The following is a 57,671-nucleotide window of genomic DNA, read 5'->3' as shown; positions in this document are numbered from 1 at the left end:
ACCCCAATCACCTTTAAACTCTTTACGGGCATATGCCGTCATACTATGAATCATGTTAAATCCGTTAATTAAAATAAATTAAGCTAATTATACCTTCAGGTTATTACAACTTGCTATAGCGATAGTTTAGCTTAGCTCATATAATATTGGGCAATCATCATTGAAGAGTTAAAATAATGCGTCCAAGTCAAAGAACATTAGGTCAAGTTCGACCTGTAACAATTACCCGTAACTTCACCGCTCATGCAGAAGGGTCTGTATTAGTTGAATTCGGAGGTACGAAAGTATTGTGTACTGCGACTGTTGAAAACAATGTGCCACGTTTCTTAAAGGGTAAAGGCCAAGGTTGGGTTACGGCTGAATACGGCATGCTACCGCGCTCTACGCACAAACGTATGAATCGTGAAGCGGCGCGTGGTGGGCAAACTGGACGCACGATGGAAATTCAGCGTCTGATCGCGCGTTCACTACGTGCTTGTATCGACCTTGGATCATTAGGTGAACACACGATTGTAATCGATTGTGATGTTATTCAAGCTGATGGCGGCACTCGTACAGCCGCTATTACTGGTGCTTGTGTGGCATTGGCTGATGCGGTTGAATTTTTGATCCGCAAAGGTAAGTTAAAGATTAGTCCAATCAAATTCATGATTGCAGCAGTGTCGGTGGGTATCTATAAAGGCGAGGCCGTGTGTGATTTAGATTACCCAGAAGATTCAGATGCTGAAACAGACATGAATGTGGTGATGACTGAAACCGGTAAGTTTATTGAGATCCAAGGAACTGCTGAAGGCGAACCGTTTAGCCACGAAGAAATGCTAAGCATGCTCGCGTTAGCGAAAGATGGTATCGAGCAAATTATTGTAGAACAAAAGAAAGCACTCGGTGATAGCTTGATTAAAGCGTAAAGCTTGTTAAAATAGCGGCGCTTATCGTTAGTCGCCGAGCGCTAACAATATTAATTGCCTAATAATATACCCCATATTATTAGGCTTTTTAGGTGAAGTGGCTTTTAGCTAACAACATTTAATTAATCATAATAGGGGAAAACGATGAAAGATTACCAACGCGAATTTATTGAGTTTGCTTTAGAAAAAGAAGTACTTAAGTTTGGTGAGTTCACTCTAAAGTCTGGTCGTACTAGCCCTTATTTCTTCAATGCCGGTTTGTTTAACACGGGCCGTGATTTATCACGTATCGGTCGTTTCTATGCCGCTGCTTTAGTTGATTCTGGTATTGAATACGATGTAGTATTTGGTCCTGCCTACAAAGGTATTCCAATTGCGACAACAACGGTTGTTGCACTGAATGATCATCATGATATTGATGCACCTTACTGCTTTAACCGCAAAGAGAAAAAAGACCACGGTGAAGGTGGTTCATTAGTAGGCGCTGCGCTTGAAGGTCGTATTATGTTAGTTGATGACGTGATCACTGCGGGTACTGCAATCCGTGAGTCAATGGATATCATCCAAGCAAATAACGCTGAACTATCGGGTGTGTTAATTGCGCTAGACCGCCAAGAAAAAGGCAAAGGCGAATTATCTGCAATTCAAGAAATCGAACGTGATTATGCGTGTAAAGTATTATCAATCGTGACGTTAGGTGATCTTGTTTCTTTCTTAGCAGATAAGCCAGAAATGCAAGAGCACCTTGAAAACGTAAAAACATACCGTGAAAACTACGGTATCTAATTAGCAGTGCTAGATATACCGCTGTTATAAAAAATAAAAAGGCTACCTCGGTAGCCTTTTTTGTTTTTACACTTTGAGTAATTAAACAATTAACCTAGTAACGATTAACTCTGTAATAGCTGCTTGTGTAAGAAGTTCCACTGTTGATCAAAATCAGTCGTTGGTTTTAATGCAAAGCGGGTGCGAACGTATTGATTAATTCGCCCTTCTGCGTACGCCAGTAATAAGTTGGCCAACGTACCTTCGTCTAAACTAAAACCTGTGGCTTCGCGCATTTTCTTTTCACGTAGTACTTGTTTAAAGTGTGTTTCAATTTTGGCATATAAGGCGCTGATCTGCTCACCGAGACGTTCGTGCTCACCTTGTAGTGCATCGCCAGTCATAATGCGGGTGATGCCAGGGTTCCGCTCGGTAAAGACCAACAGTAGATGCAGGATGTGATGACAACGAGTAATGGTATCTTTTTCTTCATTTAAGATTTGATTAATACCCGCTAATATTGAATCTTCGATAAAGGTAATTAAACCTTCAAACATACGCGCTTTACTTGGGAAGTGACGATAGAGAGCTGCCTCTGAAACGCCGACTTCTTTAGCGAGTTTTGCGGTCGTGATACGCTGACCTGGATGGGTCTCCAGCATATGCGCTAACGCTTGTAAAATTTGTTCTCGACGATTTTTTTTAGTGCTTGTTGACATCTTTTTCATCCTAGAATGGTGTTAACCGTTATTGCTTACCCGAATGGCCAAAGCCACCTTCGCCACGTTCACTGCTATCAAACTCTTCAACGATGGTTAATTGTGCTTGTATTACTGGCACTATCATCATTTGAGCGATACGATCGCCCGGTTGAATACTGAAGCTGTCTTGACCTCGATTCCAACATGAGATCATTAACTCACCTTGATAATCAGAGTCGATTAAACCCACTAAGTTACCCAATACGATACCGTGTTTATGGCCTAAGCCTGAACGTGGTAAAATGGTTGCTGCCATCGTTGGGTCTGCAATATGAATGGCAATACCCGTTGGGATCAAATGCGTTTCACCTGGATTAACCGTGAGTGGTTGTTCAAGGCAAGCGCGTAGGTCCAAACCTGCTGAACCCGGCGTTGCATAACTTGGTAATGGGAATTCTTTACCCACGCGTGGATTTAATATTTTTACTTCTATTTGCTTCATTATTTGTTTCACTGAATATATCAATTGATAGATCTACAATGCTTTGCGTTAGCGCAAGACAAGGTAGAATGTTGAATGTAATTTTAGTTATCGTTATGTATTGGCATTGAACTGGGTTGCAATTAACAGCAGTAATTGTGCTGCCACATCTTGCTTGTTCGCTAATGCTATTTGCGCAGTGCCTTGTGGCCAAAATACGGTCAATGCATTGTCTTCGGCATTGAAGCCTTGGCCGGATTGTGACACGTCATTTGCAGCGATCATAGCAAGATTTTTACGTTGCATTTTGTCGCGTGCATAATGTTCAACATCTTGTGTTTCTGCAGCAAAACCGACAGTAAAAGGAGAATTTTTGAGCGCTGCGACACTGGCTACGATATCGGGATTCTTGACCATTCGAACAATCATTTCGTCGCTATTGGTCTTTTTGATTTTTTGTTCAGCAATGGTTTCAGGGCGATAATCAGCAACGGCTGCACAGGCAATAAAAATATCTTGTTGGTTGATATCAGACATAACGGCATCGTGCATATCAAGTGCGCTGGTGACGTTGATCATACGACACTCTGCGGGTGCTGCTAGTGCAACGGGGCCGCTAACGATGGTGACATTTGCGCCGAGTGAAAGAGCTGCTTGGGCAAGGGCATAGCCCATTTTACCAGAACTGTGATTACTGATGTAGCGTACTGGATCAATCGCCTCGCGAGTTGGTCCTGCTGTGATCATGATATTTTTACCCGCGAGCACTTGTGGTTGTGCCGCAGCGGTAAAGAAATCGACAACGGCGGTGACGAGTTCATCGGGATTAACCATTCGACCTAGGCCCACGTCTCCACAAGCTTGGGCGCCTGAAGCGGGTCCCCATAGTGGAACTGCGCGCTGTTTAAGTGTTGCTAAATTAGCCTGCGTTGCGGGCGCTTGGTACATGACTTGATTCATCGCTGGCGCAACGGCAATCGGTGCGGGTGTGGCTAAACACAATGTCGAGAGTAAATCATCGGCAATACCGGCTGTGAACTTGGCAATGAAATTAGCGGTTGCTGGGGCGATTAACACTAAATCTGCCCACTTCGCTAATTCAATGTGACCCATGCCTGCTTCGGCAGCAGGGTCTAATAAGCTATGGGAAACGGGGAATCCAGAGACTGCTTGCATGGTGAGCGGGGTAATGAATTCTTGTGCTGATTGGGTCATCACGACGCGTACTTCTGCGCCTTGTTCCGTTAAGCGACGCGTTAATTCTGCACATTTGTAAGCAGCGATGCCGCCCGTAATACCGAGCAAAATGCGTTTATTGGCAATTACAGTCATTGTGTATTCCACGTTAAAATCTGAAAGGTTATTCTAATAACGTAATAACAATACCATAATTAAATTATCAGATGCTAAGGTTTGTTATTAATTTTATACGCGTCATTATCAAATTCATAAATTTGAACTATTTCACTGTTTTATCATTATCTAGCTCTTTTATTCATCGAATTACTAAGCTAACAGGATGTTATGTTAAATGGGAATTCAGATGAAATTAAAAGCATTACCCAGAGATGAGATGCCCCGAGAGAAGCTGGTTAAGTTTGGCCCACAATCACTATCCGATGCCGAGTTATTGGCTATTTTTCTACGTACTGGTATTAAAGGGACGAATGTGGTGATGTTGGCTCGGCATATTTTAGCTGAATTTGGCACGTTAAGATCCTTGTTTGCTGCGAGTGAACATGAATTCTGTCAAACGAAGGGATTAGGCGTGGCAAAATATGTACAATTACAAGCCACTGTTGAGATGTCTCGGCGCTTTTTGGCCGAAAAGTTAGAGCGCGGTGATGTGTTAGCTAACCCCCAAGAAAGTCGAGATTACATACGCGCAAAATTACGCGATCAGCCTAATGAAGTCTTTGCGGTATTATTTTTAGACAATAAGCACCGAGTTATTCGCTTTGAAGAGTTGTTTTATGGCACAATAGACAGTGCTAGTGTTTATCCGAGAGTTGTGGTTAAAAAAGCGTTAGAAAGAAATGCTGCGGCAGTAATATTTGCCCATAATCATCCTTCTGGCATTGCTGAACCCAGCCGTGCAGATCGTATGATCACAGATAAACTTATTTCAGCCTTACAATTAATTGATGTTAAAGTCCTCGATCATTTTGTTATAGGTGACAGTGACATAGCGAGCTTTGCAGAGCGAGGGTGGGTATAAATTTTATATTTATGACTACCTGAGAAATATAAAAAGCTTGCTCTATGTTTTAATTTGCTGTATAAAATGCCGCCTTTAGCACGCGTCTTGGGCGACGGCCAACAAGACGCTGTATATTTGCTCGAGCAAGAAAATATTTGGAGAAGACGACATGTCTAAAGTATGCCAAGTCACTGGTAAAAAACCAGCTGTTGGTAATAACGTTTCTCACGCAAAAAACCGCACTCGTCGCCGTTTTTTGCCAAACCTACATACACACCGTTTTTGGGTTGAGAGCGAAAACCGCTTTGTAAAGTTACGCCTTACTTGTAAAGGTATGCGTATTATTGATAAAAAGGGTATCGATTCAGTTCTTGCTGAAATGCGTGCCCGTGGTGAGAAGGTTTAAGGAACTCTATTATGCGCGATAAAATTCGTCTGAATTCATCTGCTGGTACAGGTCACTTCTATACCACTGATAAAAACAAAAAAAACATGCCTGAAAAAATGGAAATCAAAAAATTTGATCCAGTTATTCGTAAGCACGTTATGTACAAAGAAGGTAAAATCAAGTAATCCTTGGTTTTATGTTCAAATATTGAAAACTCAGCTTTTGCTGGGTTTTTTTTTGCCTAAAATTCCTTGTTTCTACCTTGCCCAATCCGACATTTTCACGTAATTTGCATATACTTATTGATGTATATACCCAAACTACTTCAAGATGCGATATCAGAGATTAGAAGGATTTAATGTGCAGTTATCACGACGAGGTTGGAATAACGTATTGATATTTGCGGTACTGGCGATGATGCTGGTATTTCAATATTCAGGAAAAAAAATAGAAGGTGATGAGTCTGCTGGTCAATACCAAACGGCGTTACCTGCTCATGCTGTTGTATTGTCGATGCAGTTTGATAATATCCAGATCCAGCGTGTGGGTAGCCAACTTGCTACGTTACCGGAGTTAGGACTTTCACAACCGCAACTTAAACAAATTATTAAAGCGTGGGAAACGGCCACATTTAAGCCTGTGGTTAACGATATTGTGATTGCTAATTTGGCCTACGGTATTAATATATCTTTCGAACTGGCCAATTTATCTGAACCTGTTACGCTGATTTTATACCAAATTGATAGCGGTTACTTGCTACAAAATTGGCAGGGCCAGTTATTGAAAATTGATGAATCTGAGTTACAAGTTTTATTACCTCGCTAGTTATTTTATTTATTTCTTTTTATCATCATCAACAGATTAAGTTCTTACCTACTGGATTACACATGCCTGAATTACCGGAAGTTGAAGTAAGCCGTCAAGGCATTGCCCCTTATCTCGAAAATGCACAGATTACTAAGATAGTTGTGCGTAATGCACAGTTACGTTGGCCTGTGCCAATTGCGCTACAGGATGCGGTGGGCTGTACAGTGATAAGCGTACGTCGCCGAGCTAAATATTTATTACTCGAGACTGAAAAAGGCACAATCATCATTCACTTGGGGATGTCTGGTAGTCTAAGAGTGCTTGATTCGATCACAGCAGTCGAAAAGCATGATCATGTAGACATAGTGTTGAATTCAGGTAAATGTCTTCGTCTGAACGATCCTAGGCGTTTTGGATCGGTATTGTGGCAAGAGGGTGATGTGCTTGAGCATAAATTATTAGCCAGCTTAGGACCTGAACCGCTGACCTGTGAGTTTACCGCACAACGTTTATTTGAGCGCTCGCGAGCACGGAAAGTGCCGGTTAAGTCATTTCTAATGGATAACCATGTCGTGGTTGGGGTCGGTAATATTTATGCCAACGAAGCCTTGTTCTCTGCTGGTATCAGTCCAAAACGAGCCGCGGGCAAGGTGTCTTTACAGCGTTATAAAGTACTCGTGGAAGAAGTGAAACAAGTATTAGCGAAAGCCATTGAGCAAGGCGGTACGACACTGAAAGATTTTACTCAGACGGATGGTAAACCAGGTTATTTTGTGCAGGAACTGCAAGTATATGGTAAGGGTGGGAAGCCGTGCCCGAAATGTGGTGAAGTATTACAAGCGATGAAGATCGGCCAGCGCAACACGATTTATTGTAATCAATGCCAACGCTAACCTAAGTTTTACTTAACGGGCTATTTTTCTGCAATTTTGTCTAAAATAGCCTGACAAACAATTGGTGCGACAAACTGTGCGACATCACCGTTGTGAATAGCGACTTCTTTCACTAGTGTTGAAGAGATAAATGAGTTCTCTTCAGACGGTGTTAGGAATACGCTTTCTAAATCAGGACTTAAGCGACGATTCATATTCGCAAGTTGGAACTCATACTCAAAGTCAGATACCGCTCGTAACCCTCGAATTAATACAGATGCATTATATTCCTTAGAAAAATCAACTAATAACCCGCTAAATCCTACCACGTCCACATTATCTAAATGTGCTGTTACGGTTTTTGCTAATTGCACGCGTTCATCAAGATTAAAGAACGGCTTTTTGGTTGGGTTAAAGGCCACGCCAACAATGACGTGGTCAAACAATTTTGCTGCGCGTTCGATTAAATCAGTATGACCATTAGTGATGGGATCAAATGTACCTGGGTAAATTACTTTTACTGTCATGATAATTTCTTACTCTACTCAGTGTTAGTTCAAGGTATATGTAATTATTATTGTATAAAACGTGCTAATTTCTTTTTAACGGTTGTGATGCTTATGTTATTCATTAAGTCTGGTCCTTTCGCTCGTTGTCCCCATTCACTGTTTGGTAAATGTTGATGGTAAACTTCAGCGACATCGCTAAGGTTATTATAAGGCCCTGTACGTCCCGGATTACTGTGCGCGTATAAGCCTACAACGGGAGTTCCTACAGTGGTGCTCATATGCGCAGGACCGGTATCGGGTGCTAACACAAGATCAGCATGTTTTAAAATAGCGAGCAATTGCTTCAAGGATGTTTCACCAACAAGATTATTAATTGGTGCCGTGGTTAGCTGCATTATATCTTTAGCGAGTTGCTTTTCGCTTTCTGTTGGGCCTCCGCATATTGATACTTGATAGTCTTGCTCATGCATATAATTGGCTATTTCGGCATAACCTTCTGTTGACCAATTACGTTCTGCTTTACTTGCTGATGGGCAAATAATAAAATTTTTCTTTTCGTGGCTTAATTGTGAATGCGCCCATAAGTTATCTTGGGTTGAAAGTGGGATATCCCATTGCGGAGGTGTAACGGGGACGCCAATCGCTTCGGCAAATGCCATAAAACCATCGAGTACATGAGGTTGTGATTGCGGCTTAATTTTATGATTAGTGAACAACCACTGGCCTTCTTTGGCTCTTGTTTTATCAAATCCCCAGCGCTGCTTGGCTTTAATACATAAACTCGCGATGCTGGCTCGGAGTGCAACTTGCATATGCAGTAATACATCAAACTGACGGTTATTTAATTTTTTTCGTAGGTCTGAATAGCCTTTTAATCCAGCTTTTTTATCAAAAATAATAAATTCAACATTGTTGATGTCCCCAACTAACATGGCTTCTATTTTTCCGATCACCCAAGTGATCTTTGCATTGGGGTATTGTCGCTGAATTGCTTGTACAACAGAAACAGCATGGCAAACATCACCAATTGCGGAAAAACGTAATATACAGATACTCTGTGGAGGGGTCATATTCATCATTTCTAGTTGTTGAATGTAAAAGGCTATTATGCAAATCGTTTGAGGTAATGTAAAATTTATCGACGAAGTTTTTTTGGAGAACACATGTTAATAGAGACACAAGGCGCTAGAGTCTTATTTTTTCAGGACGAATTAAAAGGCGAGATCACCCCTGAATATTTTAATGGGGCATATTGGCAACGTAATAATGCGATTATTGGTTCAGCGTTTGGTCGCGGTATTACCTGGTTCTTTAAAATAAACGATGATGAATTTGTGTTACGTCATTATCATCGAGGTGGTTTGATTGCGAAGTTAATTAAAGATGCCTATTTTTATACTGGGTTAAAGAATACTCGTGCTTACCAAGAGTTTGTGGTGACTCAGCAACTTGTGGATAAAAACTTACCAGCACCAAAACCGATTGCTGGACAGATTATTAAACAAGGATTGTTTTATCATGCTGATTTGATTACCGAGAAGATTGCGGGTGCCAACGATTTAGTTGCGGTATTAAAAGATCGTGCGTTAAAGTCTGATGATTATAGACAAATTGGCGCAATGATAAGACGTTTCCATGATGTTGATTTATGGCATGCGGATTTAAATACCCATAATATTATTCTCGATGGGGAGGGTAAGTGGTGGTTGATCGATTTTGATCGCTGCAAATTTAAACCTACTGCTGATGCGTGGAAAAAAGATAACTTAGCACGGTTAAAGCGCTCTTTTTTGAAAGAACAAAGGAAAGATACGGCGTTCAAATGGCAAGAGACTGATTGGGACTTATTATACGCGGGTTATCATAATTGAGCGAACATTCTAATAATGAGATATTACACTGTGTCATTTAGCTGTAAATGTGCGAGTATTGAGTATTCAATTATAAATCAAAGCGGTCATTTTCATGAAAACCAGAGATAAGATCATTTATACTGCACTTGAGCTGTTTAATGAATGTGGTGAGCGTAACGTGACCACCAATCATATTGCCGCACATTTAGGTATTAGTCCTGGCAATCTTTATTATCATTTTCGTAATAAAGAAGACATTATTGACTCTATTTTTGATCAATATGTGAATTATTTAGCGGAACATTTCCAACCTCACCGTGAAGGTGATGTGACATTAGAAGTGATGATGAGTTATTTAGATTCGATGTTTGAAACGATGTGGCGTTTTCGATTTTTGTATTACAGTTTACCGAGTCTGTTATCTCGAGATCCAAACTTACATAAAAAATATTTAAAATTCCAAGAAGTGTCAGCACAGCGTGAAGTTGATTTATTATTCTCTTTACAGAAAAATAAAGTGGTCAATATTCCGATGGAAGATCTGGATGAATTAGCCAACTCTATTAAGGTTGTGCTTGTGTCTTGGGTAAGCTATCGCACCACAATCAGTAAAGATGCAAAAGTATATAAGACGGATATTTATCGTGGAATTCTGAAATCTATCTTCATGATGAAGCCTTATTTCACTGAAAGAGCCCTTGTCGATTATCAGCATATGCGTGAATATTACTTACGTTTAGCGACGGCTGAAACGGTTATTCCGGAGATAAATGGTTAGTTTTATTGACAGTGTAAGTATGCAATATGGTTTTTCTTTATCGCTGATTATTTCGTGAAAAGATAAACCATATTGACGATATTCACTATTTTGTATTAGCTTGGTTGAGCGCTTGGTCGATGTAAAAGGTGAGTTTTTGCATTATTTTGGTTAATGCGCCTTTGTTCTTTTCCACGACACTTTTTGCTTGTTGACCCATAGTTACAGCAATCTCAGGCTGTGATATCAATTCATTTATCTTATTAGCTAATTCAAGCTCATTATTGACGACAGCAACCCCATCACATGCAAGTAATTGGGCTGTTACATCCGCAAAATTATAATAACTTGGACCTGTGATACACGCTTTTGATAATGCGGCTGGTTCTAATAAATTATGCCCACCGACTTTATCTCCAACTAAACTTCCGCCCATAAAGCAAATATCACTGGCAGCAAGTAGCAGTGGCATCTCTCCCATACTATCTCCTAAATAAACATCAATGTTACTTAGGTTCTCTGTCGCTTGAGTTTGGCTGCGTCGTTGTGTGTGAGGAAATTTATCTAAGCAGCGTGTAGCAACATCATCGAAGCGTTCTGGATGGCGTGGTACCAATATTAATAACGCATCATTATGTTGTTGTTTTACTTTTTCAAATGCGGCAAGCACGATTTCATCTTCACCTTTATGTGTACTTGAGGCGATGACGACAGGACGTTGTTTGCCAAACTGTTCGCGCAGTGATAAACCATGATTGATGATGGTATCTGAGAATTGAATATCAAATTTCACTGTACCTGTGACAGAAAGTTGCGTTTGGATTAACCCTAACGTTTTAAAGCGACGTAGATCATTTTCATCCTGACATAAGATATGAGTCAATTTCTGTAATGGTGCTGAAAATAATGATTGAAATCGTTGGTACTTTTGTTGCGACTTCTCAGACAGTCGAGCATTAACTACTATCGTGGGAATATTTTCATCGTTACAAATAGTTAGCATATTAGGCCATAACTCGGTTTCCATGATTAAACAGAGTGCTGGCTTCATACGGCTAATAAACTGTTTTACCGCACAAGGGTAATCTGCAGGAAAGTACCTGTGTTCAATGTTACCAGTTAAAGCCTCTACACGTTCTGCACCAGTACTTGTTGTTGTCGTAATGAGTAGTGGTTGCTCAGGGTAGTGTTGTTGTAATGCTTTGATAATTGGTGTTGCAGCAATCACTTCCCCCACTGAAACTGCATGGATCCAGATCGGTTGCTGTGATAGCGTTAATTCAGGGGTTATGCCTACAAACTCTTTCCAACGGTCACCAATAGGAGGCTTTCCTTTTTTTTTCTTTAACAATAGAGAAAATATCAACGGTGAAGTTGCATAAAGTAACGTGGTATAGAGCGTTCGGCTGAGCATCTGGCATTCCCTTCTGTATCAATATTAACAATGTGATAGTATCATAAGCATTGTTAATAATTGAATTCGGAATGGAAAGGTACTATATGAAAATTTTGGTTGTAGGCGATTATGCTAAGATTACAAATGTTAGTAGACCTGAAGTCATGATTACGATCGGCTTTGCAAAAAAAGGTCATGATGTTACTGTTTTTACTCGACCTAATTCTGAATATACCCCTATGTTTGAAGAGCTTGGTATTAAAGTTATTGAACAATATCCGACTAAAAAAGTGTGCTTGAAAACCATTAAAGCGATTCGTGAAGAATTAAGCTGTGCACATTATGATATTGTTTACGCTTTAAATTCTAGAACGATTCCGAGTGCTGCTTTTGCTTGTATTGGTTTTCCTGCGAAAATGATTAACTATCGAGGAACCACTGGTGGATTATATCGTCATGATCCCAGTGCTTATTTAACTCATTTACATCCAAGGGTTGATGGCATTATTTGCGTATCTGATGCTGTAACTGAGGATGTCCGTTCTAAGGTATGGAAAAATAAAGATAAGGTCGTCACTATTTATAAAGGGCATGATTTATCTTGGTATCAATCAGTGCCGGGTAACTTATCTGAATTTGGTATTCCTGAAGATGCTTTTGTTGCAATCGCAGTTGCAACAATTCGACCAAGCAAAGGGTTATCAATCCTTATCGAAGCTGTAAGTAAAGTGGCTCATTTAGATAATTTCCATTTGTTACTTGTTGGTTCAGGCATGGATAAAGACCCCTACTTAAGTGCAATTAAAAATTCGCCTTTAGCGGGTAGAATTCATTTAGCTGGATATCGATATGATGCACCAGAGTTAAGTGCTGCCAGTGATATATTAATTCAAGCTTCAATTAGTGGAGAAGGGCTTCCTCGCGCTGTCATGGAAGCTATGGGGTATGGTACACCGTCAATAGTAACAGAAACGGGCGGTAGTAAAGAGGTTGTTATTGAAGGTATAAATGGTTGCGTTGTACCAGTTAAAGATGCTCAAGCAATTGCGGATAAAATTGAATATCTTTACAACAATAAAGACTTAGTTCAAGACATGTCTAAAGTATGCAAGCATAAAATCGAAACTGAGTTTACATCAGAGAGAACGGTTTTAGAGCACATTGCGTATTTTGACAAAATGATTAGCTGAGTAGGGATACTTAGGTAATAAAGTGATAAATAGTTGCTTCGCTATAACTGTTTATCACTTTAAATTATTTATAAGTCTGGATTATTATATTTTGCTAAAAAAGCAACATTATGATGTCGATTTAAAAAGAATTTTTTAATTTGAATAAATTGACGTTGAAAAAAACGATTGTTACTCTTATTACGTTTGCCACCCGTGCTGTCAATATCACTTAACATATTTTCATCTTGCGCTGATACGAATGGTAGTAAGCAGAATATATGGATATTTTTTTCCCACCAATATTGTAAATCAGTATCAAAAGGTCTACCAAATCGTTCAGTTTTCACAAGCAGTTCTTTAGCAGCCTTATAGCTAATCACGGTAGCAGAAGCCCCTGTAACGACCTTCGTATAGGCGACTAAATCCATATCTATAAGTCGTTTTTGGTATATTACTTTTTGTTTTATTTCTTTACTGTTATAGCTGGCCAACTTAATATAATCCCATTCAAATGGGATAGCATTTATATTTTCTATTGCTTTATTTAGATCATCTCGCAAGATAAAGTCATCTTCAAACACAATGCCATAATCAAGCTCTTTATCTACAATTGCTTGCCAAGCTTTTCGATGACTGAGGTATGCACCAATTTCACCATCATTTAATTTTCGATAGAATAATTTATGATTTAAATCGCTACTATAGTGTGTGTGTTTTTCCGTTTTAGATAAGTCAGCACCGTAGACGGCTGGTATCCTTGTGAAAGATAAACCAGCAGCTTTTAACTGTTGAGCTGAGGTTTCTAAACGTGAGGTTGATTTATCCAGGTTGATAACAAATATTTCATTATTCATATTAGTTGCTCATAGTTTGCAAATCTTAAAATTAGTACTGTGATTAAATTAATCATTCACAATTGATATCTTCTATCATGATGTTGAATTTTATAAATATTAATGCGCGTTATATCTCGTTCCAGTCTTATTAATGCCTGTTTAGAATTGAAATATAACAGGTTTCACTTTGATGGGATAGCCACCTTTGTGGATGATAATGCTTAAAGAGTACATCAATATTTGGTATCTTTGTTCTTATAGCAAATTTTAGTTCTTAATATCACTAAAGATGAGAAAATAATGGATAGTTTCAAACATATTTCAATTAATGAAGTTCAGCAATTAGTCAGTGATAGTACAGGCGTTAAAATTGTCGATATTCGTGACCCTCAATCATTTACAGATGCACATATTGAAGATTCATTGCATCTCACTGACTCAGTGTTAGGTAACTTCATGCAGCAAACGGACTTTGATGTGCCTGTGGTGGTGGTTTGTTATCATGGGCGTAGTAGTCAAGGCGCGGCGCAATATTTAGTGGAACAAGGCTTTGAAAACGTGTACAGCATGGACGGTGGGTTTGAAGCTTGGCGTCGAGAATGTGCGTTTGTGACAAAATAGGTAATAGCATGATTGAGATTGGTGTAATTAATAATCCACGTATGGCGCAGGCTTTTGTAGATTATTTAGCAGTGCAAAAAATTGATGCGAAAGTCGCACAAACAGAAGACGGGTTTGCGATCTGTTTACCCGCGATGACCCATGTTGAAGTTGCATCACAAGAACTTGATATGTTTTTGGCTGACCCTTATCAAGATAAATACCAAGCAGCGTCTTGGGATGTTGCTGATACGCGTACGGCAAATTTTAGTTATGGTTCGGGTAATATGTTGTCCAACTTTTTGATACATGCAGGTAAAGTGACCCTCACTATTTTTACCTTGAGTGTGGTTGTCTTTGCCGCGATGTATTTTAGCATGTTGACACAAAATGAATTTATATATGCTGCGCTGCATTTTCCTTTTGATTTAAGTGTTTCCTCACTGAGTGAGGTTTGGCGTTTATTTACCCCTGCGCTCATTCATTTTTCAGTTTTACACCTGGTATTTAATTTATTATGGTGGTGGTATCTTGGTGGCCAAATTGAAAATAAGCTGGGCAGTAAAAAGTTATTACTGTTGTTTTTAGTTGCTGCGTTAATACCCAATATCGGTCAGTTTTTATTAGCAGGACCTAACTTTGGTGGTTTATCGGGTGTGGTTTATGCCTTGGTCGGTTATATTTGGTGGACAGGTTGGTTAGCGCCAACACAGGGTATTAGTTTACCCAAGCCTTATGTTGGTTTTATGCTGGTTTGGCTTGTGCTCGGCTTTTTCCCTATATTTGGTCTTAATGTTGCTAACGCTGCACATGTACTTGGTTTAATGGTTGGTTGTGGCCAAGCATTTTTAGACTATAAATTTAAATCTTCTAATTAGAAATTATCGAGAGAATAATGGAAATCATTTTACCTGACTTTAACAATTCAAAAATATTAGTCGTTGGCGATGTAATGTTAGATCGTTATTGGACGGGCGATTCGAGTCGTATTTCTCCCGAGGCGCCTGTTCCAATTGTTAAAGTGAATAATGTTGAAGATCGCCCTGGTGGTGCCGCTAACGTTGCGCTTAACCTTGCGGCTTTAGGTGCAAGTACAAAACTTTTAGGCTTAACGGGTAATGACGAAGCTGCACAAGCGCTATGCGGGAAAATGAATGCTGTCGATGTAATTTGTGATTTTTTGCAATTAGATGATTACCCAACTATCACTAAATTACGTGTATTAAGCCGTGGCCAGCAAGTGATTAGATTAGATTTTGAAGAATCTGTTGCGGCAGTCGATACCCAACCTTTAGTCGCTAAAACGATTGATAATTTTTCGGATTATTCAGTAATGATCGTATCGGACTATAACAAAGGCGCCTTGGTTGAGGTACAACAAATGATCCAAGCTGCAAAGCAACAAGGCGTTAAAGTTTTTGTTGATCCAAAAGGCTGTGATTTTGAAAAATATCGTGGTGCGACCTTATTAACGCCAAATTTATCGGAGTTTGAAGCGGTTGTTGGACATTGTAAGAATGAACAAGACCTTGTTGAGAAAGGTCGAAAATTAATTACTGAATATGATCTTGAAGCATTATTAGTTACGCGTAGTGAAAAAGGCATGACCTTAATTCGAGCTGAACAAGATGAGTTTCACCTTCCTGCATTAGCACAAGAAGTGTATGACGTGACAGGCGCGGGTGATACGGTTATCTCAGTATTAGCAGCTGCTGTATCAGCGGGTTCATCACTCGAAGAAGCTTGTGCATTGGCTAACGCGGGAGCAAGTGTTGTAGTTGCTAAAATTGGTACGTCGACGGTAAGCCCGATTGAATTAGCTAACTCTGTTTACGGCTCTCATGAAAGTGGGTTTGGTGTATTAAGCGAAGAGCAGTTAAAAATTGCGGTTAAATCAGCTAAGTTACGTGGCGAAGAGATTGTCATGACTAATGGTTGTTTTGATATTCTGCATGCGGGTCACGTGTCTTATTTAAATTCGGCACGTAAACTGGGGCAACGTTTAATTTTGGCGGTTAATTCTGATGCTTCTGTACGTGGGTTGAAAGGATCTGGTCGTCCGATTAATACTTGTGACCGCCGTATGACAGTACTTGCTGCTTTAGGTGCCGTTGATTGGGTTGTGGAGTTTGTTGAAGAAACACCAGAGCGTTTAATCTCTGAATTACTACCTGATGTATTAGTTAAAGGTGGTGATTACAAAGTGGAAGAGATCGCTGGGCATAAACAAGTTCTGGCGAATGGTGGCAAGGTTAATATCTTACAATTTGAAGACGGTTGCTCCACGACTGCGATCATTAATGCGATTAAACGTTAATGCTATTTAAAAGCATAAGTGCCTAGCTGATTGTATTAGCGATGTAAATTGATAAAAGGAGTAGGCTTAGCGGCTTACTCCTTTTTTGATTACATTAATATATATTTGGTAAATAATAGATTCTCAATAACGGCCTCACCACTTTCTTGTTTTAGTAAGCTGTTCACTTCATTTTGGATCATTTTTCTGATCTCTTCTCGGCCTGTGAGAGAGCGTAAATGTTGTGGTGATTGCTGACCGAGTAATGAAATTATTTTATCCCTGATCAAGGGCTCATGCTTTTCTATCACAGCTAAGCTTTTTTTATCTGCGAGCATAAATTCTATAGAGACACTGATGAAACCAATTTTGTTTGTTTCACTGGTATAGTTGGTAATAATATCCGGCTCTAAGCCGAAATAAATATACACCGGCTTGTGGTCGTTAGCAGATACGGCAGTGGAAGATACTGAGGCCATGATCATGCACAAGAGCCAGAATAATTTTTTCATTTACCGTATCCTTAGTTAAATGAGTCGTTAAAGTAGGTTGGTTGTGAGCCAGTATACTCACTTTCAAATGATTAATTAAATAAATCAGTTAACAACTTGTGTCCCTGCTTACAATCTTGGTCTGAATAGCAGATAATTATGCCTGATTTCGTTGTTGAAAAAGTAATTTATAATATGTCAGATAATATAAATAATACGCGTACTAGTGAGCAGACATTACCATGCTACCCCATCGGCTGTGATTCGAAGTGGTTATGGCCAACTATATTAGAAGAAAAATTATCTGCGAATCTTTATGATTGGCTCGTTGATACGGGGTCATTAACAGCTAGATTGAAGCAGCATTGTCAGACATTTACGGTTGAAATATTAGCGGAAGGTCATTATCAATTATCCGACGATGAAAAGATAAAATTAAACCTAACGGATAATTTAGGTTTTGTTCGTGAGGTACTATTAAAACTTGATGGGATACCTTGGGTTTTTGCGCGTAGCGTTATGCCATTAAATACGCTAACTGCACCGGGCGGTGAATTGGAAAAACTGGGGACCCGTTCATTAGGTAGCGTATTGTTTAACGCGCCAGATATGCAGCGTAGTGAAATTGAAATCGCTGAGTTTTATTCACATAGTAAAATATATTCATTATCTCACCTGTTTTCATCTCCCCCTAAAGCATCGCTATTCGGACGTCGCTCGTGTTTTCTATTAGGCGGGCAGTCATTACTGGTTTCTGAAGTGTTTTTACCTGATTCCTTAGCGTATAAATAATAAAAGGACGTTAACATTATGTCGTTCATGACATCAAAAATGAAAGATTACATACAGCTTACTCGTATGGATAAGCCTATTGGCACCTTGCTGTTATTGTGGCCAACGCTGTGGGCGCTGTGGATTGCTGCTGAAGGGGTCCCTAAATTAGATGTACTCCTCGTTTTTACATTAGGGGTTATTGTAATGCGTGCGGCGGGATGTGTGATTAATGATTTTGCTGACCGTCATGTTGATGGTCATGTAAAACGCACTGAAAATAGGCCGCTGGCTGCAGGGCGTATATCAAGCCGTGCCGCGTTGACGTTTTTCTTTGGTTTAACTTTGTTCGCATTTTTACTCGTCTTGACCATGAATACATTGACGATACTATTATCGTTTGTTGCTGTTGGCCTTGCCGCGTGCTATCCATTTATGAAGCGTTATACTCACCTACCTCAAGTTGTATTAGGCATGGCATTTGGTTGGGCTATTCCGATGGGGTTTGCGGCGCAATTAGATTCTGTACCGAGTTATGCATGGTTATTATTTGTGGCAAATATCTTATGGACAGTTGCTTACGATACCTTATATGCCATGGTTGATCGAGATGATGATTTGAAAATTGGCATTAAATCTACCGCAATTTTATTCGGTAAAAAAGATAAATTGATTGTAGGGTTATTACAATTGTCATCGTTATTATGTTTAGGCTTATTAGGTTGGTTATTGGTTTTACCAAGCGTGTTCTTTATTGGCTTAACAATCGTTGCTGGACTATTTATTTATCAACAATCTTTGATTGTGAATCGCGACCGAGAGTCTTGTTTTAAAGCATTTCTACATAATAATTATGTCGGTATGATTATTTTTGCGAGCTTATTTTTAAGTTATGTGTAACCCCTGAACAGGGGTTATCACAAATAAAAAAGGAGCTAACGCTCCTTTTTTATTACTTCCAATATGTAATGCCGGAAGGTAATGTCATTATAGTAATGATATCACCTCAAGTATGACGTTACTTGTTGTCACTAGACTGCTGACTAAGCATTACATCCGAGATTGTTTGCTTCACTTCAAGCGTGGTCAAGCTTCTGACTATATTCGCTAACTGACTAATTTTATCAGCTTTAGCTGTGCCTTCATCAGATAAGTAGTGCAGCTCTTGGAGTTTATTAATAAAGATAGCGAGTACTTTCTTATCAAAAAACTCTGGCGCACTCACACCATTTAGCGATGATAAACGTTCGGCAATTAACTGACTACGATCTTCGAGTAGGCTCTTTTCAATGACTTGGTTATGCTCTAATACGGTCAGTACAATCGCATAACGTTGTAGCGTTTCTTGGATGCTTGCAGCAAGCAGTCTTAGTGACATTAAGTGTTCGTTAACCGGTATAATGACATTGTCACTATTGACTATTAATCCCTGTGTCTGCATCTCAGTTAGCGTATCAGTGATACAATCATCTAATTCATCGTCTGAATATTTCAAAAACAATTCCGCTTGAATTAAGGGATAAAGCTGGCGAACTTTACCATTAATTTCTTCTACACTGGTCTGTGGTTTTTCTGTCACGATTGCCGCAATTAATGACGGTAGTGCAAACAGGTGTAAAATATTATTACGGTAGAAGGTTAATAGTACAGCTTGTTCATATGACATCGATAGCATTTGTCCTAAGCTATCTTCACGTACGGTGAATTTTTTCAGCGAGATCGCTTGGTCTAGAATCTCTTCTGCACTGTTTTCTGGTAAGGTACTAAATTCACTATACGGGTTGTTACGAAGTAATTTTAAGTAACTATCAATTTGCTTCACCAAAATTTCTCGGCTCAGAGCCTTATGTGGCGCGGCGTGTAAAATTACTGCGCAAATCGTTAAAGCATTTACCGCAGCGGCACTATTGATATTTATCATCACTTTATTCGCAAGATCGCGAGTTGTTTGGTTTAGCCATTTAGGCTGTTCTTCAACCGGCATATTCATATCATCACGCCAGTTTTCAACGTGTTGATTTAAATATTGGTTAAGGTTGATCGGTTCACCAAAGTTAACAAATGCTTGGCCATAATTTTTAAGCTTTCTGGCGATCCCAAATACTTGGAATATACTTTCCTTTTTCTTATGAGCCCCTGATAACTCTTTTACGTAGGTACTCACTTCCATCACATGATCGTAGCCTAGATATACCGGCACTAATGTAATAGGTCGGCTTTGTTCTCTTAACATCGCTTGTAATGTCATGTTAAGCATACCGGTTTTTGGTGGTAATAAACGTCCGGTACGGCTTCGGCCACCCTCAGTAAAGAATTCAACTGAATATCCTTTTGAGAATAATAAGCTTAGGTACTCTCTGAATACGGTTGCATAAAGTTTATTGCCTTTAAACGTACGACGTAAAAAGAATGCGCCGCCACGACGGAACATAGGGCCAGCAGGGAAGAAGTTAAGATTTATACCGGCGGCAATGTGTGGTGGGATCAAACCTTCATTGTAAATAACATAAGAAATAAGTAAGTAATCCATGTGGCTACGATGACAAGGCATAAATACAATTTCATGACCGTCGGCGGCAAGTTTACGCACTTGTTCGGCGTTATTAACTTTGATACCGCTGTAGATCTTATTCCATAACCAGCTCATAAAATTACTGGTGTTTTTTACGAGTTTATACGAAAAATCACTGGCAATTTCATCGATGTAATCATTGGCTCGCTTTTCCGCTTTTGTTGCTGAAATATTATGCTCAGCGATCTCAACTTGAATGGCTTTTTTAACTTCTGGATTACGCAGTAGTTGTTCAACAAGTTGGTAGCGGTTAGGTAGTTTAGGGCCTGATGCGGCTAATTTTTGACGACTGAAATGGATCTTAGCAACACGAATTAATTTCTGTACGATTTTTTCATCGGTGCCGTGCTGATCGGCCATGAAACGCAGTGATACCGGTTTGTTAAAACGAACCAAGTTATCTTTACGGTTAAGACCCACAATGATTGTTTTACGTAAACGGCTTGGTGAAATACTGTTTGCTAATGATAGTAGTGGTATTTGACCTTCTTTACCGGGGGCGCGTCCCCAAAACAATGCGACTGGCATCAATTGAATATCAAGGGCTTTATCATCTTTATGTAAGCGTAATAGCTGTTGGAATTCGTCAAAAAATACGTCAGTATCTTTTACTCGGCCGAAGAGGGGCGCTGGATTATCTAAGCAAACATAACTGGGAATGATGACCCCGTTCACTTTTATTGGTGTAAGCGGGTCGGGTAAGCCTCGTTCTTTACAAGCTCGCTGTAATGCCACGAGATCGGTCATCGATTTAGTTTTTAAAGCATAAACAATAGGACGTGTTAAATCTAGATTTAACGCATCAACGGGGTTATCTGGTACGTACTGAGATTTAACTAAGCCGTTAACGAAACTTCGACTTAACATTGACGGTGTTTGTTGCATAGGTGTTATCATTCTGTTGTATAAAGTGCGAGAGTGCTTGCTCCAATAATATCAGATGTGTAGCCATAAATCTGTGTTTCAGCGCCAGCAAACGATTAATTCATTATTATCCAGATATACTCAAGGCATATATTGCAAACTTGACAATACTGTATATAATTACAAGAAACTGTATATAAAACCAGTTAGGGTTCATGATGAAAGCATTGACACAAAGACAAGCAGAAGTATTTGAATTAGTTAAACAACATATTAAAAATACTGGTATGCCACCGACCCGAGCTGAAATTGCTAAGGAACTTGGTTTCCGTTCACCTAATGCTGCGGAAGAGCATTTAAAGGCATTAGCACGAAAGGGCCATATCGAAATTCTTGCGGGTACTTCTCGTGGTATTCGTTTGTTGGTTGATGCTGAGCAAGCCAGTAATGACAGTGGTTTACCTTTAATTGGGCAGGTTGCCGCCGGTGAGCCAATTTTAGCGCAAGAACATATTGAAGCACACTATAATGTTGACCCTTCAATGTTTACACCAACGGCAGATTTTTTACTGCGTGTACGTGGCGAAAGTATGCGTAATATTGGGATTATGGATGGCGATTTATTAGCTGTACATAAAACTAAAAATATCAGTAAAGGCCAAGTTGTTGTTGCGCGTGTTGACGATGAAGTAACTGTTAAGCGCTTTGAACAGCAGGGCTGTGAAATCTTACTGCACCCTGAGAATGATGAAATGAGCACAATTCGTGTTGATTTAAATTTCCAACATTTTGATATTGAAGGTGTCGCTGTCGGTATTATTCGTAATACCGATTGGATGTAATCACACCTTCTTACCCATCGAGCCTGAAGATAGATAGTAAATAATCCTATTGCTGACTATCTATCTTTATATTTCTTTTTTCATTTCTTATCCCCTATCTTTAAATTTAGAAATCGTTTTCAAATCTTGCTTTAACATCACAGTTCTGATCATCTTCTACCTATTAATTTTTTCTTTTCCTATACTCAACATGAGATATAAAAATAAATATTTAATTTGTTTGTCGGTACGCTGGTACAAATATAGGATTAGTTTATGGAACAATACGTTATTGCTATGACGTTGGATGATAAGATCGATGTTTCATCGATTTCCACTCTTAAAGTTATACTTGATCAGCTCCCCATTAAAGCGTCATCTCAAGTACTTGATGCGCGTAATGTGACTCACATAGACAGTGCCACTTGCCAATTATTTTATGCTTATTCTCAACATTTAATTACACATAATGCGACCCTCATTTTTCTATCTCCATCGGATAAATTTACGACTGTTGTTCAAGCTCTGGGGTTCGACGTATATTTTAATTACGCATCAGTATGAGGTGTTCTCATGAAACGAATATTAGCTGTAGATGACTCGGTATCCATTCGTGAAATGGTTCAATTTACCCTAAAGCAGGCTGGTTATCACGTCGATGCCGCCGTTGATGGTGTGGATGGATTAGAAAAAGCTAAAATGGGGAATTTTGATCTTATTATTTCTGATATTAATATGCCTCGGATGGACGGTATTAGCTTAATTAGCCAACTGCGTAATGAGCGAGCGTATAAATTTACGCCTATCTTAATGTTAACCACAGAATCGGGTAGTGATAAAAAGATGGCTGGTAAATCTGCTGGTGCGACTGGGTGGATCGTTAAACCTTTTAATCCTGAAAAGCTCATTGCTACCGTGCAAAAAGTATTGAGGTAAGCATGGATATCGATCTCAAACAATTTCAACAGGTATTTATTGAAGAATGTGTCGAAGGGTTAGAAGTGATGGAAACTGAATTGCTAAAGCTAACGCCTGGTGCAGTTGATAGCGAAGTGATTAATACGATTTTTCGGGTTGCTCATTCCATTAAAGGGGGCGCGGGCACATTCGGTTTTAATCAACTGACAGAATTTACTCATGTCGCAGAAACATTATTAGATGATCTACGCGCTGGGACTTTAGTCCTTACTGACGATCATATTAGTCTTTTTTTACAAACTGTTGATTGTTTAAGAGAGTGGGTCCAACTATTAGCCTGTGATTTAGAATCAATCCCTGACATTGTAGAAGAGCTTAAGTATCAATATAACCAATTTTTGCAAAGAGATATGAATCAACAAGCATTACCGAATGGTGATGAAATAGCGGTGACGGATGTTGCCGAATTAGCAACTAATGCACACGATGACGGTTATTGGTTAATTAATTTTATTCCCGGTCCGGATATTTTAAAACAAGGTAATGAGCCACGTTTAATCTTTGCTGAATTACAGGAGATGGGCGAGCTAAAAGTAACTCCCAAGATTGCGGACCTCCCATTATGGGAGGTGTTATTACCAGAAGATATTTATGTGAGCTGGGAACTTGAATTAATTAGCAACATCAGTGAATCGCAAATAAAAGAAATATTCGAATGGGTTGCAGATGACTCAACAATCATCATTATACATTCTAATACTTTCTCTAATTCAAAGGCAGAATATGGTAATACTGATCATGCTTTAGCCGAATCTGTGATGACTCCAGTTGTATCGAAAACAATAATGAATAACGCGCCGACTGAAATAAATTCAATTCGAGTATCAATCGATAAAGTTGATGCGTTAATCAATATGGTCGGTGAATTAGTGATCACCCAAGCGATGCTCGGTGAGCTTGGTCAGGATTTTTCTGCTGAGAGGCTACCTGAGTTTAAAAAAGGCTTGATTCAATTATCTCAGCATACCCGTGAGATGCAAGACAGTGTGATGAAAATAAGAATGTTGCCGATCCAATTCGCCTTTAATCGTATACCTAGAATGGTAAGGGATCTAAGTGGGAAATTAGGTAAAAACGTACTGCTTAGGATGCAAGGTGAAGAAACTGAGCTAGATAAAATTATGCTTGAAAAGATCTCTGACCCAATTATGCATCTCGTTCGTAACGCTTTAGACCATGGTATTGAAACCATCGGAGAGCGTAAATTGGCTGGTAAAAGTGACGTTGCTTGTTTGGGGATCACGGCATTTCATCAAAGTGGTGAAATTATTATTGAGATCCGCGATGATGGTCGAGGATTAAACAGAGCAAAAATTCATGCTAAAGCCATTGAAAACGGAATTGCTAATCAAGACCAGCATTATAGTAATAGTCAAATTGATGAATTAATTTTTGCACCTGGGTTTTCAACAGTGGAAACGATCAGTGACATTTCTGGTCGTGGCGTCGGCATGGACGTGGTGAAGAGAAACATTGAATCGCTTGGTGGTGATATTAAGGTTGAGTCTCATGATGGAGAGGGCAGTTGTTTTTCGATTCGCTTGCCATTAACGCTTTCTATTATGGATGGTCAACTAATCAAAATCGGTAATAAAACGTATATCTTACCTATTATGTCAATCATTGAGTCACTGCAGCTGAAAGATGGCATGGTGACTAAGTTGGCGGATCAAACTGAGGTCTTTAAATTACGTGATGAATTTATTCCTATTATTCGACTCTACCGAGTACTAAACCATGAAACGAGTTTAGAGCATATTACCGATGGACTATTAGTTGTGGTTGAAAGTGGCTGTAATAAATATGGTTTATTAGTGGATGATTTGGCTGCACAGCAGCAAGTCGTGATTAAAAATTTAGAAGATAATTTCATGAAGGTTAGCTGTGTATCTGGTGCCACTATTTTAGGGAACGGAACGGTCGCTTTAATCTTAGATATTGCGGATATTGTCAAAATAATCACAACCGAACGACGCCAAATGCAAGGTCTGCGTGCACATGTTGCCGCTTAAATAGAAGGTATTGATATGGAGAGTAGTATGCAGGCTGACATTGATACAGGTGAACAATCAACCCAATTTTTGACTTTTATAATGGCAGATGAAGAATATGGTGTTGAAATATTAGATGTACAAGAGATTCGTGGGTGGGAACCTTGTACCGAGATCCCTAACATGCCGCAGTATGTGAAAGGCGTGATTAATTTACGTGGCACGATTGTTCCTATTGTGGATTTACGACAAAAATTTGGTTTCAATAATATTGAATACAGCACGACGACAGTCGTTATTGTCGTGAAAGTATTAGTCGAAGATAAATCAAAAATAATGGGGTTAGTTGTCGATGCTGTCTCTGATGTACATACGATCGCACATGGCGATATTAATTTACCGCCGCAATGGGGTCAAGATTATGGCCCAAGTGTTATTCAAGGATTAATATCAATTAACAATAAAATGGTGGTATTACTCAGCTCAAGTCTATTGTTAGATTTAGAGCAGTTTCAAAATATCGAGCAAATAAAAGGACATAATACGCAATCATCAATAGTTGCTAATGACTAATATAGTTATTCCTCTGCTATACAGTGAAACTAAGGGGGATACCTTAAATAACATGTGTATGTCGGATATAGATTTTCATTATTTAACGCAACTGGTCTTTAGTCAATCGGGAATTGTACTCGGTGAATCCAAGCGAGATATGCTTTATGCGCGGGTGATGAAAAGGATCCGATATCTCAAGATAAATGGCTTTTCAGCTTACTGCCAATTGTTACAAGATGGCTATAGTGGCGAGTTGAACGAGTTCATTAATGCGATCACCACAAATCTAACTGGTTTTTTTCGTGAACGATATCATTTTGATTTTTTACAACAAGTCGCACTGCCTGATTTTAAGCGTAATAATCCAGATAAAAAACTGAGAATATGGTCTGCGGGGTGCTCAACTGGGCAGGAAGCATATTCGATAGCCATGACAATTGAGAACCAATTACGTTATTGGGATGCAAAAATATTAGCAACAGACCTAGATAGTAAGGTGCTGTCTCATGCTACTGCTGGTTACTATGATGACCTGGCTGGGATCGCTATCGATTATCGCCTGCAATATTGTCCCGATATGAATAACTCTCATCAGTACGTTATGAGTGAAAAAGTGAGGCAGCTGATTGCTTTTAAACAGCTTAACTTACTTGCTAAATGGCCAATGAAGGGACAGTTTGATGCGATATTTTGTCGTAATGTATTTATTTATTTCAACGAGGAAACGACTAAAAAATTAGTCCAACGATTTTATTCGCTACTTAAACCCGGTGGATATCTTTTTATTGGTCATTCTGAAAGTCTGCAACGTTTTAACACCCATTTTAGTCTTGTCGGTCAAACGATTTATCAACGTTAAGGTCGTTTTATCTCACCATTTTAACGGCGCTATAGGGATATCTTCTATGCAGAAAATAAAAGTGCTTGTTGTCGATGACTCTGTATTAATGAGAAAGATATTAATGACATTACTTCACTCAGATTCGGAGATTGATGTTGTTGGCAGTGCCGTCGATCCTTTTGATGCACGTGAAAAAATTAAAAAACTACAGCCAGATGTATTAACACTGGATGTTGAGATGCCAGGGATGAACGGTCTCTCTTTCTTAGACAATTTAATGCGATTACGTCCAATGCCTGTTGTCATGGTATCAACCTTGACATCAAAAGGTGCGCCAGTGACATTGAAGGCTCTGGAGTTAGGGGCCTTTGATTTTATTGCTAAACCCACTGATAACAGCGCACAATCATTCGGTTATTTTGGCGATGAACTGTGTGCTAAAGTTAAATTAGCCAGCAATGCAAACTTACGCGTTATGAAAACCCCGGTGACAGCTTTACCGGCAAGCCAAGAAATACAAGCAGAACGATTAATTGCGATTGGTGCTTCAACGGGAGGAACAGAAGCATTGCGAGAATTACTGACGCCATTAGCTCCCCCTTTTCCTCCGGTTGTTGTGACCCAGCATATCCCAAAAAATTTCAGTGGGGCGTTTGCAAAGCGTCTAAACGACAATTGCCGTTTAACTGTGATTGAAGTAACTAGTGAGCAAATTATTGAACCTAATCATGTATATATAGCGCCTGGCGATTGCCATTTAAAGGTGCATAAATCTGGACGACGTTACACTTGCCAATTATTTGATGGTCCTGCGGTTAATCGGCATAAACCGTCAGTGGACGTGTTATTTGATTCTGTTGCTACAACTTATGGGGCTAAAGCGATTGGTGTCATGCTAACTGGCATGGGGAAAGATGGGGCTGAGGGATTATTGTCGATGCGACAGACTGATGCCGTCACTATCGCGCAAGATGAAGCGTCATCCGTTGTTTGGGGGATGCCTGGTGCCGCGGTTCAGCTTGGTGCTGTTATGGATATATTAAGTTTGCCGTTAATTGCCCCTAAGTTAGCGGCATTGGTACAAAAGAAAACAGGTAAAGCGAAAGGGGTTGCTTATGACTCGATTTAATTTTTATCAAGGTGTTGCGCTGCTGCCATTATTGTTGATGTTGCTTTTACAGGAATGGCTTGCGGCTGGTGCAGCGTTCGTCACATTAATACTTATGTCGATAGCTCTATTTACTCTTTATAAGAAGTCGGTAGAGAAACCCGTGGAAGAAAAAATTGAGCATATCACGTCGATGAATACCAAAGCGATGTTGCTCAGTATGCTACAAGAAGAGATCCCGCCACGTATTGATGAATTAAAAGATGGTTTGAATAAAACCCAGCAAATTAATAGTGAGTCGTTTATCACCTTAAATAGCGCTTTTTATCAGTTATTGCGTATGTCAGCAGAGCAATCCGCATCTTTACATAAAGTACTGCTCAGTATCTCTAAAGATAAAGCCTTAGCCCTTACAGGGAAAGAATATTATGATCCTGATGCAATTGATTTAAAAACATTCATTGAATCAACACACCAGTTTCTTAATATTTGTTCTGATTTAATGATGGAGACTACCGCGCAAAGTAATGATGCCGTCAATAAGATCGCAGTGATGGAAAGTCAGATGAATAATATTAATGGGCTTGTTGAAAATGCACAGAAAATCGCTAGGCAAACCAATTTACTTTCCTTGAATGCAGCGATTGAAGCTGCTCGGGCTGGAGAGATGGGACGTGGTTTTGCCGTTGTAGCACAAGAAATGCGATTATTATCTGATACTTCAAATAAATTTAATGAGGATATCAGAGGACAAGTGACACAAGCGATGGCAACATTCGTTGAAGCGAAATCAATGGTTGAATCGTTAGCGAAAGATAATGCTGAAAAATCATCGCAGACACAAGCGCGGTTACACCAAGAATTAATTAAATTTGTCCAATTAGAAGAAAGCTTAGAAATAAACTTAGATAATCTCATGAGTTTATCGGTTGATACTCAAGTATGCGTTAATGATTCTGTTAGAAGTCTGCAGGTTGAAGATATCATCAGTCAATTATCCGAGCACAACTTATTGCAAGCTGAGAATATGAAGCAAGTATTATTTGCGTGTAGCGAATTACTATCAGCAGATGCGCATATTGAGCAGCATACTTTTATTGATAAGCTCAAAGTTGCCGCTGAACAGTTAAAACAGCAATCACTGCAAGTACAACAGAAGACGATCAGTACGGGGTCGATGGATGAAGGTGAAATAGAGTTGTTTTAATTTTCGATAGGTAATACTTTGTTTCATAATTGAAGTTAGATAGACTCTGGCCTCTTTTATTTCCCTCTACAAAGTTGAATTTGTCTATGTGGTTATCTATTCCTACTTCGGTGCATCGAAATATCATCGCGTTGGCATTGCCAATGATCTTGTCAAATATCAGTATTCCACTACTAGGTTTGGTTGATAGCATCGTTATTGGTCATCTTGAACAAGCTTGGTATCTCGGTGGCGTAGCATTGGGTTCTACTGTGGTTATGTTTATTGTCTCTATGTGTAATTTCTTACGCATGTCGACAACAGGATTGACTGCACAGGCATTTGGTAAACAAGATAGTTCTGCGATATTAATGACGCTCGCACACGCCTTGTTAATTGCGTTTTGTTTATCCGTTTTATTACTGTTGTGTAAAAATTATATTGTTGAATTAGCCTTAATGCTGACGGAAGCAAGTGACAATGTGCAACAAAATGCACAGGCCTATTTATCGATTCGTATGTGGGGTATCCCCGCTGCGTTATTTAATTTTGCGATATTAGGTTGGTTAATAGGCCTGCAAAATATGAAAGCGCCGATGCTGTTATTAATTATTGCTAACGTGTTTAATATTTTCTTAGATATTTTATTTGTGGTGAATTTAGAATGGGGTGTAGAGGGCGCTGCGGCTGCGTCGGTGATTGCAGAGTATGCCGCTTTGTTATTTGGCTTATTATTAGTATTAAAGCAGCTCGGTAAGATTTCGTTACCTCATAGATCTGACATTATCAGTCGTTTATTTGCATCAGATAAATTACAGGGCTTACTGTCACTCAACCGTGATATATTTATCCGTTCGCTCTGTTTACAACTGACATTCGCCTTCATGACATTTAAAGCTGCAAGTTTTGGTGATGAGTATATTGCGGCTAATGCGGTGTTACTCAATTTTCTGATGTTTATCTCTTTTGCGCTGGATGGCGTGGCTTACGCGGTGGAAGCGATGGTCGGTAAGGCGGTTGGCGCTAAAAATACCCTTGCTTATCGTCAATCAATTCTCGCGTCATTGATCTGGGCGGGTATATTTTCCGTTGTTTTCTCTACGATTTTTTTCATCTTTGGCGAGGGAATAGTGCATATGATCACGGATATAGAAAGTGTTAATACCATTGCTGTTGAGTATTTACCTTGGTTAGTGTTATTACCCTTTACAGCTGTATGGTGTTTTGTATTTGATGGTGTATTTATTGGTGCAACTCGGGCAAAAGATATGCGTAACAGCATGTTATTTTGTGTCGTTTGTATATTCTTACCTACATATGTTATTAGCAGTGGATTAGGTAATCATGCTTTATGGCTGGCGATGAATACTTTTATGCTTGCCCGTGGTTTATCACTCGCTTGGTTGCTATCCCCTTCGCTACAAGAGAAGATCATGCAATGAAATTCTATCGACTATACTGAAGAGGTTTAAGCCTTCCTGATAATACAGCACTGTTATCAAGTTCGTTATTAACGAAAAAGAAAGATGAAATTACCGCGGTATTTTTGCTTTCCTTTTTATTGTTACACCTGGGTAAAAGTAATTTGTGTTTAAAGGGTATTATCATTACTGTGCAAATGAATATAATGAACGCCATACAGTATGACTGGTCGTGATGCAGAGATAAGCATTAACGATGATATTAATTTTATCCCAATGGAGATGAACATGACTGACAAATTTATTAAATCTAAAGCGGCTATTGCTTGGGGTCCAAAGCAACCACTATCAATCGAAGAAGTGGATGTAATGTTACCAAGAAAAGGTGAAGTGTTAGTTAAAGTGATCGCATCTGGCGTATGTCATACCGATGCATTCACATTATCGGGAGATGATCCAGAGGGTATCTTCCCCGTAATTTTAGGTCACGAAGGTGGCGGTATTGTAGAACAAATAGGCGAAGGTGTGACGAGCGTGCAAGTTGGCGATCATGTTATCCCTTTATATACGCCAGAATGTGGCGAATGTAAGTTCTGTAAATCAGGTAAAACTAACCTTTGCCAACAGATCCGTGAAACACAAGGTAAAGGCTTAATGCCTGATGGCACGACGCGTTTTTATAAAGACGGTCAGCCAATCTTTCATTACATGGGTTGCTCAACATTCTCTGAATACACTGTATTACCAGAAATTTCGTTAGCGAAAGTTAACAAAGAAGCACCGCTTGAAGAAGTATGTCTACTTGGTTGTGGTGTAACGACAGGTATGGGCGCGGTAATGAATACGGCTAAAGTTGAAGAAGGCGCAACTGTTGCTATCTTCGGTCTAGGCGGTATCGGTCTTTCAGCTGTTATCGGTGCAACGATGGCTAAGGCCAGTCGTATTATTGCCATCGATATTAACGAAAGTAAATTCGAACTAGCGAAGAAATTAGGTGCAACAGACTTCATTAATCCAAAAGATTATGACAAGCCTATTCAAGACGTTATCGTTGAATTAACTGACGGTGGTGTAGATTACTCATTCGAATGTATTGGTAACGTTAACTTAATGCGTTCTGCATTAGAATGTTGTCATAAAGGTTGGGGCGAATCAGTTGTAATTGGTGTAGCGGGCGCAGGTCAAGAGATCTCAACACGTCCATTCCAACTAGTAACTGGTCGTGTATGGCGTGGTTCTGCATTCGGTGGTGTTAAAGGCCGTACAGAACTACCTGATTACGTTGAACGTTACCTACAAGGTGAATTCAAATTAAGTGATTTCATTACGCATACCATGGGTCTTGAAGATATCAATGAATCATTTGATTTAATGCATCGCGGTGAAAGTATCCGTACCGTTATTCATTTCGATAAGTAATTAAAATATGTCCCGCTATTTATAATCTACATAGCGGGACGACTAGTAAAGGTTTGTCATGTCTATAGAAGTTGTTAGTAGTAATAAAATGTTTGGCGGTTGGCAGCATCAATATAACCATGCGTCGACTGTACTAAACTGTCAGATGCGTTTTGCTGTGTATTTACCACCGCAAGCATCCAATATGCGTAAAGTACCTGTGATGTATTGGTTGTCAGGCCTGACGTGTACTGATGAAAACTTTATGCAAAAAGCCGGTGCTCAGCGTATTGCTGCAGAACTGGGTATTGCGATCGTGGCACCGGATACTAGTCCGCGTGGTGAAGGTGTACCTGATGATGTTGACCAAGCGTATGATTTTGGTTTAGGTGCTGGATTCTATGTGAATGCCACACAAGCACCGTGGAACACACATTATCAAATGTATGACTATGTGCTCAATGAATTGCCTGCATTAATTGAAGCTAATTTCCCGGTGACACAAGAGCGTGTCATCAGTGGTCACTCAATGGGTGGTCACGGTGCATTAGTGATGGCATTGCGTAATCCTGAGCGTTATCGTTCAGTAACGGCATTTAGCCCGATTAGTAATCCGATTAATTGCCCTTGGGGGCAAAAAGCGCTGCAAAACTATTTAGGTAAAGACAAAGCAACATGGCAAGAATACGATGCTAGTTTACTGATGGCTAAAGCAGAAACGTTTGTACCAGCAATGGTCGAACAAGGAAAAGATGATTCATTCTTGGATGAGCAACTCAAGCCGAATATGTTGACTGCTGCCGCAGAGAAAAAAGGTTATCCTCTCACGCTAGAAATGCATGATGGTTATGATCATAGTTACTATTTTATCGCTACGTTTATTGAAAAGCATATGCGCTTTCATGCGGCTAATCTAGTAAAATAACGATTATAAATAATTTTACGATAAGGGTGATAGGAATTTTTTCTATCACCCTTTCTTTTTATTTTGAACCCGAAAAATCCAGTTGGCGCCAGCTTTCATAGATGAAAACAGATACCGCGTTCGATAGATTCATGCTGCGACTCTCTGGTAGCATCGGAATTCTTACCTTTTGCTCTTGTGGCAATGTATCGAGTACTTCTGGCGGTAGACCACGTGTTTCAGGTCCAAATAATAAAACATCACCTGCTTGGTATTGTGCTTCATGATGGTATTTTGTGCCTTTGGTTGTACATGCAAAAATACGAGCATCACCTACACAATCTAAAAATGCTTGATAATTAGCATGACGTTTTACGTCTGCAAATTCATGATAATCCAGTCCCGCACGTTTTACCCTTTTATCATCCCATTCAAAACCAAGCGGTTCGATTAAATGTAATTTGAAACCAGAGTTGGCACAAAGGCGAATGATATTACCTGTATTTGGTGGGATCTCAGGTTCAAATAGTGCTACTTGTAACATAATAAAGTCTCAGTTCAGGGTTATATAACGTAGGTACTTTGCGTAGAATAGCAAATTTAACAACCTAATGGTAAAAGTGATGAAAAAGCGTAGTACTTTGATCGTGATAGGCTTGGTAGTATTAAGTGCGATACCTTTTAGCTTAAATATTTTGATTAATATGTTCTTTGATGATCTGGATACTGAAATATATGAGAAGAAAAAAGCGCGGGTAGAACAGCGTCGACAAATAGAAAAGATGTTTCCTGATTTAGATACAAAAACTCCATTGCGTCCGCAGGTTGAAAAGGATAAAAAAGCAGAAGATAAATAAGATTTTAAGTATCTTCTGCTCCCGTTAAACCACAGATGAGCCCATTAGATCATAGGTATAGTAATAGCGATTTTTAAACCTTGAGTATCTCTATTGCTTGCCCGTATCTCGCCATGATGCTGTCGGATTGCATTATCCGTTATTGCGAGTCCCAAACCTGCCCCTCCGGATTCTCGATCGCGCGCTTGTGATACGCGGTAAAACGGTTTGAATATCTGTTCTATCTCATCTTCTGGCACACCAGGACCGTCATCAGTTATCACAAATGTTATTTTATCTAGGTCACTGATTACCGCTAAATGAACTTGTTGATTAGCATAGCGCAATGCATTACGAATAACATTCTCTATAGCGCTGCCGAAGAGTGCTGGAAAACCTTTGATATCCAAGTCTGGAATAGGCTGATGACTGAAATTTTTGTCTAATTGCTCCGCCTCGAAAATAGCATCATCGCAAATAGGCTGTAACAGTGAGTCTAGATTAAATGATTCTTTGGTTGTGGCATTTAATTGTGTTTTCGATAAGTTTAATAGTGCTGCAATCATCTCTTCTAAACGCTGCGACTCATTATCAATACGCACGATCTCTTTGGTCTCACCATAATGGCGCTTAGATAATGCAACTGACATTTTCAGCCGTGTTAAGGGCGATCTCAACTCATGAGAGATATCACTCAATAAACGATGCTGAAGTGAAATATGTTCACGGATAGAAAGCATCATAGTACGTAGACTTCGCGCTAATTCACCAATCTCATCTTGTCTCTGAGTCGCTGGAACGACAGCATCTAAATTACCGTCGGTGATCTCGGATGCGGTTCTTTGTAATTTTTGTAATGGTTTCGAAATATGCCATGCGAGTAGTGCACATAACGGCATACTGACAAACATAGTAATGAAAAGTAATAGAAATGGCCTATCTAATACATTAATTAACCATATGTTGTGCTCTGCTGGTAACTGTTGTGCTGCATACAGCTGAAATTGTTCACCACGTAGTTTTATTGGTATTGGTCCAGTCATTAACCAGTTTTTATATTGTTTTACTTTCGGTTTCGGCGATTCTTCACTTTGCAAAATAAAGCGACGAATGGCTTTAGAAGCTTTGCTACTTGAAATGATATCGCCATTTTCACTAACCAAATAAAAATGTTTTGTCTGTGCTTCTTTAGGGGTTATTAACACTTGTAATGGGATGTTCGGATAGCGATCTGCAGAGCTAGAGATATTATGTGCAATGCTATTTAAAATGCTAGCTGAGCGCGGATCAAGTTGTTTCATGATTCGGCTATCTAAGGTTGGTAGTGCTATAACGACAGCAACCACAAGTAGTAGCATACACCAAAACCAGACAAAAATTTTAACGAACAGTTGATTCAATTTGCGACTCAGCACGTGTTAATAACCTTATTTCAAAAATAATAGAAGCGTAAGATGGGCTGGTTATGTATCTAGCCACATATAACCACGACCACGGAGCGTACGAATTCGCATTTTTTCATCTTTTCTTTCTGGTAACTTCTTACGTAAATTACTTAAATGCATATCAATACTACGGTCAAATGGTGTTAGCTTTTTCCCCAGTACTTGATCGCTTAAATCAGCTTTGGTTAGGATCGTACCAGGCGATGAGATTAGTGCCTCTAATAACATTAGCTCGGTACTGGTTAAGTCAAGCAGAATACTTTGACACCATGCCTCCTGGGTTCGGCTGTTTATTTCAATGTCTAAATGTGTCAACAATTCTGTTTTTTTGGTTGATGTCGTTGGCTCGATTCGACGTAATACAGCTTTAATTCGAGCTAATAGCTCACGATCACTAAATGGTTTTGGTAAATAATCATCGGCACCCATTTCCAAGCCAAGTACACGGTCAATTTCATCGCCTTTTGCGGTTAACATTAAGACCGGTGTGCTGTTATCTACTCGAAGTTTTTTTAATACTTCAAAACCGTTTAGTTTTGGCATCATGACATCTAAAAGTACCATATCATATTGACTACTTCTAATTGCGGCTAAACCCGCTTCACCATCATGTACCATATCGACATCGAAATCTTCGAGACTTAGAAATTCAGCGAGTAATTCGGCGAGCTCTTTATCGTCATCAATTAGTAATAATTTAGTCATATTAGGTACTCTGTTAATTGTTTTTATTGTATTAGGATACTGGGTTAAGCGGTAAATAATTCGAAGATTTACCTTGTTTTACATTTTTGTTTCAGCATTATAAAAAATAGTGATACCTAGTCAGTTTAACTAAGATCGTGTAATAAACAATGCAATCTTCAATTAAAGAGCTGAAGATTGTGAGGTGCTACGTAATTGCTTTATTTATGGTTTAGGCTTAATTACACAGTATTTATTACTACAATTTTAGATGAACGAACTAGGATTTAAGCCCTAATTATATCTATGTGTTGCTGCTATCCTAAAATAACAACAGAATATTTTTATTTTCCCTATTTTCTTTGATTTATAGGTTGTTTAAGTGAATAACTTCACGTTGTTTTTCTATTACCCCAGTTTATAATAAACGCATAGATAATATAAAGGGTAACTCTGTGATAGATTCTGATCATGAACAATTAATTAAACGAGCCAGTTATGCTTCTGTTGCTACAGCGGTCATTTTATTATGTAGTAAATTGTTTGTGTGGTTTGCCACTGGGTCGGCATCAATATTAGCCTCATTGACGGATTCATTTTTAGATATTGGTGCATCCATCATTAATTTGTTTGCTATTAAATATGCTTTAGAGCCAGCGGATGATGCGCATCGCTTTGGCCATGGTAAAGCAGAATCTTTAGCTGGATTAGTGCAATCAGCGTTCATTGTTGGCTCATCTATTTTATTAATGCTGCATGGTATTAGCGCATTATTAGATCCTCAGCCGATCGAACGTTCAGAGCTTGGTATCGCTGTATCCATTTTTGCGTTATTAGTCACTTTTATTTTAATTCGTTACCAAACGCATGTTGTGGCTAAAACCGGAAGTATTGCGATTAAAGCTGATTCACTTCATTATAAATCTGACTTGTGGCTTAATGCGACAGTACTTATTGCGCTTAGTTTATCTGCGTATGGTTTTTATTGGGTTGATGGATTAGCGACAATTTTGATATCCTGCTACATATTATACAGTGCGTACGAGATCGGTATGGAGTCAATTCAGACATTATTGGATCATGAATTACCGGCTGAAGATATTGATAAAATAACAGCGATTGTGGTAAATACGGAAAATGTACTCGGACTACATGAGTTACGAACGCGACAATCAGGCTATATGCGTTTTATTCAATTGCATATAGAACTGGATGATCACCTTACTCTGTTTCAGGCCCATGCGATTGCCGATAATGTTGAAACTAATTTACTCTGTGAATTTGTAAATACGGAAGTTCTCATTCATCAAGATCCAATCTCAATTGTAAAGATGAAAAATGATTAATATAAACGTGAATTCTAAATGTTGTAAAGGAATAAACATGGAAGATAAACTTTCAATGTCTTGGCTTAGAATTAGAGATGAAGCTAAATTATTGGTTGAGCAGGAACCGATGCTTGCTAGCTTCTTCCATTCAACAATACTAAATCACGACAGCTTAAAATGCTCATTAAGTTTCCAATTAGCCAATAAACTCGATAGTGCGACAATGCCTGCCATTTTATTACGCGAAGTGATTGAAGAGGCATTAAAAGCAGATCCTACTATTTTACATGCGGTGGGTGCGGATTTATGTGCAGTACAAGAGCGAGACCCAGCGGTTGAATATTTCTCGACACCGTTATTATATTTGAAAGGTTTTCTTGCTCTACAGTCTTATCGAGTTGCCCATTGGTTGTGGAACCAAAAGCGTGAAGCATTAGCGATTTATTTACAAAACCAAATATCAGTGGTGTTTGCTGTTGATATTCATCCAGCGGCTAGAATTGGCAAAGGTATTATGCTTGATCATGCAACTGGTATTGTTATTGGTGAAACAGCAATTGTAGAAGACGACGTGTCAATTTTGCAAAGTGTTACGCTAGGTGGTACAGGTAAAGAAAGTGGTGATCGTCATCCGAAAATTAGAGCGGGTGTAATGATTGGCGCTGGTGCTAAAGTGTTAGGTAATATTGAAGTCGGCAGAGGAGCCAAAGTCGGTGCGGGTAGTGTCGTGCTCGATCATGTACCTGAACATACGACTGTTGCTGGGGTTCCTGCTAAAGTTGTAGGTAGACCTGATTCTGAGATGCCTTCACTAGCGATGAATCAAACAATTTGATGTATTAATGCCAGCGCTCACAAACAAAAAGTTAATTCTGCTTAAGTGCATCATAATTTGACTAATAAGACTTGTTGTAGATTGACTAGCGTTGTATTCTTCTAGCAAGGGATAAGCCCTCTCAGCACAATATTGAATTCTTAAATTATGGGTGAAAAAATGAATTTTGACGTATTAGATAAATTAGAAAGTAAAGTACAAACGGCAGTTGATACCATTTCCCTATTACAAATGGAATTAGAAGAGCTAAAAGAAGAAAACAACCAATTATTAGCGAATAACTCTGAGCTTAAAAGTCAGCAAGATGTATGGCAAGATCGTTTACGTTCTTTGCTAGGCAGAATGGATGAAGTTCAAGAACTAGAAGAGTTAGAAGAAGAAGCATAATTTGATTCAGAGGTATGGTTATGGCTAACTTATACCTCTGTTTCTATATGTTTTTGCGTGTTACTCAATATCTAGCGCATCTGCAGATAGAATAATACCAGTGCTGTCGGCATAAACATGATCGTCAGGTAAGAATGTGACACCGCCAAAATTAACCGCCACATCTAGTTCACCTGTTCGATTATCATCTGCACCAACAGGAATAGAAGCAAGGCTCTGAATTCCAATATTAATATCGTCTAGCTGATCGACTTCTCGAATACTACCGTAAACAATAATGCCTTCCCATTCATTCTCGAATGCCAGTTGGGCAATATCAGAATCAATTAATGCTCTTCTTAATGAACCTCCACCATCAATGAGTAGAACTCTACCTAATCCGGCTTGTTGAACTGTTTCAGCAATCAGCCCTAAACTTTCAAAGCATTTAATTGTGGTTATTTGACCACCGAATGATGACTTTCCACCGAAATTCATGAACATAGGTTCAACAACATCAATCATATCTGTATAAATGTCGCATAGTTCAGAAGTATTGTATTCCATGAGCAGCACCTTTTAATAAAGAAAGTTAGGTCATTAGCAATAAATCATAGCACTGTTAGCATATAAATTAAGCCTTTATTATCATTCGATAAATCAAAATTTGGCTTGCGACATAAAAATATAAGCAGTGTTCAGTAAATATCTCTCTAATCCCAAATAGTACGATGTGATGGTCTATTCTTATGATAATAGAGTAGATTGTCGATGAGGGGATCGTTATGGCGATTATTAATGCGTTAACTATCAATGTGGAAGATTATTTTCAAGCCCCCGCTTTTCAATACTGTATTAAGGAAAAAGATTGGAGTCTACTCTCACCTCGCATTGAATATGCAGTAGATAAAATTTTATTATTATTAAGTGATCATAATGTGACAGCCACATTTTTTGTTTACGGTTGGACGATTATTCACTTTCCTTCGATGTTAAAAAAAATAGCAGAACAGGGACATGAACTTGCATATCGACATTATAGCCTGCCCGATACGCAGCATTTCAATAAGCGTAAAATTATTGAAGATTTAAACCGTTATAAAGATCTGTTATCACAAGTCATTGGCCACCGTATCATTGGGTATCGGAGTGATACAAAATTATGCTGTGCGACCTCGGCGTGGTTAGAAGACGAATTAATCTTGGCTGGTTATGAATATAGCTGTGCTAGTCGGGTTCGTAGAGTGGATGTACAAGCGGAGCCTATTGAGTCTGTATTTAGGGATTTTCAGCATTTAAATGTATCAACCCATAAAGTCTTAACTAAGCGATATGAAATTATTAATACCAATAGTATCCGTTTTAGAAAATATGAATCAAGTCGTAAGCTAGTCAGCCAGTTTATGGAAGAAACGAAAACACCTGTGCTAGGGTGTATTTCAACTTGGGTCATGGACAACCAACAACCGAACATTAGAGCAGATAACTTATTTAAAAAATGGTTACACGATTATCACCGTCGTGAGGCGCCCCTCCTTCTACACCAACTATTTTCTGATTATCGCTGGCAAACAATTAGTGATATATATCTGCGGAAAGTATTACAACTTAACAGTATAAAAAAGAGGAAAGGACGCTGTGTAAGTTAATGATAAGGATATTATGAGAATGAAAATTTTACACGTGATCGAAAGTGGTGGTTTTTATGGTGCTGAAAGAGTTTTAATTGAATTAATGCTCGGTTTGAAGGTACTTGGGCATGAAGCCGCTTTGCTTAGCTTTGGTTATAAAGGACAGGCAGAAAAAGAGTTTGAAACAATTTGTCGCCAATACGGCATAACGGTCAATTTAATTAGGGTAAATAAACTCGAATATTTTTGTATCAGTCATTATATAAAAAAATTTGCCGAGAAAAATAGGTTTGATATTGTCCACTCTCACGGTTATAAATTCAATATACTGTTTGGTTTGATGTTGAAACGAAACCGCTTTAAATGTTTTTGTTCAACCGTACATGGTTATGTATCCGCACCTAGATTTAGTAAAATGGCATTTTATCAATATTTGGATAAGTACTCATTAAAGCAATTAAATCGGGTTTTTCTTGTTAGTCAGCACATGACTAATCTACCAAGTGTTCAAGGGTTAGAAGCAAACCAATATACGGTTATTGAGAATGGTATCGGTGGTTACATGCCGATGTGTGAGATTGAAGAGCGTTTAAGTACTTTTTTACATAATAAAACAACACGATTAATGGCTGTAGGTCGTCTTGCTGTTGAAAAAAGTTTCGATACACTTATCGACGCATTACCCAAGTTGATAAAAAATGATCCGAATACTGTACTTGTTATATTTGGTGCCGGTAGGGAGGAGTATCGATTACGAGAAAAAATCAGGACGTTGGATTTAGATGAACATGTCCTACTATTTGGCTTTGTAGAATCACTACCAAGTTATTTTAGCCATTTTGATGTTTTCGTTATGCCCTCTATTACAGAAGGTACACCAATCGCTTTACTAGAAGCTATGCAGGCTAGAGTTCCTTGCGTTGTTACTAATGTTGGCGGTATGCCACATATGCTGGCACATGGTCGTGGGGGGTGGATAGTTCCACCTAAAGATCCCGATGCCTTACAGTCTGCAATAACCAAAAGTTTGATTCATAGTCAAAGCCAAATTAAAACTACCTTTGCTTATGACCGTGTTATGCATGAATTTAACTACCTTCATATGAGTCGACAATATCTAAACGCTTATCACAATTTGCTGATTCGCTCTTCTTAATGCAATTGACCTTACCTCAACTGGAATGCTTATCATTATTTTCTTTTTTTTAGGATCTTCTGATGACATTTATTGCTAAAATTTTAAAACCTGTCTTACTCACTAGTAGTTTAATTGGTAGTGCTGCATTGGCTGAAGAGATGACTGTATATAAATCGCAGTATTGTGGTTGCTGTACAGAGTGGGCTGAGCAAATGGAAGATGCGGGATTTTCATTAACGGTTATTAACAATGAATATATGAGTGATGTAAAGAATCAATATGGCGTACCTCATAACCTGCGATCTTGTCATACAGCAATAGTTAATGATTATACTATCGAAGGCCATGTTCCTGCCGCTGATATCAAGAAGCTATTAGCTCAGAATAAAAGAGTCACTGGCATTGCAACTCCCGGCATGCCACAGAGTGCACCAGGTATGGATGTTCCCGGCGCGAGTGATGCATATCAAGTCGTAGCCTTTAATAAAGCGGGTATGCAGTATGTCTATAATGAATACAATCAGAAATAGATTACTTCTTATACGTTAAGGTGTGTTTAACAGCTTGGTAACGCGGATTCTTGGTTTTTAGTGACTAATTAATGAAATCACTTGCTTGAAGTCATTAGTTCTCTATAATGCGACCTCACTGACACGGCAACAGCCGCTAAGTAAAGGTGTTTATCAGTATCGAAAGTTACTTTTTAAACTTCCTGGAATAAAGTGCAAATATGTACTTGACTTCGAAATTGGTTTGCGTAGAATACGCAGCCTGACTACGACGGATGACGTCAAGGTCAATGCTCTTTAACAATTTATTCAAGCAATCTGTGTGAGCACTTGCAGAGATATAATGACCAAAAATTATATCAATGTAATTGTGAACATTAAATTAAATCGAAAGATTTGGTTTTATAAACAACAAACCTCGGTTTGTTGTTGAAGTACAGAATTCATTGAGCCGACTTAATCAACATCGTTGATTAGTCAAAAACTTTTAATTGAAGAGTTTGATCATGGCTCAGATTGAACGCTGGCGGTAGGCTTAACACATGCAAGTCGAGCGGAAACGAAGAATAGCTTGCTATTCTGGCGTCGAGCGGCGGACGGGTGAGTAATGCTTGGGAATCTGCCTAGTCGAGGGGGACAACAGTTGGAAACGACTGCTAATACCGCATACGACCTACGGGTGAAAGGGGGCCTCTTCTTGAAAGCTCTCGCGACTAGATGAGCCCAAGTGGGATTAGCTTGTTGGTGAGGTAAGAGCTCACCAAGGCGACGATCCCTAGCTGGTCTGAGAGGATGATCAGCCACACTGGAACTGAGACACGGTCCAGACTCCTACGGGAGGCAGCAGTGGGGAATATTGCACAATGGGGGAAACCCTGATGCAGCCATACCGCGTGTATGAAGAAGGCCTTAGGGTTGTAAAGTACTTTCAGCGAGGAGGAAAGGCAGTAGATTAATACTCTACTGCTGTGACGTTACTCGCAGAAGAAGCACCGGCTAACTCCGTGCCAGCAGCCGCGGTAATACGGAGGGTGCAAGCGTTAATCGGAATTACTGGGCGTAAAGCGCATGCAGGCGGTTTGTTAAGCGAGATGTGAAAGCCCCGGGCTCAACCTGGGAACTGCATTTCGAACTGGCAAACTAGAGTTCTTGAGAGGGTGGTAGAATTTCAGGTGTAGCGGTGAAATGCGTAGAGATCTGAAGGAATACCAGTGGCGAAGGCGGCCACCTGGCAAGTAACTGACGCTCAGATGCGAAAGCGTGGGTAGCAAACGGGATTAGATACCCCGGTAGTCCACGCCGTAAACGATGTCTACTCGGAGTTTGGTTCCTTGAGAACTGGGCTCTTAAGCTAACGCATTAAGTAGACCGCCTGGGGAGTACGGCCGCAAGGTTAAAACTCAAATGAATTGACGGGGGCCCGCACAAGCGGTGGAGCATGTGGTTTAATTCGATGCAACGCGAAGAACCTTACCTACTCTTGACATCCATAGAACTTTTCAGAGATGAATTGGTGCCTTCGGGAACTATGAGACAGGTGCTGCATGGCTGTCGTCAGCTCGTGTTGTGAAATGTTGGGTTAAGTCCCGCAACGAGCGCAACCCTTATCCTTATTTGCCAGCACGTAATGGTGGGAACTCTAAGGAGACTGCCGGTGATAAACCGGAGGAAGGTGGGGACGACGTCAAGTCATCATGGCCCTTACGAGTAGGGCTACACACGTGCTACAATGGCGCATACAAAGGGCTGCAAACCAGCAATGGTAAGCGAATCCCATAAAGTGCGTCGTAGTCCGGATTGGGGTCTGCAACTCGACCCCATGAAGTCGGAATCGCTAGTAATCGTGAATCAGAATGTCACGGTGAATACGTTCCCGGGCCTTGTACACACCGCCCGTCACACCATGGGAGTGGGCTGCACCAGAAGTCATTAGCTTAACCTTCGGGAGGGCGATGACCACGGTGTGGTTCATGACTGGGGTGAAGTCGTAACAAGGTAGCCCTAGGGGAACCTGGGGCTGGATCACCTCCTTACGTAAAGTTGTTAATTTTTGTAAGTGCCCACACAAATTGCTTGAATAGAAAGTTGAAAAGCATGTAAGAAATGTCAGTAGGACTGTAGCTCAGTTGGTTAGAGCGCGCCCCTGATAAGGGTGAGGTCGGTAGTTCAAATCTACTCAGTCCTACCAATTTACTAGCCACAATGATGTGGGGCTATAGCTCAGCTGGGAGAGCGCCTGCCTTGCACGCAGGAGGTCTGCGGTTCGATCCCGCATAGCTCCACCACATCATGTTCTCAGGAAGAGACCAAAGTTAAATCTGCTTATGTATAGCAAGCGACTTAACTTTGGTTTTTTTAACTCTGAAATTCAGGGTTAGAGACGAAAACTTTGCTTTTTAGCAAATGCTCTTTAAAAATTTGGAAAGCTGAATAAATAAAGAAGTTCTTAAAACACGTTATTACTTCGGTAATAACAATATAGTGTTCTTGAGTATTCTTGAGGCGAAAAAAAACTAGATAATACCTAGTTATTTCAATTGTACGGTCGACTTTAGATTGTATGGTTAAGTGACTAAGCGTATACGGTGGATGCCTAGGCAGTCAGAGGCGATGAAGGACGTGTTAATCTGCGTTAAGCTGTGGGGAGTTGATAAAAAGCGTTAATCCACAGATTTCCGAATGGGGGAACCCACTCTACTTTGTAGAGTATCGTAACGTGAATACATAGCGTTGCGAAGCGAACCGGGAGAACTGAAACATCTAAGTACCCCGAGGAAAAGAAATCAATAGAGATACCCTTAGTAGCGGCGAGCGAACGGGGTCTAGCCCTTAAGCAGTTTGGAAGTTAGTGGAAGATTCTGGAAAGTTTCACGATACAGGGTGATAGTCCCGTACATGAAAACGACCTTACTGTGAAATCGAGTAGGACGGCACACGTGATATGCTGTTTGAATATGGGAGGACCATCTTCCAAGGCTAAATACTACTGACTGACCGATAGTGAACCAGTACCGTGAGGGAAAGGCGAAAAGAACCCCTGTGAGGGGAGTGAAATAGAACCTGAAACCGTATACGTACAAGCAGTGGGAGCAGACTTGTTCTGTGACTGCGTACCTTTTGTATAATGGGTCAACGACTTAATTTCAGTAGCAAGGTTAAGCGAATAGCGGAGCCGTAGGGAAACCGAGTGTTAACTGCGCGAATAGTTGCTGGGATTAGACCCGAAACCCGGTGATCTAGCCATGGGCAGGTTGAAGGTTGAGTAACATCAACTGGAGGACCGAACCGACTAATGTTGAAAAATTAGCGGATGACTTGTGGCTGGGGGTGAAAGGCCAATCAAACCGGGAGATAGCTGGTTCTCCTCGAAAGCTATTTAGGTAGCGCCTCGCGTCTAACTATTGGGGGTAGAGCACTGTTAAGGCTAGGGGGTCATCCCGACTTACCAACCCTTTGCAAACTCCGAATACCAATAAGTTCAATCGCGGGAGACACACGGCGGGTGCTAACGTCCGTCGTGGAAAGGGAAACAACCCAGACCGTCAGCTAAGGTCCCAAAGTGTATGTTAAGTGGGAAACGATGTGGAAAGGCTCAGACAGCCAGGAAGTTGGCTTAGAAGCAGCCATCTTTTAAAGAAAGCGTAATAGCTCACTGGTCGAGTCGGTCTGCGCGGAAGATTTAACGGGGCTAAACATACCACCGAAGCTACGGATGCAAGACTTGTTCTTGCATGGTAGAGGAGCGTTCTGTAAGCCGTCGAAGGTGAGTTGAGAAGCTTGCTGGAGGTATCAGAAGTGCGAATGTTGACATGAGTAACGATAATGGGGGTGAAAAACCTCCACGCCGAAAGACCAAGGGTTCCTGTCCAACGTTAATCGGGGCAGGGTGAGTCGACCCCTAAGGCGAGGCCGAAAGGCGTAGTCGATGGGAAACAGGTTAATATTCCTGTACTCACTTATATTGCGATGGGGTGACGGAGAAGGTTAGGCTAGCATGGCGATGGTTGTCCATGTTTAAGGTTGTAGGCTGTGTGCTTAGGTAAATCCGGGCGCACATTAAGGCTGAGAGCTGATGACGAGTCTCTACGGAGATGAAGTAGTTGATACCCGGCTTCCAGGAAAAACCTCTAAGCTTCAGATATAAGAGAATCGTACCCCAAACCGACACAGGTGGTTAGGTAGAGAATACTAAGGCGCTTGAGAGAACTCGGGTGAAGGAACTAGGCAAAATGGTACCGTAACTTCGGGAGAAGGTACGCCGATGATGGTGAAGGACTTGCTCCGTAAGCTATTGTCGGTCGCAGAGAAATGGTGGCTGCAACTGTTTATTAAAAACACAGCACTGTGCAAAATCGAAAGATGACGTATACGGTGTGACGCCTGCCCGGTGCCGGAAGGTTAATTGATTGGGTTAGACTTAGGTCGAAGCTCATGATCGAAGCCCCGGTAAACGGCGGCCGTAACTATAACGGTCCTAAGGTAGCGAAATTCCTTGTCGGGTAAGTTCCGACCTGCACGAATGGCGTAATGATGGCCACGCTGTCTCCACCCGAGACTCAGTGAAATTGAAATCGCTGTTAAGATGCAGTGTACCCGCGGCTAGACGGAAAGACCCCGTGAACCTTTACTATAGCTTGGCACTGAACATTGAACCTACATGTGTAGGATAGGTGGGAGACGTTGAAGCATTGTCGCTAGATGATGTGGAGTCAACCTTGAAATACCACCCTTGTACGTTTGATGTTCTAACGTAGGTCCCTTATCGGGATTGCGGACAGTGTCTGGTGGGTAGTTTGACTGGGGCGGTCTCCTCCCAAAGAGTAACGGAGGAGCACGAAGGTTGGCTAAACATGGTTGGACATCATGTGGTTAGTGCAAAGGCATAAGCCAGCTTAACTGCGAGACAGACACGTCGAGCAGGTACGAAAGTAGGTCTTAGTGATCCGGTGGTTCTGAATGGAAGGGCCATCGCTCAACGGATAAAAGGTACTCCGGGGATAACAGGCTGATACCGCCCAAGAGTTCATATCGACGGCGGTGTTTGGCACCTCGATGTCGGCTCATCACATCCTGGGGCTGAAGTTGGTCCCAAGGGTATGGCTGTTCGCCATTTAAAGTGGTACGCGAGCTGGGTTTAGAACGTCGTGAGACAGTTCGGTCCCTATCTGCCGTGGGCGTTTGAGAATTGAGAGGAGCTGCTCCTAGTACGAGAGGACCGGAGTGGACGAACCACTGGTGTTCGGGTTGTTATGCCAATAGCATTGCCCGGTAGCTAAGTTCGGAACTGATAACCGCTGAAAGCATCTAAGCGGGAAGCAGGCCTCGAGATGAGTTCTCACTGGGACTTTAAGTCCCCTGAAGGGCCGTTGGAGACTACAACGTTGATAGGCAAGGTGTGTAAGTGCTGTGAGGCATTGAGCTAACTTGTACTAATTACCCGTGAGGCTTAACCATACAAATTAAAGTATGATTAATTGAAATATCGACTTAAGAATAGACAGAACACTTTATGTTTTAAAGACTTCTTTATTTATAGCTTTTCAGATTTTAAAGATACAACTTGAAAGCAAACCAAATTTGCTTGGTGACCATAGTGTTGCGGTACCACCTGATCCCATTCCGAACTCAGTAGTGAAACGTAATAACGCCGATGGTAGTGTGGGGCTTCCCCATGTGAGAGTAGGGCATCGCCAAGCGCCAAATTAAATTGTTGTAACGATAGTTACAGCAATTTTCAGATAACACTCCTTGAGTGATATTTGAAAATTGCCGTGTTTAACACGCCAATGCTCTTTAACAATTTATTCAAGCAATCTGTGTGAGCACTTGCAGAGATATAATGACCAAAAATTATATCAATGTAATTGTGAACATTAAATTAAATCGAAAGATTTGGTTTTATAAACAACAAACCTCGGTTTGTTGTTGAAGTACAGAATTCATTGAGCCGACTTAATCAACAACGTTGATTAGTCAAAAAACTTTTAATTGAAGAGTTTGATCATGGCTCAGATTGAACGCTGGCGGTAGGCTTAACACATGCAAGTCGAGCGGAAACGAAGAATAGCTTGCTATTCTGGCGTCGAGCGGCGGACGGGTGAGTAATGCTTGGGAATCTGCCTAGTCGAGGGGGACAACAGTTGGAAACGACTGCTAATACCGCATACGACCTACGGGTGAAAGGGGGCCTCTTCTTGAAAGCTCTCGCGACTAGATGAGCCCAAGTGGGATTAGCTTGTTGGTGAGGTAAGAGCTCACCAAGGCGACGATCCCTAGCTGGTCTGAGAGGATGATCAGCCACACTGGAACTGAGACACGGTCCAGACTCCTACGGGAGGCAGCAGTGGGGAATATTGCACAATGGGGGAAACCCTGATGCAGCCATACCGCGTGTATGAAGAAGGCCTTAGGGTTGTAAAGTACTTTCAGCGAGGAGGAAAGGCAGTAGATTAATACTCTACTGCTGTGACGTTACTCGCAGAAGAAGCACCGGCTAACTCCGTGCCAGCAGCCGCGGTAATACGGAGGGTGCAAGCGTTAATCGGAATTACTGGGCGTAAAGCGCATGCAGGCGGTTTGTTAAGCGAGATGTGAAAGCCCCGGGCTCAACCTGGGAACTGCATTTCGAACTGGCAAACTAGAGTTCTTGAGAGGGTGGTAGAATTTCAGGTGTAGCGGTGAAATGCGTAGAGATCTGAAGGAATACCAGTGGCGAAGGCGGCCACCTGGCAAGTAACTGACGCTCAGATGCGAAAGCGTGGGTAGCAAACGGGATTAGATACCCCGGTAGTCCACGCCGTAAACGATGTCTACTCGGAGTTTGGTTCCTTGAGAACTGGGCTCTTAAGCTAACGCATTAAGTAGACCGCCTGGGGAGTACGGCCGCAAGGTTAAAACTCAAATGAATTGACGGGGGCCCGCACAAGCGGTGGAGCATGTGGTTTAATTCGATGCAACGCGAAGAACCTTACCTACTCTTGACATCCATAGAACTTTTCAGAGATGGATTGGTGCCTTCGGGAACTATGAGACAGGTGCTGCATGGCTGTCGTCAGCTCGTGTTGTGAAATGTTGGGTTAAGTCCCGCAACGAGCGCAACCCCTATCCTTATTTGCCAGCACGTAATGGTGGGAACTCTAAGGAGACTGCCGGTGATAAACCGGAGGAAGGTGGGGACGACGTCAAGTCATCATGGCCCTTACGAGTAGGGCTACACACGTGCTACAATGGCGCATACAAAGGGCTGCAAACCAGCAATGGTAAGCGAATCCCATAAAGTGCGTCGTAGTCCGGATTGGGGTCTGCAACTCGACCCCATGAAGTCGGAATCGCTAGTAATCGTGAATCAGAATGTCACGGTGAATACGTTCCCGGGCCTTGTACACACCGCCCGTCACACCATGGGAGTGGGCTGCACCAGAAGTCATTAGCTTAACCTTCGGGAGGGCGATGACCACGGTGTGGTTCATGACTGGGGTGAAGTCGTAACAAGGTAGCCCTAGGGGAACCTGGGGCTGGATCACCTCCTTACGTAAAGTTGTTAATTTTTGTAAGTGCCCACACAAATTGCTTGAATAGAAACGTTAAAGACAGTCTTATGAAAATAAGACAACGTTTGGGATGAAATCCAAACGTAGAAAGTAAATAGTGTCCCGTTCGTCTAGAGGCCTAGGACACCGCCCTTTCACGGCGGTAACACGAGTTCAAATCTCGTACGGGATACCATCTTTCTTCTGTAAGGAAGATGGAGTATTTTTTCTTTCTGATTAAAAATCAAAGCTAAGCAGCGAATGCTTATCTTTGCTTTTTAGCAAATTGCTCTTTAAAAATTTGGAAAGCTGAATAAATAAAGAAGTTCTTAAAACACGTTATTACTTCGGTAATAACAATATAGTGTTCTTGAGTATTCTTGAGGCGAAAAAAACTAGATAATACCTAGTTATTTCAATTGTACAGTCGACTTTAGATTGTATGGTTAAGTGACTAAGCGTATACGGTGGATGCCTAGGCAGTCAGAGGCGATGAAGGACGTGTTAATCTGCGTTAAGCTGTGGGGAGTTGATAAAAAGCGTTAATCCACAGATTTCCGAATGGGGGAACCCACTCTACTTTGTAGAGTATCGTAACGTGAATACATAGCGTTGCGAAGCGAACCGGGAGAACTGAAACATCTAAGTACCCCGAGGAAAAGAAATCAATAGAGATACCCTTAGTAGCGGCGAGCGAACGGGGTCTAGCCCTTAAGCAGTTTGGAAGTTAGTGGAAGATTCTGGAAAGTTTCACGATACAGGGTGATAGTCCCGTACATGAAAACGACCTTACTGTGAAATCGAGTAGGACGGCACACGTGATATGCTGTTTGAATATGGGAGGACCATCTTCCAAGGCTAAATACTACTGACTGACCGATAGTGAACCAGTACCGTGAGGGAAAGGCGAAAAGAACCCCTGTGAGGGGAGTGAAATAGAACCTGAAACCGTATACGTACAAGCAGTGGGAGCAGACTTGTTCTGTGACTGCGTACCTTTTGTATAATGGGTCAACGACTTAATTTCAGTAGCAAGGTTAAGCGAATAGCGGAGCCGTAGGGAAACCGAGTGTTAACTGCGCGAATAGTTGCTGGGATTAGACCCGAAACCCGGTGATCTAGCCATGGGCAGGTTGAAGGTTGAGTAACATCAACTGGAGGACCGAACCGACTAATGTTGAAAAATTAGCGGATGACTTGTGGCTGGGGGTGAAAGGCCAATCAAACCGGGAGATAGCTGGTTCTCCTCGAAAGCTATTTAGGTAGCGCCTCGCGTCTAACTATTGGGGGTAGAGCACTGTTAAGGCTAGGGGGTCATCCCGACTTACCAACCCTTTGCAAACTCCGAATACCAATAAGTTCAATCGCGGGAGACACACGGCGGGTGCTAACGTCCGTCGTGGAAAGGGAAACAACCCAGACCGTCAGCTAAGGTCCCAAAGTGTATGTTAAGTGGGAAACGATGTGGAAAGGCTCAGACAGCCAGGAAGTTGGCTTAGAAGCAGCCATCTTTTAAAGAAAGCGTAATAGCTCACTGGTCGAGTCGGTCTGCGCGGAAGATTTAACGGGGCTAAACATACCACCGAAGCTACGGATGCAAGACTTGTTCTTGCATGGTAGAGGAGCGTTCTGTAAGCCGTCGAAGGTGAGTTGAGAAGCTTGCTGGAGGTATCAGAAGTGCGAATGTTGACATGAGTAACGATAATGGGGGTGAAAAACCTCCACGCCGAAAGACCAAGGGTTCCTGTCCAACGTTAATCGGGGCAGGGTGAGTCGACCCCTAAGGCGAGGCCGAAAGGCGTAGTCGATGGGAAACAGGTTAATATTCCTGTACTCACTTATATTGCGATGGGGTGACGGAGAAGGTTAGGCTAGCATGGCGATGGTTGTCCATGTTTAAGGTTGTAGGCTGTGTGCTTAGGTAAATCCGGGCGCACATTAAGGCTGAGAGCTGATGACGAGTCTCTACGGAGATGAAGTAGTTGATACCCGGCTTCCAGGAAAAACCTCTAAGCTTCAGATATAAGAGAATCGTACCCCAAACCGACACAGGTGGTTAGGTAGAGAATACTAAGGCGCTTGAGAGAACTCGGGTGAAGGAACTAGGCAAAATGGTACCGTAACTTCGGGAGAAGGTACGCCGATGATGGTGAAGGACTTGCTCCGTAAGCTATTGTCGGTCGCAGAGAAATGGTGGCTGCAACTGTTTATTAAAAACACAGCACTGTGCAAAATCGAAAGATGACGTATACGGTGTGACGCCTGCCCGGTGCCGGAAGGTTAATTGATTGGGTTAGACTTAGGTCGAAGCTCATGATCGAAGCCCCGGTAAACGGCGGCCGTAACTATAACGGTCCTAAGGTAGCGAAATTCCTTGTCGGGTAAGTTCCGACCTGCACGAATGGCGTAATGATGGCCACGCTGTCTCCACCCGAGACTCAGTGAAATTGAAATCGCTGTTAAGATGCAGTGTACCCGCGGCTAGACGGAAAGACCCCGTGAACCTTTACTATAGCTTGGCACTGAACATTGAACCTACATGTGTAGGATAGGTGGGAGACGTTGAAGCATTGTCGCTAGATGATGTGGAGTCAACCTTGAAATACCACCCTTGTACGTTTGATGTTCTAACGTAGGTCCCTTATCGGGATTGCGGACAGTGTCTGGTGGGTAGTTTGACTGGGGCGGTCTCCTCCCAAAGAGTAACGGAGGAGCACGAAGGTTGGCTAAACATGGTTGGACATCATGTGGTTAGTGCAAAGGCATAAGCCAGCTTAACTGCGAGACAGACACGTCGAGCAGGTACGAAAGTAGGTCTTAGTGATCCGGTGGTTCTGAATGGAAGGGCCATCGCTCAACGGATAAAAGGTACTCCGGGGATAACAGGCTGATACCGCCCAAGAGTTCATATCGACGGCGGTGTTTGGCACCTCGATGTCGGCTCATCACATCCTGGGGCTGAAGTTGGTCCCAAGGGTATGGCTGTTCGCCATTTAAAGTGGTACGCGAGCTGGGTTTAGAACGTCGTGAGACAGTTCGGTCCCTATCTGCCGTGGGCGTTTGAGAATTGAGAGGAGCTGCTCCTAGTACGAGAGGACCGGAGTGGACGAACCACTGGTGTTCGGGTTGTTATGCCAATAGCATTGCCCGGTAGCTAAGTTCGGAACTGATAACCGCTGAAAGCATCTAAGCGGGAAGCAGGCCTCGAGATGAGTTCTCACTGGGACTTTAAGTCCCCTGAAGGGCCGTTGGAGACTACAACGTTGATAGGCAAGGTGTGTAAGTGCTGTGAGGCATTGAGCTAACTTGTACTAATTACCCGTGAGGCTTAACCATACAAATTAAAGTATGATTAATTGAAATATCGACTTAAGAATAGATTGAACACTACTATTTATCGAAAGATAGGTTTTAAAGACTTCTTTATTTATAGCTTTTCAGATTTTAAAGATACAACTTGAAAGCAAACCAAATTTGCTTGGTGACCATAGTGTTGCGGTACCACCTGATCCCATTCCGAACTCAGTAGTGAAACGTAATAACGCCGATGGTAGTGTGGGGCTTCCCCATGTGAGAGTAGGGCATCGCCAAGCGCCAAATTAGAGAGAGCCGATATCAGCAATGATATCGGCTTTTTTGTGTCTGTAATTTAAAGATAAGGATATTGCTTATGTTAAATTACAAACTTTACGCCGGCTTGAATTAAGCCCAGTGATAGACAATAAAAAAACCAGCCGTGGGCTGGTTTTTGTGTATTTGGGATTCGTAATATTTTCTGTTTAAATGATAAAGACCGTGAATCTCTGCGCTTTTAGTTTCATCTAGGAGTTCGTTTTCATATTTCTGTCGCAAAAACCAACATGTCGTTTTTTCTACATTGCATAGTGAGTTCGTATGCCCCACAATTCCAGTAGGTTATCAGTCTGGAGTTACCGTGTTTAATCTTTATCATTCGAATCAGTTAGATATTTTAAAAGAGCTAATGGCTCACTTTATTGCGAAAGATCCACTTGCCGACCCTTTTGTCGAAGAGCAAGTTTTAGTACAAAGTCCAGGTATGGCGCAATGGGTGAAAATGGAGTTGGCAAAGTCGATGGGCATATCGGCTAATATTACCTTCCCATTACCAGCTTCTTTTATTTGGAAGATGTTCCAAAAAGTATTGCCTGACATTCCCGACAAAAGTGCATTTAATAAAGAGGCGATGTCTTGGAAGTTAATGCTAATACTTCCTGAGTTGTTAGTGCTACCTGAATTCGAATCGTTAAAGCATTATTTAGCGGATGATCAAGATGATTACCGCTTATTTCAACTCTGTCAAAAAATATCGGACACGTTTGACCAATATTTGGTGTACCGACCTGAGTGGATCGCGGGATGGGAAGGTGGTGATAATATGCATGCCGATACTCATCCTTGGCAGCCATTACTATGGCGTGAATTAGTTGCTAAAACAGACGCGTTGGGACAATCTCATTATCACCGAGCCAACTTATATGATCAATTTATCGCCCGTCTGAATAGCTCAACTTTTGATGCCAAGCTGCTACCTGATCGTATTTTTGTATTCGGGGTATCTGCATTACCACCGCGTTATTTAGATGCATTACAAGCACTTGGTATGCATACTGAAATACACTTTATGTTATCGAACCCTTGTCGCTTGTACTGGGGGGATTTAATTGATCCTAAATGGCTGTTAAAGCAACGTACCATGGTTAATCACCACAATGTAACGCTCGGTATGAGTGACAAAGTCAGCGCCAATGATGAACAAACTGTTCGTGCTCTCTTTGATGAAGATGACGCATTTAAAGTGGGTAATCCACTACTTGCGTCTATGGGTAAACTGGGTCGCGATAATTTAGCGTTATTGACAGGTTTTGGTTGTCAGGAGTTAGATGTTTTTGTGCAACCGACCGATGATGGACTACTTGCAAGTATTCAGCGTGATATTTTAGATTTGGCTGATCGCAGTATGGCAGAGTTTAATGTTTCGCAAAAGGATGCCAATACACGAGATAGTCGTTATAAACTCCCTATTAATCCTGAAGACACGTCACTGGAACTGCATAGCTGTCATAGCCCAATGCGGGAAATAGAAGTATTACATAATAATTTGCTTACTATGTTTTCGGCAAACCCAGATCTTAATCCCCGAGATGTGGTTATCATGATGCCTGATGTAAATGGTTACAGTCCTTATATTCAAGCCGTGTTTGGTGCGATGGACCGTTATGATGAACGGTATATTCCGTTTTCTATCTCTGATAGTGGCGCGCAGTATGATAATCCTATTTTACTTAGTTTTTTACAATTGCTAGCGCTACCTTTATCGCGTTGTAACGTATCTGAATTGCTGTCGTTATTGGAAGTACCGGCTGTATTGGCACGTTTTGCTATTACGCCTGATGAGTTTAACCGATTACGTCAATGGATTGATGAATCTGGTATTCGCTGGGGCTTAGATGAAGATGATGCAACTCGTTTTGACTTACCGGGGATGAAACAAAATACTTGGCTATTTGGCTTACATCGTATGTTGCTAGGTTACGCTTATGGTGGTGATGATATTTATCAAGGCATATTGCCTTATCAAGAAGTGCAGGGGATTGAAGCTGAACTACTCGGTAAATTAGCTCACTTTATTGAAGCATTATTAGATAGTCTTACGTTATTACAAGATCCTAAATCGATAGCAGACTGGATCAAGTTAGGTAATACGCTGATCGATAGTTTTTATAAAATTGATGTGGATGATGAGCAATCAATAAAAATGATTCGAGATGCTTTTTCACATTTAGATGAGCAATTAAAAAGTGCCAGTTATGACAAACAAATCACTCCGTTAGTATTACGTGATTATTTAAATAATGCGTTATCACAAGCCGGTGCAAGTCAAAAATTTCTCGCAGGTCAAGTTAACTTCTGTACCCTAATGCCGATGCGTTCAATTCCGTTTAAAGTTATCTGTTTACTTGGTATGAATGATGGTGTTTATCCACGCTCAATTCCGCCAATGGGTTTTGATTTAATGGCTAACGATCATAAACAGGGGGATCGTAGTCGCCGTGATGATGACCGTTATTTATTTTTGGAAGCGCTGATTTCAGCCCAAAGTAAATTATATATCAGCTATATTGGCAGTAGTATTCGCGATAAGAGTGAACGCCTGCCATCAGTGTTAATAACTGAATTATTACAGTATTGTCAGCAAAGTTTTTGTATTACCGGTGATGAGGGCTTGTCGCCAGATGAATCAGCGAAAAAATTATTGATGCATCTCATTCAGCAGCATGCTTTACAGCCATTTGATGCCCGTTATTTTGATCCGCTAGCGCCTTGTTCTTTTGCCAAAGAGTGGTTACCTGCGTTAGCCCCCGCTGAAGAATTAAGACAATTTCTGACGGAACCGCTACCAGCGTTAATCCCTAACGATGATATGCAAGAGGTCGAGTTAGCTGAACTATTACGTTTTTATCGCCATCCAACTAAGTATTTCTTTAACCGACGTTTAAAAGTTTATTTTAATCAGGCCAGTCTTGATGTGCTCGATGACGAACCGTTTGATGTTGATAACTTAGAAAAATATCACCTTAAAGCGCAATTATTGGAAACGGAATTGATGGGAGGCGAAATTAACTTAGTGACAGAACGCTTGGTTGCTTCTGGACGTTTACCACTTGGTCGGTTTGGACAGATTTCATTAGATAAAGAAGTCACTACTGTTAGTCAGCTTGCTCAGGTATTAATGCCTTTATTAACAAATTGTAATGATGATATAGAAGTCGATATTCCTTTGGTTTCAGGCCGTTTAGTTGGTTGGTTAAAACAAATATACAACGGTGGCTTAGTGCGACATAAGCCAAGTGGCTTTAATGGTAAAGATTATCTGCAAGTTTGGTTAGAACATTTATGTTTCTGTATTAGCATTAAAAATCCGGCAGCGACAACGCTTGTCCATTTAACTGCGGGTAAACCTGTTGTGCAACGACTTCGAGTTATTGAGCAACCTCGGGCGAGAGAATTGTTGTTTCAATTACTTGAGGTCTATAACGATGGTTGTTGTCAGCCTTTGGGCTTATTTCCTAAAACTGGTTGGACTTGGGCAAAAACTAAATGTACAACAGCCGAACCTGATGATTATAAATTAAGGTCGGAAGCTGTATTGAATTTCGAAGGTGGCTATAACCGTATGGGTGAAAATGCCGATGACTATTTACAACGTAGTTTCCCACGCTTAAATGACGAGGTATATAAATTAATGTCTGCGTCTTCAGAGTCGGTGTTATTTCCAATATTTGAATACCTGGAGGATGCTGAATAATGGCTGACGTAAATATTCTTAATGCGATGACGTTCCCCCTCTATGGTGAACGTCTGATCGAAGCATCTGCAGGTACAGGTAAAACGTTTACTATTGCCAGTTTATATTTGCGCTTGCTGTTAGGGCACGGCGGCGATAATGCTTATAACAAAGAAGGTCAAATCGAAGCATTAAATGTAGACCAAATATTGGTAGTAACATTTACAGAAGCGGCAACGGCTGAATTACGTGATCGCATTCGGGCTCGTATTCATCAAGCACGTATTGCTTTTAGTATTGGCTATAGTGATGATCCGGTGATTAATCTGTTACTGGCTGATACCCACGTTCAGGATTATGCGCGTTGTGCTAAATCATTATTGGCCGCAGAAAGGCAGATGGATGAAGCGGCTATTTATACCATTCATGGCTTTTGTCAGCGTATGCTGAAGCAAAATGCATTTGAGTCCGGGGCATTATTTGAAAGCGAATTTATTACTGATGAATCGCAGCTAAAATTTAATGCTATTGCTGATTTTTGGCGTAGTCATTTCTATCGTTATAAAGACGGTATGATTGATATGGTACATAGCTTCTGGTCCTCGCCACAAGCACTGCTGCGCGATATTTCGGGATACTTATCTAATACAGATATCGAGTTTATTGCTAAAACTGGCAGTGACGATATTGAGCAGAGTTACGATAAATTAATTTTATCGATTCAGCAGGTCAAAGACGCATGGTTTACAAATGCCAGTGAGCTCTGTGAATTAATTCAAGCGGGTAACTTGAATGGCAATAGTTATCGTGTTGCTAGCGTAGCAAAGTGGCTAAATGAAATGCTCAGTTGGTCGCAATCAGAAACTAAGCAAAATGACTTACCTGATAGTATCGTTAAATTTGCCCAGCATGCTTTAAGCGCTAAAACTAAAAAAGGCAAGCAATCACCAGAGCATCCAGTGTTCTGCGATATTGAAGTCTTATTAGAACAGCCATTATCACTTAAAGATTGTTTTATTGTGAAAGCGGTTGAGTACGTGCGTGCTCGTGTGATGAAAACCAAAAATCAATCACAGCTATTGTCTTTTGATGATCTGTTGTCGGGATTATCTGAGGCATTAGTGGGCGATCAAGCTGTGAGTTTAGCTGAATGTATTCGCAGCCAATATCCGATTGCCATGATTGATGAATTTCAAGATACAGATCAGCAGCAATACGATATTTTTAATACTATCTACAGTAAACAAGATGGTGCTGGTTTATTTATGATTGGTGATCCGAAACAAGCTATTTATAGTTTCCGTGGCGCAGATATTTTTACCTATATGCAAGCCCGTGAAAATGTTGATGATCATTACACCTTAGCTAAAAATTGGCGTTCTTCGACTGCGATGGTCAGTGCGGTAAACCGTGTGTTTGGACATGCTAATAAACCTTTCATTTATGAAGACAGCATTAGTTTTCAGCCTGTTGAATCGCAAGGTAAAAGTAAACCTTTGTTATTGAATGGTGTTGAACCTGCAGCGTTACAGCTTTGGTTACACGAAGAAGAAGGTCAGAAAAATATGACCAAGGGCCTGTATCAACAAGTCTATGCTAAAGCGACCGCTAATCAGATTGCG

49 protein-coding genes, 3 tRNA genes and 6 rRNA genes (2 of these 58 running past the window's edge) are annotated in these 57,671 nt (G+C 40.8%); 44 read left to right on the top strand and 14 right to left on the bottom strand.

Annotated features, from left to right (window positions below; all coding sequences use genetic code 11):
- Positions 1–54, bottom strand: partial view of a YicC/YloC family endoribonuclease gene (locus tag HWV03_RS21560; RefSeq protein WP_211677854.1) — the beginning only. 810 nt of this gene lie to the left of the window's left edge; 54 of the gene's 864 nt are visible here — the first part of the coding sequence; its start codon is at positions 52–54; its stop codon lies off the left edge, out of view.
- 122 nt (positions 55–176) lie between these two features.
- On the opposite strand from HWV03_RS21560, the gene rph reads away from it, so the two are divergent.
- Positions 177–908 carry a ribonuclease PH gene (gene rph, locus HWV03_RS21555; RefSeq protein ID WP_211677853.1) on the top strand — a complete coding sequence of 244 codons (732 nt, stop codon included), beginning with the start codon at positions 177–179 and terminating at the stop codon, positions 906–908.
- A gap of 144 nt (positions 909–1,052) precedes the next feature.
- Positions 1,053–1,694, top strand: coding sequence for an orotate phosphoribosyltransferase (gene pyrE / locus HWV03_RS21550; RefSeq protein WP_211673400.1), 642 nt, complete (start codon positions 1,053–1,055; stop codon positions 1,692–1,694).
- Positions 1,695–1,798: 104 nt separating this feature from the next.
- On the opposite strand, the gene slmA is transcribed toward pyrE, so the two are convergent.
- The 3 genes from slmA to coaBC all read right to left on the bottom strand — a co-directional run bounded on the left by slmA (position 1,799) and on the right by coaBC (position 4,187).
- Complete coding sequence (slmA, locus tag HWV03_RS21545; protein WP_211677852.1) at positions 1,799–2,392, bottom strand: nucleoid occlusion factor SlmA; 594 nt, start codon at positions 2,390–2,392, stop codon at positions 1,799–1,801.
- 28 nt (positions 2,393–2,420) lie between these two features.
- The gene (gene dut, locus HWV03_RS21540; RefSeq protein WP_198155594.1) at positions 2,421–2,879 is read right to left on the bottom strand and encodes a dUTP diphosphatase; all 459 of its coding nucleotides are present in this window, start codon (positions 2,877–2,879) and stop codon (positions 2,421–2,423) included.
- 90 nt (positions 2,880–2,969) lie between these two features.
- The gene (gene coaBC / locus HWV03_RS21535) at positions 2,970–4,187 is read right to left on the bottom strand and encodes a bifunctional phosphopantothenoylcysteine decarboxylase/phosphopantothenate--cysteine ligase CoaBC (RefSeq protein WP_211677851.1); all 1,218 of its coding nucleotides are present in this window, start codon (positions 4,185–4,187) and stop codon (positions 2,970–2,972) included.
- Between the two features lie 211 nt (positions 4,188–4,398).
- Between coaBC and radC the strand changes: the two genes are divergently transcribed.
- The 5 genes from radC (at position 4,399) to mutM (ending at position 7,143) form a co-directional block, all read left to right on the top strand.
- Positions 4,399–5,073, top strand: a complete 675-nt coding sequence (radC, locus tag HWV03_RS21530; protein ID WP_211677850.1) for a RadC family protein — start codon at positions 4,399–4,401, stop codon at positions 5,071–5,073.
- Between the two features lie 151 nt (positions 5,074–5,224).
- Positions 5,225–5,461: a 50S ribosomal protein L28 gene (rpmB, locus tag HWV03_RS21525; RefSeq protein ID WP_006030956.1), complete on the top strand. Its 237-nt coding sequence runs from the start codon at positions 5,225–5,227 to the stop codon at positions 5,459–5,461.
- Between the two features lie 11 nt (positions 5,462–5,472).
- Positions 5,473–5,628 (top strand): 50S ribosomal protein L33, encoded by a 156-nt coding sequence (rpmG, locus tag HWV03_RS21520; RefSeq protein ID WP_045108636.1) that lies wholly within the window; start codon positions 5,473–5,475, stop codon positions 5,626–5,628.
- A 175-nt stretch (positions 5,629–5,803) separates the two neighbouring features.
- A complete protein-coding gene (locus HWV03_RS21515; protein ID WP_211677849.1) occupies positions 5,804–6,268 on the top strand; it encodes a hypothetical protein in 465 nt (154 codons plus the stop codon).
- 62 nt (positions 6,269–6,330) lie between these two features.
- Positions 6,331–7,143 (top strand): bifunctional DNA-formamidopyrimidine glycosylase/DNA-(apurinic or apyrimidinic site) lyase, encoded by an 813-nt coding sequence (gene mutM / locus HWV03_RS21510; RefSeq protein ID WP_211677848.1) that lies wholly within the window; start codon positions 6,331–6,333, stop codon positions 7,141–7,143.
- 20 nt (positions 7,144–7,163) lie between these two features.
- On the opposite strand, the gene coaD is transcribed toward mutM, so the two are convergent.
- Positions 7,164–7,649 carry a pantetheine-phosphate adenylyltransferase gene (gene coaD, locus HWV03_RS21505; RefSeq protein WP_211677847.1) on the bottom strand — a complete coding sequence of 162 codons (486 nt, stop codon included), beginning with the start codon at positions 7,647–7,649 and terminating at the stop codon, positions 7,164–7,166.
- Positions 7,650–7,696: 47 nt separating this feature from the next.
- On the bottom strand, positions 7,697–8,701 hold the full coding sequence (locus tag HWV03_RS21500) for a glycosyltransferase family 9 protein (protein WP_370629417.1): 1,005 nt from the start codon (positions 8,699–8,701) through the stop codon (positions 7,697–7,699).
- A gap of 93 nt (positions 8,702–8,794) precedes the next feature.
- On the opposite strand from HWV03_RS21500, the gene HWV03_RS21495 reads away from it, so the two are divergent.
- Positions 8,795–9,502 (top strand): 3-deoxy-D-manno-octulosonic acid kinase, encoded by a 708-nt coding sequence (locus HWV03_RS21495; RefSeq protein ID WP_211677846.1) that lies wholly within the window; start codon positions 8,795–8,797, stop codon positions 9,500–9,502.
- A 94-nt stretch (positions 9,503–9,596) separates the two neighbouring features.
- Positions 9,597–10,262 carry a TetR/AcrR family transcriptional regulator gene (locus HWV03_RS21490; RefSeq protein ID WP_211677845.1) on the top strand — a complete coding sequence of 222 codons (666 nt, stop codon included), beginning with the start codon at positions 9,597–9,599 and terminating at the stop codon, positions 10,260–10,262.
- An 85-nt stretch (positions 10,263–10,347) separates the two neighbouring features.
- Here the strand turns inward: HWV03_RS21490 and waaA are convergent, their stop codons facing one another.
- Positions 10,348–11,655, bottom strand: a complete 1,308-nt coding sequence (gene waaA, locus HWV03_RS21485; RefSeq protein WP_211677844.1) for a lipid IV(A) 3-deoxy-D-manno-octulosonic acid transferase — start codon at positions 11,653–11,655, stop codon at positions 10,348–10,350.
- A gap of 86 nt (positions 11,656–11,741) precedes the next feature.
- Between waaA and HWV03_RS21480 the strand changes: the two genes are divergently transcribed.
- Positions 11,742–12,827, top strand: coding sequence for a glycosyltransferase family 4 protein (locus tag HWV03_RS21480; protein WP_211677843.1), 1,086 nt, complete (start codon positions 11,742–11,744; stop codon positions 12,825–12,827).
- Positions 12,828–12,895: 68 nt separating this feature from the next.
- Here the strand turns inward: HWV03_RS21480 and HWV03_RS21475 are convergent, their stop codons facing one another.
- Positions 12,896–13,663, bottom strand: a complete 768-nt coding sequence (locus HWV03_RS21475; protein WP_211677842.1) for a glycosyltransferase family 25 protein — start codon at positions 13,661–13,663, stop codon at positions 12,896–12,898.
- Between the two features lie 282 nt (positions 13,664–13,945).
- Here HWV03_RS21475 and glpE point away from each other — a divergent pair, with 282 nt between their 5' ends.
- From glpE to hldE, 3 genes are read left to right on the top strand one after another with little or no spacing between them, the layout of a single operon-like run.
- Positions 13,946–14,266 (top strand): thiosulfate sulfurtransferase GlpE, encoded by a 321-nt coding sequence (gene glpE / locus HWV03_RS21470; RefSeq protein WP_211677841.1) that lies wholly within the window; start codon positions 13,946–13,948, stop codon positions 14,264–14,266.
- Positions 14,267–14,274: 8 nt separating this feature from the next.
- On the top strand, positions 14,275–15,123 hold the full coding sequence (glpG, locus tag HWV03_RS21465) for a rhomboid family intramembrane serine protease GlpG (protein WP_211673387.1): 849 nt from the start codon (positions 14,275–14,277) through the stop codon (positions 15,121–15,123).
- A 17-nt stretch (positions 15,124–15,140) separates the two neighbouring features.
- Positions 15,141–16,562 carry a bifunctional D-glycero-beta-D-manno-heptose-7-phosphate kinase/D-glycero-beta-D-manno-heptose 1-phosphate adenylyltransferase HldE gene (gene hldE, locus HWV03_RS21460; RefSeq protein WP_211677840.1) on the top strand — a complete coding sequence of 474 codons (1,422 nt, stop codon included), beginning with the start codon at positions 15,141–15,143 and terminating at the stop codon, positions 16,560–16,562.
- An 89-nt stretch (positions 16,563–16,651) separates the two neighbouring features.
- Here the strand turns inward: hldE and HWV03_RS21455 are convergent, their stop codons facing one another.
- Positions 16,652–17,053 (bottom strand): flagellar basal body-associated FliL family protein, encoded by a 402-nt coding sequence (locus HWV03_RS21455; protein WP_211673385.1) that lies wholly within the window; start codon positions 17,051–17,053, stop codon positions 16,652–16,654.
- A 138-nt stretch (positions 17,054–17,191) separates the two neighbouring features.
- Here HWV03_RS21455 and HWV03_RS21450 point away from each other — a divergent pair, with 138 nt between their 5' ends.
- Both HWV03_RS21450 and ubiA read left to right on the top strand, forming a co-directional pair.
- Positions 17,192–17,824: a chorismate--pyruvate lyase family protein gene (locus tag HWV03_RS21450; protein WP_255546971.1), complete on the top strand. Its 633-nt coding sequence runs from the start codon at positions 17,192–17,194 to the stop codon at positions 17,822–17,824.
- Positions 17,825–17,842: 18 nt separating this feature from the next.
- Entirely contained in the window at positions 17,843–18,703 is an 861-nt protein-coding gene (gene ubiA, locus HWV03_RS21445) for a 4-hydroxybenzoate octaprenyltransferase (RefSeq protein ID WP_211677839.1), read from the top strand.
- Between the two features lie 118 nt (positions 18,704–18,821).
- Here ubiA and plsB read toward each other — a convergent pair whose 3' ends face one another.
- The gene (plsB, locus tag HWV03_RS21440) at positions 18,822–21,260 is read right to left on the bottom strand and encodes a glycerol-3-phosphate 1-O-acyltransferase PlsB (RefSeq protein WP_211677838.1); all 2,439 of its coding nucleotides are present in this window, start codon (positions 21,258–21,260) and stop codon (positions 18,822–18,824) included.
- Between the two features lie 197 nt (positions 21,261–21,457).
- Here plsB and lexA point away from each other — a divergent pair, with 197 nt between their 5' ends.
- From lexA to fghA, 11 genes are all read left to right on the top strand, one after another.
- Complete coding sequence (lexA, locus tag HWV03_RS21435; protein ID WP_211677837.1) at positions 21,458–22,081, top strand: transcriptional repressor LexA; 624 nt, start codon at positions 21,458–21,460, stop codon at positions 22,079–22,081.
- Between the two features lie 255 nt (positions 22,082–22,336).
- Positions 22,337–22,624, top strand: a complete 288-nt coding sequence (locus tag HWV03_RS21430) for an STAS domain-containing protein (protein WP_211677836.1) — start codon at positions 22,337–22,339, stop codon at positions 22,622–22,624.
- Between the two features lie 9 nt (positions 22,625–22,633).
- Positions 22,634–22,996 carry a response regulator gene (locus HWV03_RS21425; protein ID WP_211677835.1) on the top strand — a complete coding sequence of 121 codons (363 nt, stop codon included), beginning with the start codon at positions 22,634–22,636 and terminating at the stop codon, positions 22,994–22,996.
- A gap of 2 nt (positions 22,997–22,998) precedes the next feature.
- The gene (locus HWV03_RS21420; RefSeq protein WP_211677834.1) at positions 22,999–25,050 is read left to right on the top strand and encodes a chemotaxis protein CheA; all 2,052 of its coding nucleotides are present in this window, start codon (positions 22,999–23,001) and stop codon (positions 25,048–25,050) included.
- A 15-nt stretch (positions 25,051–25,065) separates the two neighbouring features.
- On the top strand, positions 25,066–25,602 hold the full coding sequence (locus HWV03_RS21415; protein ID WP_211677833.1) for a chemotaxis protein CheW: 537 nt from the start codon (positions 25,066–25,068) through the stop codon (positions 25,600–25,602).
- Positions 25,595–26,443 carry a CheR family methyltransferase gene (locus HWV03_RS21410; RefSeq protein ID WP_211677832.1) on the top strand — a complete coding sequence of 283 codons (849 nt, stop codon included), beginning with the start codon at positions 25,595–25,597 and terminating at the stop codon, positions 26,441–26,443. The genes HWV03_RS21415 and HWV03_RS21410 overlap by 8 nt, the downstream gene beginning before the upstream one ends.
- 46 nt (positions 26,444–26,489) lie before the next feature.
- Entirely contained in the window at positions 26,490–27,554 is a 1,065-nt protein-coding gene (locus tag HWV03_RS21405; protein ID WP_211677831.1) for a protein-glutamate methylesterase/protein-glutamine glutaminase, read from the top strand.
- Positions 27,541–28,740 carry a methyl-accepting chemotaxis protein gene (locus tag HWV03_RS21400; protein WP_211677830.1) on the top strand — a complete coding sequence of 400 codons (1,200 nt, stop codon included), beginning with the start codon at positions 27,541–27,543 and terminating at the stop codon, positions 28,738–28,740. Before HWV03_RS21405 ends, HWV03_RS21400 begins: the two co-directional genes overlap by 14 nt.
- Positions 28,741–28,826: 86 nt before the next feature.
- Positions 28,827–30,161, top strand: a complete 1,335-nt coding sequence (gene dinF / locus HWV03_RS21395; protein WP_211677829.1) for an MATE family efflux transporter DinF — start codon at positions 28,827–28,829, stop codon at positions 30,159–30,161.
- Between the two features lie 267 nt (positions 30,162–30,428).
- Entirely contained in the window at positions 30,429–31,559 is a 1,131-nt protein-coding gene (locus HWV03_RS21390; protein WP_211677828.1) for an S-(hydroxymethyl)glutathione dehydrogenase/class III alcohol dehydrogenase, read from the top strand.
- Between the two features lie 58 nt (positions 31,560–31,617).
- On the top strand, positions 31,618–32,463 hold the full coding sequence (gene fghA / locus HWV03_RS21385; protein ID WP_211677827.1) for an S-formylglutathione hydrolase: 846 nt from the start codon (positions 31,618–31,620) through the stop codon (positions 32,461–32,463).
- Positions 32,464–32,521: 58 nt separating this feature from the next.
- Here fghA and trmL read toward each other — a convergent pair whose 3' ends face one another.
- A complete protein-coding gene (trmL, locus tag HWV03_RS21380) occupies positions 32,522–32,986 on the bottom strand; it encodes a tRNA (uridine(34)/cytosine(34)/5-carboxymethylaminomethyluridine(34)-2'-O)-methyltransferase TrmL (RefSeq protein WP_211677826.1) in 465 nt (154 codons plus the stop codon).
- Between the two features lie 79 nt (positions 32,987–33,065).
- Between trmL and HWV03_RS21375 the strand changes: the two genes are divergently transcribed.
- Positions 33,066–33,299 carry a hypothetical protein gene (locus HWV03_RS21375; RefSeq protein WP_211677825.1) on the top strand — a complete coding sequence of 78 codons (234 nt, stop codon included), beginning with the start codon at positions 33,066–33,068 and terminating at the stop codon, positions 33,297–33,299.
- Positions 33,300–33,343: 44 nt separating this feature from the next.
- On the opposite strand, the gene HWV03_RS21370 is transcribed toward HWV03_RS21375, so the two are convergent.
- Complete coding sequence (locus HWV03_RS21370) at positions 33,344–34,636, bottom strand: ATP-binding protein (RefSeq protein WP_255546970.1); 1,293 nt, start codon at positions 34,634–34,636, stop codon at positions 33,344–33,346.
- Between the two features lie 105 nt (positions 34,637–34,741).
- On the bottom strand, positions 34,742–35,428 hold the full coding sequence (locus HWV03_RS21365) for a response regulator (protein ID WP_211677823.1): 687 nt from the start codon (positions 35,426–35,428) through the stop codon (positions 34,742–34,744).
- Between the two features lie 434 nt (positions 35,429–35,862).
- Here HWV03_RS21365 and HWV03_RS21360 point away from each other — a divergent pair, with 434 nt between their 5' ends.
- The 3 genes from HWV03_RS21360 (at position 35,863) to zapB (ending at position 37,957) form a co-directional block, all read left to right on the top strand.
- Positions 35,863–36,753 carry a cation diffusion facilitator family transporter gene (locus HWV03_RS21360; RefSeq protein ID WP_274609798.1) on the top strand — a complete coding sequence of 297 codons (891 nt, stop codon included), beginning with the start codon at positions 35,863–35,865 and terminating at the stop codon, positions 36,751–36,753.
- A 37-nt stretch (positions 36,754–36,790) separates the two neighbouring features.
- The gene (gene cysE / locus HWV03_RS21355) at positions 36,791–37,570 is read left to right on the top strand and encodes a serine O-acetyltransferase (protein ID WP_211677822.1); all 780 of its coding nucleotides are present in this window, start codon (positions 36,791–36,793) and stop codon (positions 37,568–37,570) included.
- A gap of 159 nt (positions 37,571–37,729) precedes the next feature.
- The gene (zapB, locus tag HWV03_RS21350) at positions 37,730–37,957 is read left to right on the top strand and encodes a cell division protein ZapB (protein WP_211673375.1); all 228 of its coding nucleotides are present in this window, start codon (positions 37,730–37,732) and stop codon (positions 37,955–37,957) included.
- A gap of 60 nt (positions 37,958–38,017) precedes the next feature.
- Here zapB and rraA read toward each other — a convergent pair whose 3' ends face one another.
- Positions 38,018–38,503, bottom strand: a complete 486-nt coding sequence (rraA, locus tag HWV03_RS21345) for a ribonuclease E activity regulator RraA (protein ID WP_045108663.1) — start codon at positions 38,501–38,503, stop codon at positions 38,018–38,020.
- 218 nt (positions 38,504–38,721) lie between these two features.
- Between rraA and HWV03_RS21340 the strand changes: the two genes are divergently transcribed.
- The 14 genes from HWV03_RS21340 to recB all read left to right on the top strand — a co-directional run.
- Positions 38,722–39,585 (top strand): polysaccharide deacetylase family protein, encoded by an 864-nt coding sequence (locus HWV03_RS21340; RefSeq protein WP_211677821.1) that lies wholly within the window; start codon positions 38,722–38,724, stop codon positions 39,583–39,585.
- Positions 39,586–39,604: 19 nt separating this feature from the next.
- Positions 39,605–40,723, top strand: a complete 1,119-nt coding sequence (locus tag HWV03_RS21335) for a glycosyltransferase (RefSeq protein ID WP_211677820.1) — start codon at positions 39,605–39,607, stop codon at positions 40,721–40,723.
- A gap of 62 nt (positions 40,724–40,785) precedes the next feature.
- The gene (locus HWV03_RS21330) at positions 40,786–41,235 is read left to right on the top strand and encodes a DUF411 domain-containing protein (RefSeq protein WP_211677819.1); all 450 of its coding nucleotides are present in this window, start codon (positions 40,786–40,788) and stop codon (positions 41,233–41,235) included.
- A gap of 467 nt (positions 41,236–41,702) precedes the next feature.
- Positions 41,703–43,247 (top strand): 16S ribosomal RNA (locus HWV03_RS21325).
- A gap of 78 nt (positions 43,248–43,325) precedes the next feature.
- Positions 43,326–43,402, top strand: a tRNA-Ile gene (locus HWV03_RS21320).
- Between the two features lie 21 nt (positions 43,403–43,423).
- Positions 43,424–43,499 (top strand) — tRNA-Ala (locus HWV03_RS21315).
- Positions 43,500–43,776: 277 nt separating this feature from the next.
- Positions 43,777–46,668, top strand: a 23S ribosomal RNA gene (locus HWV03_RS21310).
- A 126-nt stretch (positions 46,669–46,794) separates the two neighbouring features.
- Positions 46,795–46,910 (top strand): 5S ribosomal RNA (gene rrf / locus HWV03_RS21305).
- A 289-nt stretch (positions 46,911–47,199) separates the two neighbouring features.
- A 16S ribosomal RNA gene (locus HWV03_RS21300) occupies positions 47,200–48,744 on the top strand.
- A 119-nt stretch (positions 48,745–48,863) separates the two neighbouring features.
- Positions 48,864–48,939: transfer RNA gene (locus HWV03_RS21295), tRNA-Glu, on the top strand.
- A gap of 248 nt (positions 48,940–49,187) precedes the next feature.
- Positions 49,188–52,079, top strand: a 23S ribosomal RNA gene (locus HWV03_RS21290).
- 141 nt (positions 52,080–52,220) lie between these two features.
- A 5S ribosomal RNA gene (rrf, locus tag HWV03_RS21285) occupies positions 52,221–52,336 on the top strand.
- Together the 16S, 23S and 5S rRNA genes with 3 tRNA genes alongside form the textbook arrangement of a ribosomal RNA operon.
- A gap of 341 nt (positions 52,337–52,677) precedes the next feature.
- Positions 52,678–56,070: an exodeoxyribonuclease V subunit gamma gene (gene recC, locus HWV03_RS21280; RefSeq protein WP_211677818.1), complete on the top strand. Its 3,393-nt coding sequence runs from the start codon at positions 52,678–52,680 to the stop codon at positions 56,068–56,070.
- Positions 56,070–57,671 carry the 5' end (the start) of an exodeoxyribonuclease V subunit beta gene (gene recB / locus HWV03_RS21275; RefSeq protein ID WP_211677817.1) on the top strand. The gene runs 1,971 nt beyond the window's last position, so the window shows 1,602 of its 3,573 coding nt (coding positions 1–1,602); its start codon is at positions 56,070–56,072; its stop codon lies off the right edge, out of view. The genes recC and recB overlap by 1 nt, the downstream gene beginning before the upstream one ends.

Source organism: Moritella sp. 36 (assembly GCF_018219415.1).
In the GTDB taxonomy this organism is placed as follows: domain Bacteria; phylum Pseudomonadota; class Gammaproteobacteria; order Enterobacterales; family Moritellaceae; genus Moritella.
The sequence above is the reverse complement of the archived record's forward strand: the minus strand, read 5'-3'. Positions and strand labels throughout refer to the sequence as shown.

Coding starts and splice junctions, on each gene's coding strand:
- slmA (WP_211677852.1), bottom strand. CDS start 2,392: ATGTCAACAAGCACTAAAAAAAATCGTCGAGAACAAATTTTACAAGCG.
- pyrE (WP_211673400.1), top strand. CDS start 1,053: ATGAAAGATTACCAACGCGAATTTATTGAGTTTGCTTTAGAAAAAGAA.
- plsB (WP_211677838.1), bottom strand. CDS start 21,260: ATGCAACAAACACCGTCAATGTTAAGTCGAAGTTTCGTTAACGGCTTA.
- coaBC (WP_211677851.1), bottom strand. CDS start 4,187: ATGACTGTAATTGCCAATAAACGCATTTTGCTCGGTATTACGGGCGGC.
- dinF (WP_211677829.1), top strand. CDS start 28,827: ATGTGGTTATCTATTCCTACTTCGGTGCATCGAAATATCATCGCGTTG.
- HWV03_RS21430 (WP_211677836.1), top strand. CDS start 22,337: ATGGAACAATACGTTATTGCTATGACGTTGGATGATAAGATCGATGTT.
- HWV03_RS21365 (WP_211677823.1), bottom strand. CDS start 35,428: ATGACTAAATTATTACTAATTGATGACGATAAAGAGCTCGCCGAATTA.
- fghA (WP_211677827.1), top strand. CDS start 31,618: ATGTCTATAGAAGTTGTTAGTAGTAATAAAATGTTTGGCGGTTGGCAG.
- mutM (WP_211677848.1), top strand. CDS start 6,331: ATGCCTGAATTACCGGAAGTTGAAGTAAGCCGTCAAGGCATTGCCCCT.
- HWV03_RS21405 (WP_211677831.1), top strand. CDS start 26,490: ATGCAGAAAATAAAAGTGCTTGTTGTCGATGACTCTGTATTAATGAGA.
- rph (WP_211677853.1), top strand. CDS start 177: ATGCGTCCAAGTCAAAGAACATTAGGTCAAGTTCGACCTGTAACAATT.
- coaD (WP_211677847.1), bottom strand. CDS start 7,649: ATGACAGTAAAAGTAATTTACCCAGGTACATTTGATCCCATCACTAAT.
- glpE (WP_211677841.1), top strand. CDS start 13,946: ATGGATAGTTTCAAACATATTTCAATTAATGAAGTTCAGCAATTAGTC.
- HWV03_RS21455 (WP_211673385.1), bottom strand. CDS start 17,053: ATGAAAAAATTATTCTGGCTCTTGTGCATGATCATGGCCTCAGTATCT.
- glpG (WP_211673387.1), top strand. CDS start 14,275: ATGATTGAGATTGGTGTAATTAATAATCCACGTATGGCGCAGGCTTTT.
- rpmG (WP_045108636.1), top strand. CDS start 5,473: ATGCGCGATAAAATTCGTCTGAATTCATCTGCTGGTACAGGTCACTTC.
- HWV03_RS21475 (WP_211677842.1), bottom strand. CDS start 13,663: ATGAATAATGAAATATTTGTTATCAACCTGGATAAATCAACCTCACGT.
- HWV03_RS21340 (WP_211677821.1), top strand. CDS start 38,722: ATGGCGATTATTAATGCGTTAACTATCAATGTGGAAGATTATTTTCAA.
- HWV03_RS21330 (WP_211677819.1), top strand. CDS start 40,786: ATGACATTTATTGCTAAAATTTTAAAACCTGTCTTACTCACTAGTAGT.
- HWV03_RS21415 (WP_211677833.1), top strand. CDS start 25,066: ATGGAGAGTAGTATGCAGGCTGACATTGATACAGGTGAACAATCAACC.
- rraA (WP_045108663.1), bottom strand. CDS start 38,503: ATGGAATACAATACTTCTGAACTATGCGACATTTATACAGATATGATT.
- waaA (WP_211677844.1), bottom strand. CDS start 11,655: ATGCTCAGCCGAACGCTCTATACCACGTTACTTTATGCAACTTCACCG.
- HWV03_RS21495 (WP_211677846.1), top strand. CDS start 8,795: ATGTTAATAGAGACACAAGGCGCTAGAGTCTTATTTTTTCAGGACGAA.
- HWV03_RS21420 (WP_211677834.1), top strand. CDS start 22,999: ATGGATATCGATCTCAAACAATTTCAACAGGTATTTATTGAAGAATGT.
- HWV03_RS21490 (WP_211677845.1), top strand. CDS start 9,597: ATGAAAACCAGAGATAAGATCATTTATACTGCACTTGAGCTGTTTAAT.
- ubiA (WP_211677839.1), top strand. CDS start 17,843: ATGTCGTTCATGACATCAAAAATGAAAGATTACATACAGCTTACTCGT.
- zapB (WP_211673375.1), top strand. CDS start 37,730: ATGAATTTTGACGTATTAGATAAATTAGAAAGTAAAGTACAAACGGCA.
- radC (WP_211677850.1), top strand. CDS start 4,399: ATGAAATTAAAAGCATTACCCAGAGATGAGATGCCCCGAGAGAAGCTG.
- HWV03_RS21335 (WP_211677820.1), top strand. CDS start 39,605: ATGAAAATTTTACACGTGATCGAAAGTGGTGGTTTTTATGGTGCTGAA.
- trmL (WP_211677826.1), bottom strand. CDS start 32,986: ATGTTACAAGTAGCACTATTTGAACCTGAGATCCCACCAAATACAGGT.
- HWV03_RS21425 (WP_211677835.1), top strand. CDS start 22,634: ATGAAACGAATATTAGCTGTAGATGACTCGGTATCCATTCGTGAAATG.
- HWV03_RS21375 (WP_211677825.1), top strand. CDS start 33,066: ATGAAAAAGCGTAGTACTTTGATCGTGATAGGCTTGGTAGTATTAAGT.
- HWV03_RS21500 (WP_370629417.1), bottom strand. CDS start 8,701: ATGACCCCTCCACAGAGTATCTGTATATTACGTTTTTCCGCAATTGGT.
- HWV03_RS21390 (WP_211677828.1), top strand. CDS start 30,429: ATGACTGACAAATTTATTAAATCTAAAGCGGCTATTGCTTGGGGTCCA.
- HWV03_RS21410 (WP_211677832.1), top strand. CDS start 25,595: ATGACTAATATAGTTATTCCTCTGCTATACAGTGAAACTAAGGGGGAT.
- lexA (WP_211677837.1), top strand. CDS start 21,458: ATGAAAGCATTGACACAAAGACAAGCAGAAGTATTTGAATTAGTTAAA.
- cysE (WP_211677822.1), top strand. CDS start 36,791: ATGGAAGATAAACTTTCAATGTCTTGGCTTAGAATTAGAGATGAAGCT.
- HWV03_RS21450 (WP_255546971.1), top strand. CDS start 17,192: ATGCCTGATTTCGTTGTTGAAAAAGTAATTTATAATATGTCAGATAAT.
- HWV03_RS21400 (WP_211677830.1), top strand. CDS start 27,541: ATGACTCGATTTAATTTTTATCAAGGTGTTGCGCTGCTGCCATTATTG.
- rpmB (WP_006030956.1), top strand. CDS start 5,225: ATGTCTAAAGTATGCCAAGTCACTGGTAAAAAACCAGCTGTTGGTAAT.
- hldE (WP_211677840.1), top strand. CDS start 15,141: ATGGAAATCATTTTACCTGACTTTAACAATTCAAAAATATTAGTCGTT.
- HWV03_RS21480 (WP_211677843.1), top strand. CDS start 11,742: ATGAAAATTTTGGTTGTAGGCGATTATGCTAAGATTACAAATGTTAGT.
- HWV03_RS21370 (WP_255546970.1), bottom strand. CDS start 34,636: ATGCTACTACTTGTGGTTGCTGTCGTTATAGCACTACCAACCTTAGAT.